We start from the raw sequence: 56,594 nt of genomic DNA, 5'->3' as shown, positions 1-56,594 counted from the left end.
AAGTGATTTGCGTCCTAGATTTCGAACTTTCATCATATCTTCTTCCGTCTTGTTCGCAAGCTCTTGAACCGTGTTAATACCCGCACGCTTTAAGCAGTTGTAAGAACGAACAGAAAGATCCAATTCTTCAATTGTCATTTCAAGAACTTTCTCTTTTTGATCTTCTTCTTTTTCAACCATGATTTCAGCATGTTGAGCTTCGTCAGTTAAACCAACGAATATATTAAGGTGTTCAGTTAAAATCTTTGAACCAAGCGCAATTGCTTCTTTCGGTCCAGTGCTTCCATCAGTCCAAACATCAAGTGTAAGTTTATCATAGTTTGCAACTTGGCCTACACGAGTGTTCTCTACCTGATAAGATACACGAGAAACTGGCGTATAGATAGAATCGATCGGAATCACGCCGATTGGCTGATCGTCTCTCTTGTTTGCGTCAGCAGGCGTATACCCACGTCCTCTTTGAGCAGTAAGGCGAACTCGGAAACTCGCATTCTCACCAAGAGTCGCGATATGAAGATCAGGATTTAAGATCTCTACATCACTATCGTGTGTAATATCAGCTGCCGTTACAGTTCCTTCACCCTGTACATCAATTTCTAGCGTCTTCTCTTCATCAGAGTAGATTTTCAATGCAAGCTTTTTAATGTGTAAGATAATCGTTGTAACATCTTCCACAACGCCTTCAATTGTCGAGAATTCGTGCAGTACACCATCTATCTGGATTGATGTTACAGCGGCACCAGGGAGTGAGGATAAGAGGATACGACGTAAGGAGTTACCCAGAGTTGTACCATATCCACGCTCAAGTGGCTCTACGACAAACTTACCAAATTTGGCATCGTCGCTGATTTCAACCGTTTCGATTTTTGGTTTTTCAATCTCGATCATTACTTAAAACCCTCCTTCAAAACGTCGAAACCTCGAATAGAATCATATGAGATTCCATCCGAAATTCCCCATTGTTTAGTCCCGTATGTGCTCAGGCAACGAGTCGGTGCATTCGTTTCATAAATAACTGTATCATAACCCATTATTGACAGGGACACAAAATCTATACAAACAAATTACACGCGGCGACGTTTTGGTGGACGGCATCCGTTATGAGGAACAGGAGTTACGTCTCTGATAGCAGTGACTTCTAGTCCAGCAGCTTGAAGTGCACGGATTGCAGCTTCACGGCCTGAACCAGGTCCTTTAACAGTAACCTCTAGAGTTTTAAGACCATGTTCGATTGAACCTTTAGCAGCTGTTTCTGCAGCCATTTGCGCAGCAAAAGGAGTAGATTTACGAGAACCTCTGAATCCTAAAGCTCCGGCACTAGACCAAGAAATAGCATTACCATGAGTGTCAGTGATCGTAACGATCGTGTTATTGAAAGTTGAACGAATATGAGCAATTCCAGACTCAATATTCTTTTTCACGCGACGTTTACGCGTGTTAGATTTACGAGCAGCAGCCATTGTTTAAGAACCTCCCTTACTTATTTTTTCTTGTTAGCTACAGTACGACGCGGACCTTTACGAGTACGCGCGTTGTTTTTAGAGTTTTGTCCGCGAACAGGTAATCCTCTGCGATGACGGATTCCGCGGTAGCTTCCGATTTCGATCAGACGTTTGATATTAAGAGAAACTTCACGGCGAAGGTCACCTTCTACTTTCAGTTTGTCAATAATATCACGGATTTTACCAAGTTCTTCTTCAGTAAGATCGCGCACACGAGTATCTTCTGAAACTCCAGCTTCTTTTAAAACTTGCTGAGCCGTTGTGCGGCCAATTCCGAAGATGTATGTTAAAGAAATAACAACACGTTTGTCACGTGGGATATCTACACCAGCAATACGAGCCATTCTCTGGGCACCTCCTTATAAATTATCCTTGTTTTTGTTTATGCTTTGGATTTTCACAGATCACCATTACTTTTCCTTTTCTGCGAATAACTTTACATTTTTCGCAGATTGGTTTAACTGATGGTCTCACTTTCATGTGTTTCCAACCTCCTTCAGTTTCCGGAGTGCTTTATTTGTAACGGTACGTAATCCTGCCACGAGTTAAGTCATATGGAGATAATTCTACCGTAACTTTGTCTCCAGGTAAAATGCGAATGAAGTGCATGCGGATTTTACCAGATACATGAGCCAAAACAGTGTGGCCATTTTCAAGTTCAACTTTGAACATCGCGTTTGGCAGTGTTTCGACTATAGTACCTTCCACTTCAATTACATCGTCTTTCGCCATTCAAGTGTTCTCCCTTCTTCAAATCAGTAACTTGCTTTCTGACAAATTTCAAAAGAAGTTTGTCACACGCCCTGTTTCGTTTATACTGTTCTGAACTTCCGGAGATACGCAATCATAAAGGGTTAAATGATTGATATTCTTTTTCTTAGGAGAATGAAATGTACGCTTTTCTCCGTCTGCTGTTAGTACATTGATGATGGTTAAAATTCCAACGACAAGCAGCAAGATGAATTCGGTCTTGCCAATGTTCACCCAAGCTTTCTGCCCTATCAAGCTTGAAAAACATCTGTCTTCGGAATTATTTTCATCATCTAGACTCTCGTCAGTATATCAAAACCCGTTTCCGTAATCGCAATCGTATGTTCAAAATGAGCACACTTTTTCCCATCTACCGTTACAACCGTCCAGTTATCAGCCAATGTTTTCACGTAGCGGCTGCCAGCGTTCACCATAGGTTCAATAGCGAGAACCATGCCAGGTTTAAGCCGTGGTCCTTTGTTGGGCGGACCGTAATGAGGAATTTGCGGGTCCTCATGCAAGTCTTGACCAACACCATGTCCGACATACTCCCTAACAACTGAAAACTGCTCATTTTCGACATACGTTTGTATTGCGTGGGAAATATTCGACAAACGTTCACCTGGTTTTGCTTCCTGCAAGCCTTTATATAAAGACTCCTCTGTCACTTCCAGAAGTTTTTTGTCATCATCGCTGATGTTTCCTACCGGATATGTCCATGCAGAGTCACCATGATAACCATTTAATTTAGCACCGATATCAATACTGATGATGTCACCGTCCTTCAGCACCCTGCTGCCAGGTATGCCGTGAACGAGTTCTTCATTAACTGATACGCAAATGCTCCCGCGAAACCCATTATACCCCTTAAAAGATGGGATTGCACCCTGCTTCTTAATAAAACGTTCGGCAATTTGATCCAATTCTTTTGTCGAGATTCCTGGTTTAATGTGCTTTTTTAACTCTTCATGAGTTAAAGCCACGATTCGCCCTGCTTCCCGCATGATACCAAGTTCACGTGGGGTTTTACAGATAATCATTTTTTTAATCCTCCAAGAAGATCCTTCACATCTGCATAAACGTCTTGAATGTCCTGCTGGCCATTCACGTTTGCAAGATAACCTTTCTCTGAATAGAAATCGAGTAAAGGCTGAGTTTGCTTCATGTTTACCTCAAGCCGTTTAGAGACTGTTTCCTCATTATCATCTGCCCGTTGATAGAGTTCGCCTCCGTCTTTATCACAAATACCCGGCGTTTTCGGCGGATTAAAGACTAAATGATAGGTTGTGCCGCAAACACTGCAAATTCTGCGTCCAGTCAGACGTTCCATAAGAGCGTCTTTGTCGACTTCAATGTTAATGACATAATCAATCGGCTTGCCGTATTCCTCAAGAATTTCTTCAAGAGCTTCGGCTTGAGCGACTGTTCGCGGAAATCCGTCCAGAAGAAAACCTCTTTCACAATCATCTTTGCCAAGTCTCTCTTTTACAATTCCGATTGTGACTTCGTCAGGTACGAGCTCTCCCTTATCAATATAAGATTTTGCTTCGAGTCCGAGTGGTGTTTCTTCTTTCATAGCAGCACGGAACATATCTCCTGTTGAGATATGAGGAATCCCATAATCCTCAACAATTCGTTCGCCCTGTGTGCCTTTACCGGCACCAGGAAGCCCCATTAAGACTAAGTTCATTCGGATTTCCCCCGTCCTCTCTTTATTAAGAGGGAATGGATAAATCCATTTCCTCTAGTTTTTCATAAATCCACGGTAGTTTCGTTTCACCAACTGGCTTTCTAGTTGTTTCATTGTCTCCAAGGCTACCCCGACAACAATTAACAAAGAAGTTCCGCCAATTTGTGCACTTTGAGGCAATCCAGCGAATTGAATGAAAAAGATAGGAAGAATGGAAATCACGGCTAAGAATATAGAACCCACAAACGTAAGTCGATACAAAATGCTCGTAATTCTATCTTGAGTCATTTTCCCTGGACGAACCCCCGGGATATAGCCACCCTGTTTTTTAAGGTTATCAGCCATTTGTTCAGGATTTACCTGTACAAAAGCATAAAAGTACGTAAAGGCAATAATCAACGCAACATATATCGCCATACCCACCGGATGCGTATTATCAAAGTTGTTTTGAATCCACTTTGTCACATCGTTTGTTCCAAAGAATGACGCGATCGTCCGCGGCGTTATCAAAAACGCAACCGCAAAGATTACCGGAATAACCCCTGCAGGATTCACTTTCAATGGAAGGTGTGTAGACTGACCTCCGCCAGCAGGTGAACGACCTGTGCCTTTAGCATATTGAATCGCAATTTTCCGTACGGCTTGCTGAATGAAAATAACTCCAACAATAACTGCTAAAATCGCAATCACAAGAAGTGCGACTTTCACAATATGAATAAACAACTGATCGTTGCTGCCGACAAATTGAGTCTCATATATTTGCCCAATTGTTTTTGGAATACTAGACACAATCCCCGCGAAGATAATGATCGATATTCCGTTGCCTACTCCATGAGAAGTAATTTGTTCCCCAAGCCACATTAAAAAGGCAGTTCCGCCAGTGAGCACTAAAGCAATGATAAGATATGTCGATACACCGGATTTTTCGATCAGCATACCGTTTGCCAGATTGTTGAATCCATATGACATACCTAATGCTTGGATGAAACCAAGCACAATCGTAAAGTACCTTGTGAACTGAGCTAATTTACGGCGGCCAACTTCACCTTGCTTAGACCACTCGGTAAACTTCGGTACAACATCCATCTGAAGCAGCTGAATGATGATCGAAGCCGTGATATAAGGAGTAATTCCCATTGCGAAAATGGAAAATTGGTAAAGCGCACCGCCGCCAAATGTATTAAGGAGATCAAAAACACCCATTTGAGACTGCGCCTGTAACGCTTCAGCGTTAACGTAAGGCACAGGAATAAACGCACCTATGCGAAAGACGATAAGCATGAGTAAAGTGAATATGATTTTATTCCTGATATCACTCACACGCATAAAGTTGGAGATTGTTTTAAACAAGTTAGATCACCTCAGCTGTACCGCCAGCAGCTTCAACAGCTTCTTTCGCAGAAGCAGAGAATTTATTGGCTTTTACAGTTAATTTTTTCTCTAATTTACCGTTGCCAAGAATCTTTACTCCTGCATTAAGTTTGCTAATAACACCAGTCTCTAGAAGAAGTTCAGGAGTGACTTCCGTTCCTTCTGCAAAACCGTTCAATTTGTCTAGGTTGACTACAGCGTATTCCTTGCGGTTGATGTTAGTGAAACCGCGTTTAGGAAGACGTTGGAATAAAGGCATTTGTCCCCCCTCGAATCCAGGGCGTACACCGCCGCCAGAACGAGCGTTTTGACCTTTGTGACCTTTACCAGCTGTTTTACCGTTGCCAGAACCAATACCACGACCTACGCGATTACGCGTTTTGCGTGAACCTTCTGAAGGTTTTAATTCATGAAGTTTCATTAGGACACCTCCTTATCCGATCAAATATTTTTATTGTTCTTTAACAGAAACTAAATGAGATACTTTATTAATCATACCACGGATCGCAGCGTTGTCTTCATGAACAACAGTTTGGTTTGTTTTCTTTAAACCAAGTGTTCTTACAGTAACGCGTTGGTCTTCCGGGCGACCGATTACACTTCGTTTGAGGGTAATTTCTAATTTAGCCATTAATGTTCCCTCCTTATCCTAACAGTTCTTCTACAGATTTTCCACGAAGCTTCGCAACGTCTTCAGCACGTTTAAGTTCACTTAAACCTTGAAGTGTTGCACGAATCATGTTGATCGGTGTGTTAGAACCTAAAGACTTAGAAAGGATATCAGCTACACCAGCTAGCTCAAGTACCGCACGTACAGGGCCTCCAGCGATAACTCCAGTACCTTCAGAAGCAGGTTTTAACAAGATGTTACCTGCACCGAAACGTCCGATGATTTCGTGTGGAATTGTAGTTCCAACCATTGGTACTTCAATCAAATTCTTTTTCGCATCTTCAACAGCTTTGCGGATCGCTTCTGGTACTTCTTGTGCTTTACCAGTACCGAATCCTACGTGTCCGTTTTTGTCACCGACAACGACTAGAGCTGCGAAGCGGAAACGACGACCACCTTTAACAACTTTCGCTACGCGGTTAACCGTAACTAAGCGTTCTTCTAACTCTAATTTGCTTGGGTCAATACGACGCATAATCATGTGTCCCTCCTTCTTTTATTAAAATTTAAGTCCAGCTTCACGAGCGGCATCAGCCAAAGCTTTTACACGTCCATGGTATAAGTATCCGCCACGGTCAAATACTACGTCAGAAATGCCTTTTTCAGCAGCGCGTTTTGCAACTAATTCTCCAACTTTAGTAGCAGCAGAAGTATCTCCAGTGCTTTCAACGTTCAAGTCTTTATCGAGAGTAGATGCACTAGCAAGTGTTACACCATTTACATCATCGATGATTTGAGCGTAAATGTGCTTGTTAGAACGGAAAACGTTCAGGCGCGGTCTTTCAGCAGTACCGGAAAGTTTAGCGCGAACACGAGCGTGTCTTTTAAGACGAGCAGCATTTTTGCTAGTTTTCGTAATCATCTAGGTCACTCCTTTCTTCACTTTAAGCGATCTTACTTAGCAGATTTACCTTCTTTACGGCGAACAACTTCACCTTCGTAGCGGATTCCTTTACCTTTGTAAGGCTCTGGAGAACGTACAGCGCGGATGTTAGCAGCAATAGCTCCTACGCGTTCTTTGTCTGTACCTTTTACAACTACTTTTGTTTGAGAAGGAACTTCGATTTCGATGCCTTCTTCAGGAACGATCTCAACAGGATGAGAGTATCCAACGTTTAAAACAAGTTTATTTCCGGATTTAGAAGCACGGTAACCGACACCGACTAATTCCAAACCTCTTTCAAATCCTTTAGATACACCTTCAACCATGTTGCCAAGCAGACTGCGAGTCGTACCATGCAGGGCACGGTGCTCTTTTTGATCAGAAGGACGAGCGACTGTAAGCACATTGTCCTCTACTTTAATCTCCATATCAGGGTGAAACGTACGAGTTAATTCTCCTTTTGGTCCTTTCACAGCTACAGTGTTGTTATCATTTAACGTTACTGTAACATCAGAAGGAATCTCAAGTAGCTTCTTACCTACACGAGACATACCAAACACCTCCATTCATGTTAAACTTCTTACCAAACGTATGCTAGAACTTCTCCACCAGCTTGTTTTGCACGGGCTTCTTTGTCCGTTAAAACACCTTGTGATGTAGAAATAATCGCGATTCCAAGACCGTTAAGTACGCGGGGTACTTCATTAGATTTAGCATAAACACGCAAACCAGGCTTGCTGATTCTTTTAAGACCAGTGATAACGCGCTCGTTGTTTTGTCCGTATTTCAAGAAAACGCGGATAATACCTTGTTTGCTGTCTTCTACGAACTCAACGTCACGAATGAAACCTTCACGCTTTAAAATTTCAGCAATTTCTCTTTTCAATTTAGAAGCAGGAATTTCAAGCTTCTCATGACGTACCATGTTTGCATTGCGAATACGAGTTAGCATATCTGCAATTGGATCTGTCATAACCATTATATAATTACCTCCTTCCCTTTCTTGGGGATTACCAGCTGGCTTTTTTCACGCCAGGAATTTGTCCTTTATATGCAAGCTCACGGAAACAAATACGGCAAAGTTTAAATTTACGAATGACTGAATGCGGACGTCCGCAGCGTTCACAGCGTGTGTACTCTTGTACTTTAAACTTTGGTGTACGTTGTTGTTTCGCAATCATAGACTTTTTAGCCACGATTTCGCCTCCCTTTCATTGATTATTTCTGGAACGGCATACCTACTTGAGTTAATAGCTCACGAGCTTCTTCGTCAGTATTAGCAGTTGTTACGATAACGATGTCCATTCCGCGAACCTTTGTTACTTTATCGTAGTCAATTTCAGGGAAGATTAACTGTTCTTTGATACCAAGTGTGTAGTTACCGCGACCGTCGAAAGATTTTTTAGAAACCCCGCGGAAGTCACGTACACGCGGTAAAGATACAGAAATAAGTTTATCAAGGAAATCATACATGCGCTCTCCGCGAAGAGTTACTTTCGCACCGATAGGCATTCCCTCACGAAGACGGAATCCAGCAATTGATTTCTTCGCACGAGTAACGACAGGTTTTTGACCTGCGATAAACGTTAATTCTTCAACAGCACTGTCGATTGCTTTGGCGTTTTGAACAGCGTCACCAACACCCATGTTGATTACGATTTTTTCGATTTTAGGCACTTGCATGACTGAATCATAGTTGAACTTAGTCATTAAAGCAGGTGCAATTTCTTTATTGTACTTTTCTTTAAGGCGGTTCATGAGATAGACCTCCCTTCCTTTTAATACTATTTATCTAGAACTTGCCCAGATTTTTTTGCTACACGAACTTTTTTGCCATCTTCCACTTTGTATCCTACGCGAGTCACTTCACCTGTTTTAGGATCGAGCGGCATAACGTTTGATACATGAATTGGCGCCTCTTGATTAGAAATACCGCCTTGAGGGTTAGCTTGAGTTGGTTTAGAGTGTTTCTTTACCATGTTAACACCTTCAACTAAAACGCGGTCCTTTTTAGGGAAAGCAGCAAGGATTGTTCCTTGTTTGCCTTTATCTTTACCAGAGATAACCATAACTTTATCGCCTTTTTTTACATGCATCCTGATCGCACCTCCTTGAGTAAGGCATTTATTTCATTAGATAACTTCTGGAGCTAGAGAAACAATTTTCATAAAGTTGTTTTCACGCAATTCACGAGCAACTGGTCCGAAGATACGAGTTCCGCGTGGGCTCTTGTCGTCACGGATGATAACACATGCATTCTCATCGAAGCTGATGTATGAACCGTCACTTCTGCGCGCTCCGCTTTTAGTGCGAACGATAACAGCTTTTACGACTTCACCTTTTTTGACAACGCCTCCTGGTGTTGCTTGTTTAACCGTGCAAACAATTACATCACCAATGTTAGCTGTTTTACGTCCAGAACCACCAAGAACTTTAATAGTAAGTACTTCACGTGCGCCAGAGTTGTCAGCTACTTTTAAACGAGTCTCTTGTTGAATCATTATTTGTTACCTCCCTTCGGAAAAAGAATTCCGAACTTTATTAGATAATAACAGCTTCTTCGACAACTTCAACTAGACGGAAACGCTTAGTTGCAGACAATGGACGAGTTTCCATGATCTTAACGATGTCACCGATTTTAGCTTGATTATTTTCATCATGTGCTTTGAATTTTTTTGAGTATTTTACGCGTTTACCGTAAAGTGTATGTTTTTTGTATGTCTCAACAACAACAGTAATGGTTTTATCCATTTTGTCAGAAACAACACGGCCTTGGTAAACTTTGCGTTGGTTACGTTCGCTCATGCTCACGACCTCCCCTCAGTGATTATTTATTAGCAGCAATTTCTCTTTCACGAATCACAGTTTTCATGCGCGCGATAGCTTTGCGCACTTCACGAATGCGAGCAGTATTTTCAAGTTGTCCTGTCGCTAATTGAAAGCGAAGATTGAAAAGTTCTTCTTTAAGAGACTTTACTTTTTGTTCAATTTCAGCAGTGGTAAGGTCACGAATTTCATTAGCTTTCATTTGATTCACCACCAATTTCTTCACGTTTTACGAACTTCGTTTTAATTGGCAATTTGTGAGATGCAAGGCGAAGCGCTTCACGAGCAACCTCTTCAGACACACCAGAAATTTCAAATAAAACTTTGCCCGGTTTTACAACAGCTACCCAACCTTCTGGAGCCCCTTTACCGGATCCCATACGTACCTCAAGTGGTTTAGCAGTGTAAGGTTTAGAAGGGAAAATTTTGATCCAAACTTTACCGCCACGTTTCATGTAACGAGTCATCGCAATACGTGCAGCTTCGATTTGACGGTTAGTAATCCAAGAAGCTTCAAGAGCTTGGATACCGAATTCTCCGAAATGTACTTCAGTACCGCCTTTCGCACGGCCACGCATTTTTCCGCGATGCTCTCTGCGATATTTAACGCGTTTTGGTAATAACATATTATTTTCCTCCTTCCTCAGTTTTCTTCTTAGTAGGAAGAACCTCTCCACGATAGATCCAGACTTTTACACCAAGCTTACCGTAAGTAGTATCAGCTTCAGATGTTGCATAGTCAATGTCCGCACGTAATGTGTGCAATGGAACAGTTCCTTCACTGTAGTATTCAGAACGAGCGATATCTGCACCGCCAAGACGACCAGAAACCATTGTTTTCACACCTTGTGCTCCAGCACGCATAGTACGTTGGATTTGTTGTTTCTGCGCACGGCGGAAAGAAACACGGTTTTCTAATTGACGAGCGATGTTGTCAGCAACTAGCTGTGCATCAAGATCTGCTCTTTTAATTTCAAGAATGTTAATGTGTACACGCTTGCCAGTAAGGCTGTTAAGGGCTTTGCGAAGTGCTTCGACTTCAGAACCGCCTTTACCGATAACCATACCAGGCTTAGCTGTGTGGATCGTAATGTTAACGCGGTTTGCTGCACGCTCGATTTCTACTTTAGAAACAGAAGCGTCAGAAAGGCGTTTGCTAATGTATTCACGAATTTTTAAATCTTCGTGCAGGAAGTCAGCGTAATCTTTACCAGCGTACCACTTAGATTCCCAATCACGAATGACTCCGATACGAAGACCGACTGGATTTACCTTTTGACCCACTACTTATCCCTCCTTCTTTTCTGATACAACGATTGTAATGTGGCTCGTACGTTTGTTGATTTGGCTCGCACGTCCCATAGCACGTGGGCGGAATCTTTTTAACGTAGGGCCTTCGTCAACGAATGCTTGAGAAATAACCAGGTTGTTAGCGTCCATTTCATAGTTATGCTCAGCATTTGCAATAGCGGATTTTAATACTTTCTCGATAATTGGAGAAGCAGCTCTTGGTGTAAGGTTCAAGATTGATACTGCCTCACCTACTTGCTTGCCTCGAATCAGGTCCATTACTAGACGTGCTTTACGAGGAGCAATACGGACTGTTCTTGCAACAGCTTTAGCTTGCATTTAAAAGCCTCCTCTCTTAGCGTCTTGTTTTTTTGTCATCACTAGCATGACCTTTGTACGTACGAGTTGGAGCGAATTCACCCAACTTGTGCCCTACCATATCTTCAGAGATGAATACAGGCACGTGTTTACGTCCGTCATAGACTGCGATTGTGTGACCAATAAACTGTGGGAAAATAGTAGAACGACGAGACCAAGTTTTTACGACTTGTTTCTTGTCTGTTTCATTTAATTTCTCGATTTTAGTCATCAAGTGTCCATCGACAAATGGTCCTTTTTTTAAGCTGCGAGCCATTTTGGAACCTCCCTTCGTGATTGCACTACGGTCCGAAAAGAACCGTAGACAACCCCGTTATTTATTTTTACGACGACGTACGATAAATTTATCGGATTTGTTCTTTTTCTTACGAGTCTTGAATCCAAGAGTTGGTTTGCCCCATGGAGACATTGGTGATTTACGTCCGATTGGCGCACGTCCTTCACCACCACCGTGTGGGTGATCGTTAGGGTTCATTACAGAACCACGAACTGTAGGACGGATGCCTTTCCAGCGAGAACGTCCAGCTTTACCAATGTTAATAAGTTCGTGCTGTTCGTTACCTACTTGACCGATAGAAGCACGGCAAGCAGAAAGGATCATGCGAACTTCACCAGAGTTAAGACGTACAAGAACGTATTTACCTTCTTTACCAAGAACCTGAGCAGATGTACCAGCTGAACGTACAAGCTGTCCGCCTTTACCAGGTTTTAATTCAATGTTATGCACAACTGTACCAACAGGGATGTTGATAAGTGGAAGTGCATTACCTACTTTAATGTCAGCTTCAGGACCTGACATGATTTCAGTACCTACTTGAATTCCTTTAGGAGCAAGAATGTAACGTTTTTCTCCGTCTGCATAGTTGATTAGAGCGATGTTAGCTGAACGGTTTGGATCGTATTCAACTGTAGCAACGCGTCCAGGTATACCATCTTTATCGCGTTTGAAGTCGATAACACGGTATTGGCGTTTATGTCCGCCACCTTGGTGACGTACAGTCAATTTACCTTGGTTGTTACGTCCGCCTTTTTTGTGAAGGGGAGCAAGCAAGGATTTTTCCGGCTTGTCAGTCGTGATTTCAGCAAAATCTGAAGTTGTCATACCACGACGTCCATTAGAGGTCGGTTTATACTTTTTAATCGCCATTTTGAATTTCCCTCCTTCTTTTTACAGATAATTAAGCTTCAAAAATTTCGATTTCTTTGCTGTCTGCAGTAAGTTTTACGATCGCTTTTCTGCGACGGCTAGTCATACCAGTGTAGCGTCCAACACGTTTTGATTTGCCTTTGTAGTTCATGATGTTGACTTTGTCAACTTTCACTCCAAAGATGCTTTCAACCGCGTCTTTCACTTCTGTTTTGTTAGCTCTTACATCAACTTCAAAAGTATATTTCTTTTCAGTCATTAAATCAGCAGAACGTTCAGTAATGACGGGGCGCTTTAGAACATCACGAGGATCTTTCATTATGCAAGCACCTCCTCTACTTTTTCAACCGCTGCTTTTGTAATCAGAAGCTTCTCGTGGTTGACAACGTCTAAAACGTTGATTCCGTTAGCTTCAACAACAGTAACTCCAGGAATGTTACGAGCAGATAATGCTACTGCTTCGTTTGCATCCGCAGTTACGATTAAAGCTTTTTTCTCAACAGATAATCCTTTAAGGATAGCTGCCATTTCTTTTGTTTTAGCCGTATCAAGAGTAAGATCTTCAAGAACGATGATGTTGTTGTCGATCACTTTAGAAGACAATACTGATTTGATTGCCAAGCGGCGAACTTTTTTAGGTAATTTATAAGAATAGCTGCGTGGTGTTGGGCCGAATACGACACCACCTCCGCGCCATTGCGGTGAACGGATTGAACCTTGACGGGCACGTCCAGTACCTTTTTGACGCCATGGTTTACGACCTCCGCCGCGTACTTCAGAACGATTTTTTACTTTGTGAGTTCCTTGACGTAAGGAAGCTCTTTGCATAAGAATAGCGTCGAATACAACACTCTCATTTGGTTCGATACCAAATACAGAAGCGTTTAATTCGATGTCACCAGCAGTAGAACCGTTTTGGTTGTATAATGCTACTTTTGGCATAATCAATTTCCTCCTTTCCTAAGAGAATTATTTAGATTTAACAGCACTTTTAACAGTGATTAAAGATTTCTTCGCACCAGGTACGTTACCTTTGATCAAAAGAAGATTGCGTTCTGCATCAACTTTTACGATTTCAAGGTTTTGAACAGTGATTTGCTCTCCGCCCATACGTCCAGGTAATAATTTACCTTTGAATACACGGTTAGGATCTACAGGTCCCATTGAACCAGGACGACGGTGGTAGCGTGAACCGTGAGACATAGGTCCGCGAGATTGTCCGTGGCGCTTGATCGCACCTTGGAAACCTTTACCTTTAGATACTCCTGTTACATCTACGATTTCTCCAGCAGAGAAAATTTCAACCTTGACTTCCTGACCAACTTCATACGCATCCATTTCCACTCCGCGTAATTCTTTAACGAAGCGCTTAGGAGCAGTTTCCGCTTTTGCAACGTGCCCTTTTTCAGGTTTGTTAGAAAGCTTTTCACGCTTGTCGTCAAAACCAAGCTGGATTGCTTCGTAACCGTCGTTTTCAGCTGTTTTCTTTTGAAGAACAACGTTTGGAGCAGCCTCGATAACAGTTACCGGAATAAGATCACCATTCTCAGCGAATACTTGCGTCATACCAATTTTTCTTCCTAAGATTCCTTTGGTCATTCGTCACACCTCCTATTAAGATCATTCTATATTTTAGAATTAAAGTTTAATTTCGATATCGACACCAGATGGTAAGTCTAATCGCATAAGAGCATCAACAGTTTGTGGTGTTGGGTTCACAATGTCGATTAAACGTTTATGTGTACGCATTTCAAATTGCTCACGAGAATCTTTGTATTTGTGCACCGCACGAAGGATTGTGTAAACTGATTTTTCAGTTGGCAACGGAATCGGACCAGATACGCTGGCACCAGAACGTTTTGCCGTTTCAACAATCTTCTCTGCAGATTGATCAAGGATTCTATGATCATATGCTTTCAAACGAATACGAATTTTTTGTTTTGCCATTATTTTCCCTCCTTTTCGCCTACATCACGTTAGACAGTTCTCCGTGAGAAAAACCTGAACACCTTGCCATGGCAAAGCGGCCGGGTGTGTCAGCAACCTCTCACTTCATCGCAGTCAAAGACCAACATACACCATTATACAGAAAATAGGCGCATGTTGCAAGACTTATTTAAAATATGCATGGTTTGCACACTTTTTTTATTATACAGGGGTTTTTCTTATTTATCAAGGATCTATCATAAATGGTGTCGTGCATGTCGACTTAATGTGTTCGCGAATAATGCCGGCTCCTCAATATGCGGGGTGTGAGCTGAGTTCTCAAATTGAAACCAGCGCTTTTCGGGTGCCTCAAGCTCTTGATAATACTGTTTCGATATTTCAGCAGGAACAATTAAGTCATGTTTCCCTGAAATGAAAACACACGGTACTTTAATAGAAGGAACTGATGTAAAAGCATTAAACCGGTACAACTCATCAGTTAAATGTTTTTTACTGAAGCGCAATCCATTAAGGAAGCTGTGCATGTTCCGCACTCCATACTCATTGCCAGTAAGCATTTGAAATAATACAGCTAGAGATTGACGATGACGGTGAGTGAATCCTCCCCTGGTTAGCTCAACACAAAACCGATAGATAAGGTGCTGGATATCCTGCTTCCAAGGCGGAGCACCAATGAAACGTGTAAGGAAAGATAATATGCTGGCTTTTTTTGATTCGGAAATTTCACGAATATGTTGATAAGCAGTTGATTCTTCATCTTGCGGGTTAACAACCTGGCTGATTCCATAATACGTGTAAAATAAATCAGGACGCTGCTGCAGCACATGAAGCGCCAGTATTGATCCCCAAGAATGACCGGCTAGGTAAAGTTTTGATTTTGAAAAATGAGCTAAAAGCCATTGAGTGACTTGGATTGTATCTTTAATGAAGTGATTTATTGTCATAGAGTGATGCGAAATTCGCTTAGAATAAGAAAGCCCCGATCCTCTCTGATCCCAATGAACTACTGTAAAATACTGTTCCAGCTTTTTTTGATAATGTCTAACATATCCGATTTGCGGCGTTCCCGGCCCGCCATGTAAAAAAAGCAGCAATGGATTTTTCACGTCAACTCCATTAATCATCAGCATTTGCTTTGTATTTCCAATGCTTAGTTCTTTCATGATTGCGATTGATTTCTTTTCAGGAATCATAAATATTAACCCCTCGAATATGATAGATCCTATTATACAAGAAAAAGATAAGCAAACAAAAAACGAGACCCACAGGGGTCTCGTTTAAAATCATACTATTACTCAGTGATTGTAGAAACAACGCCTGAACCAACAGTACGTCCGCCTTCACGAATAGAGAAACGAGTTCCTTCTTCGATAGCGATTGTAGAAATAAGTTCAACGTTCATTTCAGTGTTATCTCCAGGCATAACCATTTCTACGCCTTCTGGAAGATGGATGATACCAGTTACGTCAGTTGTACGGAAGTAGAACTGAGGACGGTAGTTAGAGAAGAATGGAGTATGACGTCCACCCTCTTCTTTAGAAAGAACGTAAACTTCAGCTTTGAATTTGCTGTGTGGAGTGATTGTACCTGGTTTAGCAAGTACTTGACCACGTTGGATTTCTTCACGAGATACACCGCGAAGAAGGGCACCAATGTTGTCACCAGCTTCAGCGTAATCAAGAAGCTTACGGAACATTTCAACACCTGTAACAGTTGTTTTCTTGTTCTCTTCTTGAAGACCGATGATTTCAACTTCGTCACCGACTTTAACTTGTCCGCGTTCTACACGGCCAGTAGCAACTGTACCACGACCAGTGATTGAGAATACGTCCTCAACTGGCATCATGAATGGTTTTTCAGTGTCGCGTTCTGGAGTTGGGATGTACTCATCAACCGCATCCATAAGTTCGAAGATTTTAGCTTCCCACTCAGCGTCTCCTTCAAGAGCTTTAAGAGCAGAACCTTTAACAACTGGTACATCATCACCAGGGAAGTCGTATTCGCTAAGAAGATCGCGAACTTCCATTTCAACTAGTTCAAGAAGCTCTTCGTCGTCTACCATGTCGCATTTGTTTAAGAATACAACGATGTATGGTACACCAACGTTTTTAGAAAGAAGGATGTGCTCACGAGTTTGTGGCATTGGGCCATCAGCAGCAGATACTACAAGGATAGCTCCGTCCATTTGCGCAGCACCAGTGATCATGTTTTTAACATAGTCAGCGTGTCCTGGGCAGTCAACGTGTGCATAGTGACGAGTTTCAGTTTCGTACTCAACGTGTGCAGTAGAGATTGTGATACCGCGCTCGCGTTCTTCTGGAGCACCATCAATTTGATCGTACGCCATAGCTGTACCTTTACCAGATTTCTTATGAAGTACTGTTGTGATAGCAGCAGTTAAAGTTGTTTTACCATGGTCAACGTGTCCAATTGTACCAATATTGGCATGTGATTTGGAACGGTCGAATTTTTCTTTAGCCATTCTAAAATCCTCCTTAAGAGCTTTTAATTAGTAATGTATAGAGTGATAGGAAGTGAAAGAAAGCTTTCACTTCCTCATCTTACAATAGTAGTTATACTTGAGTTAAGCGGCAAAATCAATTATTCGCCTTTATTTTTTTTGATAATTTCTTCTGCGACGCTCTTCGGCACTTCTTCGTAGTGATCCATGTGCATAGTGAACGTACCGCGACCTTGCGTATTAGAACGAAGTGCAGTAGCGTAACCGAACATTTCAGCAAGAGGAACCATAGCGCGAACAACTTGAGCGTTACCGCGTGCTTCCATACCTTCTACGCGTCCGCGACGTGAAGTAATATCACCCATGATATCTCCCATGTATTCTTCTGGAATAACCACTTCTACTTTCATGATTGGTTCAAGAAGAACTGGGTTACATTTGCTGACTGCATTTTTCAATGCCATAGAAGCAGCAACTTTAAATGCCATTTCGTTTGAGTCAACATCATGGTAAGAACCGTCGAAAAGTTTAGCTTTAATGTCGATAAGCGGGAAGCCTGCTAGTACACCATTTTCAAGTGCATCTTCCAGACCTGCTTGAACAGCTGGGATGTATTCACGAGGAACAACCCCACCGACAATCGCATTTTCAAATTCAAAGCCAGCGCCTTCTTCGTTTGGTTCGAATTCGATCCAAACGTGTCCGAACTGACCGCGTCCACCAGACTGACGTACGAATTTACCTTCAACTTTAGCACCGGTACGGAATGTTTCACGGTACGCAACTTGAGGAGCACCAACATTGGCTTCTACTTTAAATTCGCGTTTCATACGGTCAACAATGATATCAAGGTGAAGTTCACCCATACCAGAGATGATCGTTTGGCCAGTTTCTGGGTTTGTTTGAGTACGGAATGTAGGATCTTCTTCAGCAAGTTTCGCTAAAGCGATACCCATTTTATCTTGGTCAGCTTTTGATTTAGGCTCAATAGCAACGTCGATAACTGGTTCTGGGAATTCCATTGACTCAAGGATAACAAGATCCTTCTCATCACATAGAGTATCTCCAGTAGTTGTATCTTTTAGACCTACAGCAGCTGCGATATCCCCTGCGTATACAGTAGAGATTTCTTCACGGCTGTTAGCGTGCATTTGAAGAATACGTCCAACACGCTCACGTTTGCCTTTAGTAGAGTTTTTCACGTATGAACCAGAATCAAGTGTTCCAGAGTACACACGGAAGAACGTCAACTTACCAACGTAAGGGTCAGTCATAACTTTAAATGCTAATGCAGAGAATGGCTCTTCGTCAGAAGAATGACGCTCAATCTCTTCATTTGTATCAGGACGTGTACCTTTGATTGCAGCAACGTCAGTTGGTGCAGGAAGGTAGTCAAGAACAGCATCAAGTACTAGTTGAACACCTTTGTTTTTGAAGGCAGAACCAACAAGAACAGGGTAGAATTCAACATTTAATGTACCTTTACGAATTCCTGCTTTTAACTCGTCAATTGTGATTTCTTCACCCTCAAGGTACTTATCCATAAGCTCTTCATCAAGCTCACATACAGCTTCAATAAGGCTGTTGCGAAGCTCTTCGGCTTGCTCTTTGTACTCTTCAGGGATTTCTTTTGCATCAGAACGAGTTCCGAGGTCATCTTCGTAGAAATACGCAACGTTTTCTACAAGGTCAATGATACCTTCGAAGTTATCTTCAGCACCGATCGGCAATTGAATTGCATGAGCGTTTGCTTGAAGACGGTCTCTTAAAGTTCCTACAGAGTAAAGGAAGTCTGCACCGATTTTGTCCATTTTGTTAACAAAAACGATACGCGGTACTCCATAAGTTGTTGCCTGACGCCAAACAGTTTCTGTTTGAGGCTCAACGCCTGATTGCGCGTCAAGTACAGCAACAGCACCATCAAGTACACGAAGAGAACGTTCAACTTCAACTGTGAAGTCTACGTGTCCTGGAGTATCGATGATGTTTACGCGGTATCCTTTCCACTGTGCAGTAGTCGCAGCGGAAGTGATTGTGATACCACGTTCTTGTTCCTGCTCCATCCAGTCCATTTGTGAAGCTCCTTCATGAGTTTCACCAATTTTGTGGATACGACCAGTATAGAACAAGATACGTTCTGTAGTTGTCGTTTTACCGGCATCGATGTGAGCCATGATACCGATATTACGAGTTTTTTCTAAGGAGAACTCTCTTGCCATTGGGTAATTTCTCCTTCCTTATTAGGAAATTGTGTTTTGTTAATCTATAAATCCTACCAGCGATAGTGAGCAAATGCTTTGTTTGCTTCAGCCATCTTATGAGTGTCTTCACGTTTCTTAACAGCAGCACCAGTGTTGTTAGCTGCGTCAAGGATTTCGTTAGCTAAACGCTCTTCCATCGTTTTTTCTCCGCGAAGACGAGCGTAGTTAACTAACCAGCGAAGTCCAAGAGTCGTACGACGTTCAGGACGAACTTCTACAGGAACTTGGTAGTTCGCACCACCTACACGGCGTGCTTTTACTTCAAGTACAGGCATGATGTTTTTCAATGCTTGTTCGAAAACCTCCATTGCATCATTGCCAGTACGTTCTTTAATGATATCGAATGACTTGTATAGGATTGTTTGAGACTTACCTTTTTTACCATCGATCATCATTTTGTTGATTAAACGAGATACAAGCTTAGAGTTGTAAATCGGATCAGGTAAAACATCTCTTTTTGCTACAGGACCTTTACGTGGCATCTGAATATCCTCCCTTCATCAATTATGCGTATTTTCGTATATTATTTTGCTTTAGGTTTTTTCGTACCGTATTTAGAACGGCCTTGTGCACGGTTTTCAACTCCAGCAGTATCAAGCGCACCACGAACGATGTGGTAACGTACCCCTGGTAAGTCTTTTACACGTCCGCCGCGGATAAGTACAACACTGTGCTCTTGAAGGTTGTGACCGATACCAGGAATGTAAGCAGTAACCTCGATTCCGTTAGTCAAACGAACACGAGCATATTTACGAAGTGCTGAGTTCGGTTTTTTCGGTGTCATTGTACCAACACGAGTACATACCCCGCGTTTTTGTGGAGAAGATACGTTAGTGTGCTCTTTTTTAAAGCTGTTGTATCCTTTGTTAAGTGCAGGAGACTTTGAGTTTTCTACTTTACTCACGCGTCCTTTGCGAATTAGCTGATTAATTGTAGGCATGAATTTTTCCTCCCTTCATTACGTTTTATAACCCACATACCCAGGTGGTTCATCAAAAGGCAAAAAACAATGTCTTTACACAAGATGGAATCTTACGCAAAAACAAAAGTACGTTATAAAATAATGGCAACAGCGGCTGCTCCTACCTCAATTCCGCAGGCTTTGCCGAGCTTTTTCATGGATTCAACCATTGAGACAGAGATACCTTGATCTTCAGCAAGTGAAACAACACTTGACGTGAGTATCGGATCTGCGTCTTTTGCAACGACTACTTCCTTTACTGAACCTCGCTTTAGAGCTTTCACTGTTTGCTTCGTACCAATAATAATTGATTTGGCCTGTGATACTTTATCATAAGACATAAACATATCCTCCAAAGTAACAGGTTTATTTCGAGCACCTTGGTTATATTATCATTCTAGGAGACGAATGTCAACAAGGTATGACATTTTTTAGATTCGTTCTTCTCATAGAGTGACTTTTTCATAAATATATCTGCTGAAAGACTGTTTTTGCAGTCTTTCAGCAGCATTAAATCAGTTATTCAACCGGGACCATATCGTCAGTCGGCTGAACATTTGATACTGGTTTTACTTTACGGTATTTCATCATTCCTGTACCAGCTGGAACAAGCTTACCGATGATAACATTCTCTTTCAAGCCGAGAAGCTCGTCACGCTTACCTTTGATCGCTGCATCTGTAAGGACACGTGTTGTTTCCTGGAAGGAAGCAGCAGATAAGAATGAATCAGTTTCAAGAGATGCTTTTGTAATACCGAGTAAGACAGGACGGCCTGTAGCAGGTCGATTGCCTTCAAGCAATACCTTTTTGTTCGCTTCAGTAAATTGGTGAATATCAAGCAATGTACCTGGAAGCACATCAGTGTCACCGGCATCAATCACGCGTACTTTGCGAAGCATCTGGCGAACCATTACTTCTACGTGTTTATCACCGATTTCAACACCCTGCATACGGTAAACCTTTTGAACCTCATGGAGAAGATACTCTTGAACAGTCGTCAGGTCAGTCACTTTAAGAAGTTCTTTCGGATCGATTGAACCTTCTGTCAGTACTTGGCCTCGAGTAATTTTATCTCCTTCCGCTACTTTCAGGCGGGAGTTGTAAGGTGCCGTATAAGAACGTGTTTCCACTGCGCCTTGAACCACAATTTCCTGTTGCTTATCACGAACTTCATTGATCTCAACGACTGTACCGTCGATTTCTGTAATTGTTGCCTGACCTTTCGGATTACGCGCTTCGAAAAGCTCTTGGATACGCGGAAGACCCTGTGTGATATCGTCTCCGGCAACCCCGCCTGTATGGAATGTACGCATTGTTAACTGTGTACCAGGCTCACCGATTGATTGGGCAGCAATGATTCCGACAGCTTCACCGACTTCAACATCGGAGCCAGTTGCAAGATTTCGGCCATAGCATCGTTTACATACACCATGAGGCGTATTACATGTGAAGGCAGAACGGATCCACACTTCTTCAATGCCGGCTTCGACAATCTTCAGTGCTTTATCTTCATCGATCAGTTCGTTTTCATTCACAAGCACTTCACCTGTTTCAGGGTGCTTCACTTGTTTTCTTGCAAAACGTCCGATTAAGCGTTCTTCTAAGCGCTCAATTGTTTCAGTTCCTTCTTTAAGTGGCTTAGCAAGAATGCCTCGGTCAGTTCCGCAATCAGTTTCACGAATGATAACATCCTGCGCAACGTCAACGAGACGGCGTGTAAGGTAACCTGAGTCAGCAGTTTTAAGAGCGGTATCGGCAAGACCTTTACGCGCACCGTGTGTGGAGATAAAGTACTCCAATACTGTCAGACCTTCACGGAAACTTGATTTGATCGGCAACTCAATGATACGTCCAGCCGGGTTGGCCATCAGGCCGCGCATTCCGGCAAGCTGCGTAAAGTTAGATGCGTTACCACGGGCACCAGAGTCACTCATCATGTAGATCGGGTTGAGTTCATCAAGTGATTTCATCAGTTTGCCTTGGATAACGTCTTTTGCAGCACTCCAGATAGAGATGACTCTCTCATAGCGTTCTTCTTCAGTGATAAGACCGCGGCGGAACTGCTTCATAACGTTGTCAACTTTGCTTTGCGCTTCTTCAAGAATTTCTTGTTTATCATCGAGTACGACGATGTCAGAAACCCCAACTGTAATACCAGCTTTTGTTGAATATTTGAAACCTAGGTTTTTCATGCGGTCAAGCATTTTAGACGTTTCCGTAATATGGAATCGTTTAAAGATTTCCGCGATGATTTTACCCAGAATGCCTTTTTTAAACGGCGCATTGATTGGCTGTTGTGCGATAACAGCTTTAACGTCAGCACCTTTTTCTAAGAAGAAACGGTCAGGTGTTTTCTCTTCAATGTTGCTCTTCGTTGGTTCATTCATGTAAGGGAATGATTCCGGAAGAATTTCATTGAAGACAAGCTTACCGACAGTTGTAATTAACAATTTTGAGCGCTGTTCTTCGGTAAATGTCACATTCTTAAGTGAGTTAGCTGCAACAGCTACTCTCGTATGAAGGTGAACATATCCGTTTTGATAAGCAAGAAGCGCTTCGTCTGTATTCTTGAAGACCATACCTTCACCGACAGCACCGGCACGCTCAAGTGTCAGGTAATAGTTACCTAGTACCATATCCTGAGACGGTGTTACAACCGGTTTACCATCTTTAGGGTTCAAGATGTTTTGAGCAGCAAGCATCAAGATGCGTGCTTCAGCTTGTGCTTCAGCAGATAATGGTACGTGAACCGCCATTTGGTCACCGTCAAAGTCAGCGTTGTAAGCTGTACATACGAGCGGGTGAAGACGGATTGCGCGTCCTTCAACAAGCGTTGGTTCAAACGCCTGGATACCTAATCTGTGAAGTGTAGGGGCACGGTTCAGCAGTACCGGATGCTCCTTAATAACTGATTCTAGTACATCCCAAACTTCAGGCTGTACGCGCTCAATTTTGCGTTTCGCACTCTTAATGTTGTGAGCAAGACCTTTTTCAACAAGTTCTTTCATAACGAAAGGTTTGAAAAGTTCAAGCGCCATTTCCTTCGGTAATCCGCATTGGTACATTTTCAAATGAGGACCAACAACGATTACAGAACGTCCGGAGTAATCAACACGTTTACCAAGAAGGTTTTGACGGAAACGGCCTTGCTTCCCTTTCAGCATGTGAGAAAGAGATTTTAACGGTCTGTTACCAGGACCTGTTACAGGGCGTCCGCGGCGGCCGTTGTCAATTAGGGCATCGACAGCCTCTTGAAGCATACGCTTTTCGTTTTGAACGATGATGCTAGGCGCACCAAGGTCCAAAAGGCGTTTCAAACGATTGTTACGGTTGATGACACGACGATAAAGGTCATTCAAATCAGAAGTCGCAAAACGACCGCCATCTAGCTGAACCATCGGTCTAAGCTCCGGAGGAATAACAGGAAGCACATCAAGGATCATCCAAGAAGGCTTGTTTCCTGAGTTACGGAAGGCTTCTAAAACTTCAAGACGTTTGATCGCACGAGTACGGCGTTGTCCTTGTGAAGTTTTCAGCTCTTCTTTTAACATATCAACTTCTTTTACAAGATCAATATCTTGAAGAAGTTTATGAATTGCTTCAGCACCCATAGATGCTTGGAATTTATTACCGTATTTATCAAGATAAGCACGATATTCTTTCTCAGACAGAAGCTGTTTCTTTTCAAGCGGTGTATTCGCCGGATCAGTTACAACGTAAGAAGCAAAGTAAATGACTTCTTCTAAAGCACGAGGTGACATATCCAGCACAAGACCCATACGGCTTGGAATACCTTTGAAATACCAAATGTGGGAAACTGGGGCAGCCAGTTCAATGTGCCCCATTCTCTCACGACGGACTTTAGCCCGTGTTACTTCGACTCCGCAGCGGTCACAAACTACGCCTTTATAACGAACTCGCTTGTACTTCCCGCAATGACATTCCCAGTCCTTAGTCGGTCCGAAAATGCGTTCGCAGAATAGACCGTCCTTTTCAGGTTTTAACGTACGATAGTTTATCGTTTCAGGCTTTTTCACTTCACCAAAAGACCATGAACGGATTTTATCTGGTGAAGCAAGACCGATGTTCATATACTCAAAATTGTTCACATCTAGCAAGGGGCCTACCTCCCTTTTTATCTTCGGATTAACCGATGTCACTTGCCTTTATAACTAGAGATTATTCTTTTGTTACTACATCGCGTTCAACGTCTGCAGATGCTGTTTCTTCCGGCTCTTCATCACCTGATAATGCCAGGCCGTCAGCTTGTTTCGCATCTTCTTCGTCTTCTAAATCTCTCATTTCTATTTCTTCTTCATCACCAGAAAGGATTTTGACATCCATACCTAAGCTTTGAAGTTCTTTGATTAATACTTTGAATGATTCCGGAACACCTGGTTCAGGAACATTGTCGCCTTTAACGATGGCTTCGTATGTTTTCACACGTCCAACCACGTCATCAGACTTAACAGTCAGAATTTCTTGAAGAGTATAAGCCGCACCGTAAGCTTCAAGTGCCCAAACCTCCATCTCACCAAAACGCTGTCCGCCAAATTGCGCTTTACCGCCAAGAGGCTGCTGCGTAACAAGTGAGTAAGGGCCTGTAGAGCGTGCATGAAGTTTATCGTCAACCATGTGAGCCAGTTTGATCATGTACATGATACCGACAGATACACGGTTATCAAACGGCTCTCCAGTACGTCCGTCGTAAAGCACTGTTTTGGCGTCACGAGACATGCCGGCTTCTTCAAGTGTTTCCCAGACATCCTCTTCTCGCGCTCCGTCAAATACAGGAGATGCAATGTGAATGCCAAGGTAACGAGCGGCCATACCCATGTGAAGTTCCAATACCTGCCCGATGTTCATACGTGATGGTACGCCCAGCGGGTTAAGCATGATATCAATTGGTGTGCCGTCAGGAAGGTAAGGCATATCCTCTTCAGGAAGAATCTTAGAGATAACACCTTTGTTACCGTGACGACCGGCCATTTTATCCCCTTCAGAAATCTTACGTTTCTGAACGATATATACGCGTACTAACTGGTTAACACCTGGAGGAAGTTCGTCTCCGTCTTCACGGTTGAAGACTTTAACGTCATGGATAATTCCGCCGCCGCCGTGAGGCACACGAAGAGAAGTATCACGAACCTCGCGGGCTTTCTCGCCAAAAATGGCGTGAAGAAGGCGTTCTTCTGCAGTCAGTTCAGTTACGCCTTTAGGCGTTACTTTACCAACAAGAAGATCTCCGTCTTTTACTTCTGCCCCAATACGGATGATTCCACGGTCATCAAGATTGCGAAGCGCATCTTCACCGACGTTTGGAATATCGCGAGTGATTTCTTCAGGTCCAAGTTTCGTATCACGTGCTTCTGATTCGTATTCTTCAATGTGGATAGATGTATAAACATCATCCTTCACTAGGCGTTCACTCATGATGATGGCATCCTCATAGTTGTAGCCATCCCATGTCATGAAGCCGACCATTACGTTACGGCCAAGTGCAAGTTCACCAAGCTCCATAGAAGGACCGTCAGCAAGGATTTCTCCTTTTACCACTTCATCGCCGACACTTACGATCGGACGCTGGTTGTAGCACGTACCTTGGTTAGAGCGGACAAATTTCAGCAGGCTGTATTTATCCAGGTTTCCTTTTACTTTTTGACCGTCTACTTCTTCATAACGGCGAACCCAAACGTTTTTCGCTTCTACGCGTTCAACGATACCAGGGTGTTTACAAATAACAGCGGCACCAGAGTCTTTTCCTGATACGTATTCCATACCAGTTCCAACAAATGGCGCTTCCGGCTGCATCAAAGGCACAGCCTGACGCTGCATGTTCGCTCCCATGAGGGCACGGTTGGAGTCATCGTTTTCTAAGAACGGGATACATGCTGTCGCAGCAGATACAACCTGCTTAGGCGATACATCCATGTAGTCTACACGGTTTCTGGAAACAACGGTGTTCTCCCCGCGGAAACGAGCTACGATGCTGTCATCAATAAAGGCGCCTTCGTCATCAAGACGAGCATTCGCTTGAGCGACAACATAGTTATCCTCTTCATCAGCAGTTAAGTAATCGATTCTGCCCGTTACCTTCCCTGTTTCAGGGTCAACGCGGCGATATGGCGTTTCAATAAAGCCAAAACGGTTTACTTTTGCATAAGATGATAGTGAGTTGATCAAACCGATGTTCGGGCCCTCAGGCGTTTCAATCGGACACATACGGCCATAGTGGGAGTAGTGAACGTCACGCACTTCCATTCCGGCACGCTCACGTGTCAATCCGCCCGGTCCTAATGCTGACAGACGACGCTTGTGCGTTAATTCAGCAAGCGGGTTCGTCTGATCCATGAATTGAGAAAGCTGTGAGCTTCCAAAGAACTCTTTAATGGACGCAATAACAGGACGAATATTGATCAGCTGCTGAGGCGTAATTGTATTCGTATCTTGAATTGACATTCTCTCACGAACCACACGCTCCATACGGCTTAAACCGATACGGAATTGGTTCTGAAGAAGCTCGCCTACAGAACGTAAACGGCGGTTTCCAAGATGATCGATATCATCTGTGTCGCCTACTCCGTGCAGCAAGTTGAAGAAGTAGCTGATTGAAGAAATAATATCAGCAGGCGTGATGTTTTTAATCTCTTCTTCAATGTAAGCATTGCCGATTACATTAATAACCTGTTCTCCTTCTTGATCAGTCGGAGCAAAGATTTTAATTGATTGAAGAGTCACTTCATCTTCAACAACGCCACCATTCGGATACAGCTTTCTAAAACCGATTCCGTTTTCTAAGTATGGCAGTACTTTATCAAGCGTTCTTCTATCAAGAATCTGGCCTTTTTCAGCAAGGATTTCTCCTGTTTCAGGATCAACAAGCGTTTCAGCAAGTCTCTGATTGAAGAGGCGATTCTTAATATGAAGTTTTTTATTAATTTTATAGCGTCCTACATTGGCAAGATCGTATCGTTTCGGATCAAAGAAACGAGAATCAAGCAAGCTTTTCGCATTTTCTACTGTAGGCGGCTCTCCAGGACGGAGACGCTCGTAAATTTCCAGCAACGCTTTGTCGCTGTTTTCTGTGTTATCTTTATCAAGCGTATTTCGCAGGTATTCGTTTTCTCCTATGAGATCAAGAATCTCTTGATCAGAGCCGAAGCCGAGAGCACGCAAAAGAACCGTAACCGGCAACTTACGTGTGCGATCAATGCGGACATAAACAACATCTTTCGCATCAGTTTCGTATTCTAACCATGCGCCACGGTTTGGAATGACAGTTGCGGTAAAACCTTTTTTACCGTTTTTGTCTACTTTACCACTGAAATATACACTTGGAGACCGAACAAGCTGGGAAACGATAACACGTTCCGCACCGTTAATGATAAAAGTACCTGTATCTGTCATAATAGGGAAATCACCCATGAAGACATCTTGGTCTTTTACCTCTCCAGTTTCTTTGTTAATTAAACGAACCTTCACTCTTAGCGGAGCTGAGTAAGTCACATCACGTTCTTTTGATTCCTCTACAGGATATTTAGGCTCACCTAAACTATAATCAATGAACTCAAGAGAGAGGTTACCAGTGAAATCCTCAATTGGTGATATGTCTTGAAACATCTCTCTAAGACCCTCATCAAGAAACCACTGATAAGAAGAGGTTTGAATTTCAATGAGATTTGGTAATTCTAACACTTCGCTAATGCGAGCATAGCTTCTGCGCTGGCGGTGTCGTCCATACTGAACTAGTTGACCTGTCAACTGATTCACCCCTCAAATCATGCGTATTATATGTGTAATAAGCATTTCTTCCAAAGAAAGAAAATACTTTTACAAGACAAAAGAAAAAAGGGTTTCTAATTAAGAAAACCACATCCAAAAACAAATACCGATTTTATTAGCATTTCCATACTTGTATAATTTATACATAGATATTGACAATTCATCATATCAAGCAAAATATATACATTGGCATTTTACAATATTAACATAGTTAAAATACCGAGTCAAACTTTTTTTGCTTTTATGATATAATAGCCTTTCTTTTTTTGAACGACGGAAACTTCATCGAACAGTTCCTCGAGCTTTTCAATGGCAGAAGGCGCGCCTTGCTTTTTCTGTATGACGATCCACAATTCACCTGAAGCTTTTAAGTGTTCAGCGCTTTTCTCAAAGATAGCATGGACAACTTTTTTTCCGGCTCGGATTGGGGGATTTGTAAGAATAGAAGCAAATGTTTGAGCAGAATCAACGTTTGAAAACAAATCGCTTTGATAAATCTTAACGTTTGTTATTCCGTTTTGTTCCGCATTTTCATTTGATAGTTCTACGGCTCTCTCATTAACGTCAATCATGTGGATAGTCCGGTCTTTAAAGTCGCTGGCGAGCGATAAACCAATCGGGCCGTACCCGCAGCCTACATCCAAAATGCCGCCCTCAACCTCAGGCTCTTCAAAAGAATCAATCAGCAGGCGGGAGCCGAAATCAACTTCTTTTTTAGAAAAAACCCCGCTGTCGCTGGTAAACGTGAAATCTTTATTCCGAAGCCTAAAAGACCAGGTTTGCTTGTTGCTTTTCACTGAAGGTTTTTCTGAATAATAGTGCTCACTCATTATTAGAACCTCCTTTTTTCATGGCTTAAAGAATGGCAAAGAAAAAGCTCGCCTCATAAAAGCGAGCTTCCCCTACAGGTAAGTGAAGATTACTTAACTTCTACAGAAGCGCCAACTTCTTCAAGTTTAGCTTTAAGCTCTTCAGCTTCTTCTTTAGCAATACCTTCTTTAAGTGGTTTTGGAGTGTTGTCAACAAGTTCTTTAGCTTCTTTCAAGCCAAGACCAGTGATTTCACGTACAACTTTGATAACTTTGATTTTTTGAGATCCTGCACCAGCAAGGATAAGATCGAATTCGCTTTGCTCTTCAGCAGCTCCGCCAGCAGCAGCTCCACCAGCTACAGCTACAGGAGCAGCAGCAGTTACGCCAAATTCTTCTTCGATTGCTTTTACTAGGTCGTTCAATTCAAGTACAGTTGCTTCTTTAACGGAAGCAATGATTTCTTCGATATTTAAAGCCATTTGTAATTCCTCCATTTTGTTTTAATTTATGAAAAACTGATTAGATTAAGCGCCTTGTTCTTCCTTTTGTTCTGCCACAGCTTTTGCAGCAAGAGCAAGGTTGCGAACTGGAGCTTGAAGTACGCTAAGCAACATAGAAAGCAAGCCTTCGCGTGATGGAAGTTCAGCAAGAGCTTTCACTTCTTCAACAGTAGAAACTTTACCTTCGATAACGCCAGCTTTGATTTCAAGAGCTTCGTGATTTTTAGTGAAGTCATTAAGAACTTTAGCCGGAGCGACAACATCTTCAGTGCTGAATGCGATCGCGTTCGGTCCAGTTAAGAAATCATTCAAACCATTAAGCTCAGCTTGTTCAACCGCACGGCGAGTCATCGTATTTTTGTAAACTTTGAACTCAACGTTAGCTTCGCGAAGCTGTTTACGAAGTTCAGTTACTTCAGAAACGTTAAGTCCGCGATAGTCAACGATGATCGTTGATTTACTTTCTTTCAGTTTAGAAGCAATTTCTTCAACAACAACTTTTTTTGTTTCAATTGCGCTGCTCATGGTTACACCTCCTGTAGATTCTTGTGTAACACTTATACCGTTAGGTGATCACGACTGAGACGACGGATTCCATATAAAAAGCCTCCATGAGACATGGAGGCTGTATATACAAGCATACGTAACGTAATAGCTGTGATAATATACACCTCGGTAGGATAATTAAGCGGTTAGGCCCCTACTGTCTACGGTATAAATGATATTCTATTTTACAACATTTTGAATAATATCAGAATGTTGATGTCATGTCAATATTATTTTACGTTAAAAGTTGAAGAGTCTACTTTGACACCAGGTCCCATAGTAGAAGTTACAGCAACGTTTTTCACGTAAACGCCTTTAGCTGCAGCAGGTTTAGCTTTAAGGATTGTATCGTACATTGTTGTGAAGTTCTCAACAAGTTTTTCATCCTCGAAAGAAACTTTACCGATAGGAACATGAATGTTTCCAGCTTTATCAACGCGGTATTCAACTTTACCAGCTTTGATTTCGCCGATAGCTTTTTCAACTTCGAAAGTAACTGTACCAGTTTTAGGGTTCGGCATTAAACCTTTTGGTCCAAGTACACGACCGATTTTACCAACTTCACCCATCATGTCAGGTGTAGCTACGATAACATCGAAATCGAACCAGCCTTGTTGAATTTTGTTGATGTAGTCAGTATCGCCTACGAAATCTGCACCAGCAGCTTCAGCTTCTTTCGCTTTTTCGCCTTTTGCGAAAACGAGAACGCGCTGAGTTTTACCAGTTCCGTTTGGAAGCACAACTGCTCCACGGATTTGCTGGTCGTTTTTACGAGGGTCAACCCCTAAACGGAAAGCCACTTCAACTGTAGCGTCGAATTTAGCTGTGTTTGTTTTTTTAACGAGAGCTACTGCTTCAGAGACGTCGTAAGCTTTAGAACGGTCTACAAGCTTAGCAGCTTCAACGTACTTTTTACCTTTTTTAGCCATTTTAAAATTTCCTCCTTATGTGGTTATAGCGGAATAACCTCCCACGAATAAGGGTTGCGAACTTGTTAAAACTCGCAACCCGACAAGAAACAAATTAATCCTCGATTACAATACCCATACTGCGGGCAGTACCTTCAACCATGCGCATTGCCGCTTCAACGTCTGCTGCGTTTAAGTCAGGCATTTTCGTTTCAGCGATTTCGCGTACTTTATCGCGCTTAACGGTTGCCACTTTATTACGGTTTGGTTCACCAGAACCAGACTCAATTCCAGCTGCTTTTTTAAGCAATACTGCAGCAGGTGGAGTTTTTGTAATAAATGTAAATGAACGGTCTTCGTAAACCGAAATTTCAACAGGAATGATTAAACCAGCTTGGTCAGCTGTACGAGCGTTAAACTCCTTACAGAATCCCATGATGTTAACACCGGCTTGACCAAGTGCAGGTCCAACTGGTGGTGCTGGGTTAGCTTTTCCAGCAGGAATTTGCAATTTTACAACTTTAACTACTTTTTTAGCCACGAGACACACCTCCTTAAGTCCGTGATGTGGTAATAGGGTAAACCCTCCCACTCAAGGTTTCATTCTTTATATGAATGACGAAATATCATGCTAGTTGCCTTGGATAAGTCCAAGACGTACCTTTGCTATATTATCATTTATATATAGCAATTTCAAGTTTTTTCACATTACAATTTATCGATTTGGGTAAATTCCAGCTCAACCGGCGTTTCACGGCCAAACATATTAACGAAAACTTTGACCTTGCTTTTATCATAATCAATCTCTTCAATTGATCCTGTAAAGTTAGCAAAAGGTCCGTCTATTACTTTCACTGTCTCTTTCAGTTCAAAGTCAATATCAGTTTTTCGTTCATCCATGCCCATTCTCTTCAGAATGGTTTCTGCTTCCCCCGGAAGAAGCGGCGTCGGTTTTGAACCTGACCCGGCAGATCCTACGAATCCAGTAACGCCCGGCGTGTTGCGTACGACATACCAAGAGTCGTCTGTCATTACAATTTCAACAAGCACATAACCAGGGAATACTTTCTTTTTCACGACTTTTTTCTTGCCGTTTTTGATATCCGTTTCTTCTTCTTCGGGTACGACTACACGGAAAATTTTATCCTGCATCCCCATTGATTCAACACGCTTTTCCAAGTTGGCTTTTACTTTATTCTCATAACCAGAGTACGTGTGAACAACATACCAATTCTTTTCCATTCTATTCAGGACTGTCCAGTCCTTCCCTCCCCGCATTTGGTTTTAGTGAATTACCATAACGCTTCAAAAAATAGGCGGCAAGCCTATGATAACTTTCATTTTAAGCCACAATAAAAAACCCGCTGAACGGGTTTTGGCAAGTAATATTATGATCTATTATAGCACGTATTGCTGATCATTATTCAACTATTAAACGAATTAATTGAGAAATTCCTGTGTCAAGGAGGGCAAAAAAGATAACAAAAAAGATAACTGTTGAAATTACCGTAATGGTATAACGCGTTAACTCTTTTCCTTTAGGCCAGCTTACCTTTTTCATTTCTTTCCCAACATCTTTAAAGAATTTCATAATACGCATGTAAAAGACCTCCACAATTTAAAAGCGCAAAAACTATTTTGTTTCAAGATGAGCTGTATGTGAATTGCAAGTACTGCAGTATTTCTTTACTTCTAATCGCTCAGCCGCTGATGCAGAGCTCTTCATTGTCGTATAATTACGGTTTCCGCATGTCTTGCATGCTAACGTAATCTTTTTTCTCATGTCATTACACCTTTTTCTAAATAGACATTAGTTCTTATCTTTAGTAACATATCATAGTCAGAAAAATACTGTCAATATAGCATAAATTCCTATTACAAACTGATTTCACGAATTTCCAAGTACTTCTCCAGCTTGCGTTTCACACGCTGAAGGGCATTGTCGATCGATTTCACATGTCGGTTCAGTTCATCAGAAATCTCTTGGTAACTTCTCCCGTCGAGATATAAGACGAGTACTTTTCTCTCTAAATCACTTAATAGTTCTCCCATTTTCATTTCAATATCATCAAATTCTTCCTGATTAATGATCATTTCCTCAGGATTTAAGGTTTTCGCTCCTGAAATGACATCCAGCAGCGTTCGGTCTGATTCTTCATCAAAAATCGGTTTATCTAATGAGACGTAGGAATTCAAAGGAATGTGTTTCTGGCGAGTAGCTGTCTTTATTGCGGTAATAATTTGGCGGGTAATACATAATTCTGCGAAAGCTTTGAATGAGGTAAGCTTGTCCTCTTTGAAGTCACGAATAGACTTATAGAGGCCTATCATGCCTTCCTGAACAATATCCTCTCTGTCCGCCCCTATTAAGAAATAGGATCTTGCTTTTGCCCGAACAAAGTTTCGGTACTTCGTAATCAAGTAATCTAACGCATCACTGTCCCCAACATGAACCTTTTCAATGACCTGCTCGTCCTCCAACTGGCAAAACTGCTCTTTGTTGAATTTTCCCTTGTTGTTCTGTAGATTCACTCCGATCCCCCCGGCGCACGTAGATAGAAATATTATACAGTATTGGGCAAAAAAGCGTCAACTTAATCTAAGTCTCCCCGCCTCCACTTTTCAAACGTTTTCAAAACCTCTTCCGATAAAGCAATTTTACCCGCCGGCTTTTCGGAAGTGATTTTTCTTACCCGTCTCTCTATTCGCCTTTCAATCGTTTCTACCTCTCTCAAAAGCTCCCGGGCCGATTTCCGTAATGCCCCCTGTCCGAAAATCGCCCACTGCTCAGTATAGTCAGAGGTCGCAACGTGAATTTGAGTCGCAATATTATTCAAAGCCTGAGCGAGCTTTTCTATCCGCTCATCAGCCGTCTCATTTTCTTTTGTAAAAATCACTTCAACTCTATGGTTGGTCTGTTTTTTCTCAAGCCCTTTTACGAGATGCGCGTCAAAAACAACAATAACCCTGTTTCCTGTATACGATTGATATTCCGCCATTTTCTGAATCAGTACGTCTCTCGCCTCTTCAAAACTGTTCGCTTTTAAATCCTTCAGCTGCGGCCAGGCTCCAATCATGTTGTACCCGTCTACTAACAGGATATCCATGGGTCTTTATTCTCCCAGAGGGTTTCGTTTCCGGTAGACTTCATACATCAAAAGACCAGCCGCGACAGATGCATTTAGTGAAGTTACCTTTCCGGCCATCGGGAGTTTAATGAGAAAATCGCACTTTTCTTTCACAAGGCGGCCCATCCCTTTTCCTTCACTTCCGATGACTAGAGCCAAAGGCATATTCCCGTCCATATTGCGGTAATCCTCACGCGCTGACGCATCCGTTCCGACAACCCAGATTCCCCGCTCTTTCATCTCTTCTAACGTTCGTGCCAAATTGGTGACTCTTGCTACAGGAATGTGCTCAATTGCTCCTGTTGAAGCTTTTGCCACTGTTGTTGTCAGCCCGACAGCTCTCCGTTTTGGAATGACGATGCCATGAGCGCCGACCGCATCTGCTGTCCTCATAATGGAACCAAGATTATGAGGGTCTTCAAGCTCGTCCAGAATGAGGAAGAAAGGCTGTTCATTTTTTTCTTCGGCTGCTTTATATAAATCGTCCAGTTCTGCATATTCATACGCTGCAACCTGTGCCACTACGCCCTGATGCTGTCCTGTCACCATTTGATCGAGTTTTTTTCTCGGGACGTATTGAATCGTGATTCCCTGCTTTTTGGCAAGCTCAATCACTTGCTGTGCTTGTCCCTTTACGGTGTTTTCCGCCATCCACAGCTTATACAGCTTCCGATCAGATTTTAACGTCTCGATCACTGCATTTTTCCCTATGACGTAATCATGTTGCTGACTCATTTGTTTTCCTCCCTGACATCCCGAATTGTATAGCTTCGGCTACGAGCTGACTAAGTCGTTCCTCTTTTTTCTCTAGAAAAAGGTAGCCCAGAAGCGCTTCAAATGCTGTACTGTAGCGGTACGTCTGAACATCTGTATTTTTAGGTATTGTCCCTGACTTGGCATTTCTGCCTCTTTTTAGCACCGCTTCCTCTTCTTCCGTAAAAAATGATTGATTCTGCAGAAAAAATAGGATCTCAGCCTGTGACTTTGCTGAAACAATCCGGCTTGATTTCTTATGAAGATCATTTGGTTTGGTAAAGCCCTGCTTAAGCAGGTGATGCCTGACATACACTTCAAAAATGGCATCACCTATATAAGCAAGCGCAAGACCGTTAAGCTGCTTAGAATCTTTTATCGTATCAAATTCAAGCATCTGTTATTCTCCCCGTTTCCAGCGAGTGCCTTGAGCCGTATCTTCAAGAATGATATTCATGCTTTTCAGCTGGTCGCGGATCTGGTCTGACAATGCAAAATCGCGATTCCGGCGTGCTTCATTTCGCTTTTCGATTAAGTCTTCAATCTCTTGATCGAGAAGTTCCTGCTCACCCAACGAAAAACCGAGGACAGAAACAATGCGGTCAAACATCTCAATAAACGCCGTAATCACATGATCAGCCGTATGATCTTTCTGAAGATAATAATTGGCGTGTTTCGCTAAGTCAAACAAGACTGAAATGGCATTCGCCGTATTAAAATCATCGTCCATCGCTTCTTCGAATGCTTTGCGGTGTTCTTCAACTTTTTCAAGCCATTGATCGTCATCTTCGGTTAAATTCGTACTGCTGTTCAGACGGTGCTGAAGATTGCTGTACGCTGTTTTTAAACGGTTGAACGCGCTTTTCGTATTCTCCAGAAGCTCTTCTGAATAGTTAATCGGATGGCGATAATGAACAGATAGCATAAAGAATCTCAAAAGCTGCGGATCATGCTGTTTAATGATGTCATGCACAAGCACAAAGTTGCCTAGTGATTTTGACATTTTTTCATTATCAATATTGATATAACCATTATGAAGCCAATACTTCGCAAACGTTTTGCCTGTTAGCGCCTCAGATTGCGCAATTTCGTTTTCATGGTGAGGGAATGTTAAATCCTGTCCGCCCGCATGGATATCAATCTGGTCACCGAGATACTTTTTCACCATTGCTGAGCATTCAATGTGCCAGCCCGGACGTCCTTTCCCCCAAGGGCTATCCCAAGAGATTTCTCCTTCTTTTGCCGCTTTCCACAGTGCGAAATCAAGAGCATCTTCTTTTTTCTCGCCGACTCGGATGCGTGCACCTGATCTAAGTTCATCGATTGATTGCTGAGAAAGCTTTCCGTACCCTTCAAACGCTCTGGTTTTGAAATATACGTCACCTTCTGATTCATATGCGTAGCCCTTTTTCACGAGCTGATCTACGAATTCGATAATGGCATCCATGTTCTCCATTACTCGCGGATGAAGGTCGGCTTTTCGGCAGCCGAGCGCACCTACGTCTTCAAAGTATGCTTTAATAAAACGCTCTGAAATGGTGGGTACATCCTCACCGAGTTCATTTGCCGCTTTAATTAATTTATCGTCTACGTCTGTGAAGTTAGAGACATACTGCACATCATAGCCTTTATACTCTAAATAGTTTCGAACCGTATCGTAAACGATTGCCGGACGCGCGTTCCCGATATGAATGTAATTGTAAACCGTGGGTCCGCATACATACATTTTCACTTTTCCCTCTTCAAGAGGAACGAATGTTTCCTTCTGTCTAGTCAATGTATTATAAAGTGTGATTGTCATTTTTGATTGATCCTTTCTTTTCTGTCTTCAAGTTCTGCCTTCAGCTCTAAAATCTGCTGTTCCAAAGACTTAAAGCGGTCAGCAACTGGATCGGGCAAATCCTGATGGTTTAAATCGCGTCTTACTTTCTTGCCATTTTGTACAACGACCCGTCCAGGGATACCGACAACTGTTGAAAAATCAGGAACATCATGCAGCACTACTGAACCAGCCCCAATCTTTGAGCCTTCACCGACCGTAATAGAACCGAGCACTTTAGCACCTGTGGCTATCAATGCGTCATCTTTAATCGTTGGGTGCCTTTTTCCCTTTTCTTTCCCCGTTCCCCCGAGGGTAACCCCCTGAAAAACGGTTACGTTATTGCCGATTTCACATGTCTCCCCAATGACAACCCCCATGCCGTGGTCTATGAAAAATCTTCTCCCGATTGTAGCGCCGGGGTGGATTTCTATCCCGGTAAAAAATCGGCTTACTTGAGATATAAGGCGTGCAAGGAAATAAAATTTTCGTTTATATAAAGCATGTGCAATCCGATGCGCCCATATAGCATGTAAACCGGAATAAGTTAAAATCACTTCAAAATAGCTTCTTGCTGCGGGATCTTGATCGAACACAGTATCAATGTCTTCTTTGAGCATTCTAAAAAACACATGCTTCCCCCCGTTTCTCTATCTGATTTCCTCTACCCAATAAAAAAAGCGTCTCTGCATGTAAACATGACAGAGACGCTTTAACCGCGCGGTTCCACTCTGTTTGAAAAGCAGACTTCTGCTCTCCCAACTTCAGCCTGTAACGGCGGCGGCCGCCTTTGAATACTGATTTCAAAAAACGTTCTTCAAAGGTCTTAAGGGCGCACTTCTAAAACCCGGCTCATGGATCTCTCTCAGCCAATGAAGATCCTTTCTGTAATGGCCTAAAGCTTTATACTCTTCCCTGTCAACAATCATTTATTTAGATATTCTTTAAACGCTGAATTGCAGTCTCTTTACCGATCAATTCAATTGATTGCGGCAGTTCCGGACCGTGAGTTTGCCCTGTTACAGCAACACGAATCGGCATAAACAGTTTTTTCCCTTTATGGCCAGTTTCTTTCTGCACTGCTTTGATCGATGCTTTGATATTATCCGGAGTGAACTCCTCAAGCTCTTCAAGCTTCGCTGCGAATGTGCTGAGCACTTCAGGAACCTGTTCTTCTTCCAGAACAGCTTTCGCTTCTTGATTATACTCGATCTCATCCGTAAAGAACAAATCAGTCAGCTCAACAATTTCCGCACCGTAGCTTAATTGCTCATGATACAGGGAAATCAGTTTACGAACCCATTCTTGTTCTTCAGCAGAAAGCTCAGTGCCAACTTTGCCGGCTTTTTGCAAATGCGGAAGCGTCAATTCAACAACCTGATCAAGATCCAGCTTCTTCACATATTGGTTGTTAACCCATTTTAGCTTATGCATATCAAACAAAGCTGGTGATTTAGATAAACGATTTACATCAAAAATTTCAATAAACTGCTCTTTTGTGAAAAGCTCTTCTTCTCCAACCGGTGACCAGCCTAACAGGCCGATAAAGTTGAACAGTGCTTCTGGCAGGTAGCCAAGCTCTTTGTACTGCTCGATGAATTGAATAATGGATTCATCACGTTTACTGAGCTTTTTACGGCTTTCGTTTACGATCAGCGTCATGTGTCCGAACTGAGGAATATCCCATCCGAATGCTTGATAAATCATAATCTGTTTCGGTGTGTTAGAAATATGATCCTCACCGCGCAGCACGTGTGTCATTTTCATTAAGTAGTCATCAATCGCTACCGCGAAGTTGTAAGTCGGCGTACCGTCCTTTTTCACAATAACAAAGTCGCCGATGCCATCTGATTCAAAAGAAATTTCGCCTTTTACGATGTCGTTGAAGGCGATGACTTTTCCTTCCGGCACACGGAAACGAATACTTGGTTTTCTGCCTTCGGCGATAAATTTCTCCTGTTCTTCCTGAGTCAGGTCTCTGTGTTTTCCGGAATAACGAGGCATTTCTCCGCGGGCAATCTGTTCTTCACGCTCTTTTTCAAGCTCTTCTTCCGTACAGTAACATTTATAAGCAAGCCCTTTTTCAAGAAGCTCTTCATAGTACACTTTATAGATATCGTTACGCTCTGACTGACGGTATGGACCGTACTCTCCTCCGACATCCACACTCTCATCCCAGTCAATACCTAGCCACTTCAGATAATTCAGCTGGCTTTGTTCTCCGCCCTCAATATTGCGCTTTTTATCAGTATCCTCAACTCGAATGATAAACTTACCGCCTTGATTGCGGGCAAATAAATAATTAAAAAGCGCCGTTCTGGCATTTCCAATATGCAAATGTCCGGTTGGACTCGGTGCATAACGGACGCGTACTTCGTTTCCCATTTTCAAATACTTCCTTTCATGTCATGTATGGCCTCAGGCAAAAATGTATGAATCTATTCTACCACCAAATAGACCCGGCATCAAAACAAGTTAGCCTTTTTGTATCAGTACTGTCGCCTGAGCCGCTATTCCTTCCGCCCGGCCTGTAAATCCAAGCTTTTCTGTCGTTGTTGCTTTTACATTTACTTGAGAAACATCTGCCTCAAGGCCTTCAGCAATTCTTTTTCTCATATCTTCTATGTACGGCAGCATCTTCGGCTTTTGCGCTATGATGGTGCAATCAATGTTCCCAAGGACATACCCCTTCTGTTTCACGATTCCCCAGACATGCTGAAGTAATTTGAAAGAATCTGCGTCCTTGAACTCGGGATCTGTGTCAGGAAAATGCTTGCCTATGTCTCCTTCACCCACAGCTCCCAGGCAGGCGTCAGCGACAGTATGCAACAATACGTCTGCATCAGAATGGCCAAGCAGCCCTTTTTCGTACGGGATTTCAATTCCGCCAATAATGAGAGGACGGCCCTCCACTAATTGATGCACATCAAATCCTTGTCCAATTCTAAACATGTTTATTCCCACTTTCTGATTCCATGATAGCTTCAGCTGACGTCAAATCGTCTGGCGTCGTCAGCTTAATATTTGTATAGCTGCCTTCTACAACACGGACCGAACCGCCCTCCATCTGTTCAACGAGGCTGGCGTCATCCGTCCCTAAAAATCCCTTGCGCTCAGCCTCAGCGTGAGCCTTCATCAATAAAGAAAGACGAAAAGCTTGTGGCGTTTGGACAGCCCACAAGCTTGAACGTTCAATCGTCTCACTGACTTGTAAATCTTGAACGCGTTTAATCGTATCTTTTACCGGAACAGCAAGGATGGCCGCTCCTGTCTGTTCCGCCTCTGCGATCAGTTCGTCAATTTGTTCATGTTTTATAAATGGGCGGGCACCGTCATGTACAAGGACAATCTTTTCCTGCTTTACGGCTTTCAGCCCCTTATACACACTGTGCTGACGCTCTTCTCCGCCTGCAACAAGCTCAATTGAAGTTTGGAACGGGTAATCGGACAGCAATTGCTGAAAGTGCTCCCGCTCCTGCTCGTTAATCACCAAAATGATTTTATCGCACTGCCGGTGGCTGTCAAACACTCTTAACGTGTGTATGATCACCGGGTCTCCCTTCAGCTCAATGAACAGTTTATTTCTCCCTGCCTTCATCCGCTTTCCCTGTCCGGCTGCAGGAATCACCACATCATAACTCATTGTTTTTTCTCCCTTTACAGCGCCTTCTCCAACAGCTTAGGCTTCGCAAAAATCATTCGTCCCGCTGCTGTCTGCAGCACACTTGTGACGAGTACATCAATATGCTTGCCGATATAATTCCGTCCTTCTTCAACGACAATCATCGTACCGTCATCCAAGTAGGCAACTCCCTGATTATGCTCTTTCCCGTCCTTAATGACCTGAACATTCATTTCCTCGCCAGGAAGCACAACAGGCTTGACCGCATTGGCAAGGTCATTAATGTTTAATACTGCTACCTTCTGAAGCTCGCACACTTTATTTAAATTAAAATCATTCGTCACAACGACCCCGGATGTCAGCTTAGCAAGTTTGACGAGCTTGCTGTCAACCTCCTGAATATCTTCAAAGTCGCCTTCGTAAATTTCAACTTCAATGTCTAATTCTTTCTGAATGCGGTTCAGGATATCAAGACCGCGGCGTCCTCTGTTTCGTTTTAAAACATCTGAAGAGTCTGCAATATGCTGCAATTCCTCAAGGACAAACTGCGGAATCACGATAACTCCCTCTAAAAAACCAGTCTGACAAATATCTGCTATTCTACCATCAATAATAACACTAGTGTCCAAAATTTTCAGCTTCTTGTCTTGAACCTCATGTTCTTCATCAGCTGTTCCTTTTTTCTTTTGCATTCTGGCGCTAATGGAAAACAGGCTGATCAATTCATCCTTTTTCTTAAAGCCCACCTGGAAGCCGAGATAACCGAGGAAGAAAGCCAAAAATACAGGAATTATTGTGCTGAATATGCGGTAAGGTATATTGTCTAAAGGAATAACATTTACGATAAGATAAGCAATTATAAGTCCAAAAACTAAGCCAAGACTTCCAAATAACAAATCTGGAACCGGCGCTTTTAACAATGAATCCTCTATCCACTTCACCCAGTTCACAACGTATTCTGTACCCCATATACTGATGAGAAAAAAGATAATTGCTCCTATTGCCGCAGACGTATATGCGTTTGTTATTAAAGGTATGTCCTGTATATTTAACAGTACAAACAATTCAGGTATCAAAAATATACCAACAACGCCGCCAAAAATAATGAAGAACGCCTGAACTATTCGTTTTAACATACCCCCACCTCCTTTTTTAACATTTTTAATTTCACAAAGTCTTATGCATCCTACGAATATCAGAATAAACAAAAACCAACATTAATATACCCGTATTCATAAGGTTTTAACCGAAATCACAGTTGTCTGTCTAAATAATGCTTCTCTTGCAGGCGTTTTAATCCTTTTTTGATTTTTTGGGCTCGTACTTCACCGATTCCCTCTACTTCATCTAATTCTTCTGCACTCGCCTCAATAATCCTTGGTAGGACTCCAAATGCTTCTACAACATTTTCAACAATCGGCATCGGAAGACGCGGTATCTTATTTAACAGCCTGTATCCTCTCGGCAATACATAATCATCAAGATTAGTAGAAGCAGGGTAACCGAGAAGCTTATACACAATGGAATCATCCAGCAGATCATAACTGGACATATCCTGCAGCTCCTTCAAGAGAACAAACGGATCTTTAATCTTTTCTTTTACATAGTCCTTAATAAATAAAGCGGCCTCTTCTTCCATATCCGTAATCAATTCAATGACTTGCAGTTTGATCAGATGCCCTTCTGTCCCCAGCTCTTTGATATACATATTAATTTCGTTTTTGATTCTCAGTACCATTTCATAACGATGCATGACAGACAAGACATCACTGAAGGTAACAAGTTCCTCAAACTCTAACGCGTTCAGTGCATTAATCGTTTTATCGAGGATTGTCTTATACTTTTCAAGTGTTTGAATGGCTTGGTTCGCCTTGGTTAAAATAAATCCTATGTCTTTTAGTGTATACTTCATGTTTTCCTGATATAACGTTATGACATTTCTTCTTTCAGAAATAGCGATTACAAGACAGCCAGTTTGCTTAGCTACTCTTTCGGCAGTTCTGTGCCGCATTCCTGTTTCTGATGAAGAAATTGTGGCATCCGGCATCAGCTGAGTATTCGCGTAGAGGATCTTTTGACCCGAATCACTTAAAATGATCGCTCCATCCATTTTAGCCAACTCATATAAATGCGCCGGAGAAAAAGCCGTGTTTATGTGAAAGCCGCCGTCCACCACTTCTTTTACTTTATCATTATATCCAACAACAATCAGACCGCCTGTATTTGCTCTCAAGACGTTTTCCATCCCCGCTCTGAGCGGTGTACCCGGAGCAACAAACTGCAATATAGATGACAGGTCTAACTCGTGTTTCGCCCCTTTTTTCTCTTTTTCCATCTATTATCCTCCTAATGAAGTACGAAGCGCTTCTGCAACATTTGCTACTCCGATAACCTCAATCCCTTTTGGTTTTGTCCATCCGTCCAGATTTGCCGCGGGTATGATCATGCGTTTAAAGCCAAGCTTTGCCGCTTCTTTCACACGCTGTTCAATTCTTGAAACCCGCCGGACTTCTCCGGTTAATCCCACTTCTCCAATAAAACAATCTGCAGGATTTGGAGGTGTGTCTCTAAAGCTTGATGCGATACTAATCACAATCGCAAGATCAATTGCCGGTTCATCAAGCTTAACGCCGCCAGCCACTTTCAAATAAGCATCCTGATTTTGCAGCAGCAGCCCTACTCTTTTTTCTAACACAGCCATTAACAGAGAAACCCTGTTATGGTCTATTCCCGTTGCCATACGCCTTGGGTTGCCAAAGCTTGTTGGCGAGATGAGCGCCTGAATTTCAACGAGAATCGGTCTAGTGCCCTCCATAGAGGCAGTGATACTCGAGCCTGCGGAACCAGCAGAGCGTTCTTCTAAGAAAATTTCCGAAGGATTCAAAACCTCAGTGAGCCCCTCTTCCCGCATTTCGAAAATGCCCATTTCGTTTGTAGATCCGAAACGGTTTTTTACAGCCCGCAAAATACGGAAAGTATGGTGGCGTTCTCCTTCAAAATATAAAACAGTGTCAACCATATGCTCCAACAGTCTCGGACCTGCAATAGACCCTTCTTTCGTCACGTGCCCAACGATAAAAATCGGAATACCTTTTGTTTTTGCGATTTTCATCAGCTCAGCGGTACATTCTCTGACCTGTGACACACTGCCTGGAGCCGATGTAATATCGCTTTGGTAAACCGTTTGAATAGAGTCAACAACGACAAACGCTGGATTCATCTCTTGTATAGCAGACGAAATATACTCCATATCGGTTTCAGATAAAACATGCAGTGACGGATTATTAATGCCGAGACGGTCTGCTCGCAGCTTCGTTTGCTTTACAGATTCTTCTCCCGAAATATACAGGACACTGTTTGATGAGCCTGATAATTGAGCGGAAACCTGCAGTAATAGCGTTGACTTTCCGATACCAGGATCACCGCCAATTAAAACGAGGGAGCCTTTAACGACACCTCCGCCGAGTACTCTGTTAAACTCGCCAAGCTGGGTTTTGACGCGGGGTTCTTCTGACGTTTCGATTGATGTAATAGGTGAAGGTTTCTGTACAGTTTGAACAGAATGAGAAAAAGCCGCTCTCCGATTGGCCGGTGCTTTTTTAATCATTTCTTCCACCATTGTATTCCAAGCACCGCAGCCCGGACATTTCCCCATCCATTTTGGAGACTCGTAGCCGCAGGATTGGCAGATGAATTTCGATTTTGTTTTAGCCATATATAGTGTAAGACCTCTCCCTTGTTCTATTTCTTGATATGAAAGTGAGGCATACACTTACATGCTGTATGCCTCATTTCCGTCTTCTATATTAATTCGTTTTAGCAGTCGTTTTTACGACAAATTCGCCATCTTCTACATCAAGAACAATATGCTGTCCTTTATGAATATTTCCTCTGAGGAGTTCTTCAGATAAACGATCCTCGACATGTTTTTGGATCGCTCTTCTTAACGGACGGGCACCGTATTCCAGGTCAACGCCCTCTTCCGCGACTTTCGCTTTTGCTGCATCTGTCAATTCGATAGAAAGATCTTGTTCTTTCAGGCGTTTCGTTAATTGATCAGACATTAATGACACAATTTCAGTAAGATGTTTTTTCTCAAGTGAATGGAAGACAATGATTTCATCAATACGGTTGATGAACTCAGGTCTGAACGCTCGTTTTAATTCACCCATCACTTTATCTTTCATGTCTTTATGATTTTGAGTTTCATCCTGAACGTTAAAGCCGACATATTTATTGCGTTTCAGCTCACTTGCTCCGACGTTTGATGTCATGATCAGAATGGTATTGCGGAAATCGACTGTGCGTCCTTTAGAATCAGTCAATCGTCCGTCTTCAAGAACTTGCAGAAGGATATTGAAGACATCAGGGTGCGCTTTCTCGATCTCATCAAGAAGCACGACAGAGTAAGGTTTTCTTCTGACTTTCTCTGTCAATTGACCGCCTTCATCATATCCCACATATCCCGGAGGTGAACCAACAAGTCTTGAGGTTGAGTGTTTTTCCATGTATTCAGACATATCAATTCTGATCATGGATTCTTCATCGCCAAAAATGGATTCAGCGAGTGCTCGTGCAAGCTCTGTTTTACCTACACCTGTAGGGCCTAAGAAAATGAATGAGCCGATTGGGCGTTTAGGATCTTTTAATCCTGCTCTCGCACGTCTGACGGCTTTTGCAACAGCTACAACTGCTTCATCCTGGCCGATGACGCGGGAATGAAGAATGTTTTCCATATTGAGAAGCTTATCAGTTTCAGTTTGGGCGATTTTAGATACAGGCACACCGGTCCAGCTGGATACAACCATCGCAATATCATCCACAGTAACCTCTGAGTTTTCCTGCCCTTGCTTCTCTTTCCATGATTTCTTCGTATCCTCTACTTGCTCGCGCAGGCGTTGTTCAGTATCACGCAAGGAAGCAGCTTTTTCAAACTCTTGGCTTTGCACTGCCGCATCCTTCTCTTTACGAACCTCATCAAGCTTCTGCTCAAGCTCTTTTAAGTTAGGAGGCGTTGTAAATGAGCGCAGTCTCACCTTTGAACCTGCTTCATCGATCAAGTCAATTGCTTTATCCGGAAGGAAGCGGTCAGAAATATATCTGTCAGAAAGCTTAACCGCAGCTTCAATGGCATCATCAGTGATAGAAACGCGGTGGTGGGCTTCGTATCTGTCACGCAGACCTTGTAAAATTTGAATACTTTCATCTACAGATGGCTGATCAACCTGAATCGGCTGAAAACGGCGTTCCAGTGCTGCATCTTTTTCAATATATTTACGGTACTCATCAAGAGTCGTTGCACCAATACATTGGAGTTCGCCGCGAGCAAGTGAAGGTTTTAAAATATTAGATGCATCAATAGCACCTTCTGCTCCGCCTGCCCCGATTAATGTATGGAGCTCATCGATGAATAGGATGATATTTCCTGCCTGGCGAATTTCATCCATGACCTTCTTCAGGCGATCCTCAAATTCTCCGCGGTATTTTGTGCCGGCAACAACTGTTCCCATGTCTAATGTCATCACACGTTTATCACGCAAAATTTCGGGTACTTCATTATTGATAATTTGCTGTGCCAAACCTTCTGCGATAGCCGTTTTACCTACACCTGGTTCCCCAATGAGAACAGGGTTGTTTTTCGTTCTGCGGCTTAACACTTCAATGACACGCTGGATCTCCTTGCTTCTGCCGATTACAGGGTCAAGGCTGTCTTCCTTCGCAATAGCAGTTAAGTCTCTTGCCAAGCTGTCAAGCGTAGGCGTATTCGCATTGCTGTTTGTTCCTGCCGCTGATGATCCTGTTTCATTACTTCCTAGAAGCTGGAGCACCTGCTGTCTTGCTTTATTTAAGCTGACACCGAGATTATTCAGAACTCTCGCAGCAACACCTTCTCCTTCACGAATCAGACCAAGAAGAATATGTTCTGTTCCAACATAAGAATGACCGAGTTTTCTTGCCTCATCCATTGAAAGCTCAATGACTTTTTTAGCTCTAGGAGTATAATGAATCGTTTGAGACATTTCCTGCCCGCGCCCGATCAAACTTTCTACTTCTTTCTGAATTTTATCTGAACCGAGTCCAAGCGCTTGAAGAGCTTTAGCAGCAATGCCCTCTCCTTCTCTTACCAGTCCTAATAAAATATGCTCAGTGCCAATGTTATTATGACCTAACCGAAGTGCTTCTTCCTGTGCTAGCGCCAGTACTTTTTGAGCTCGTTCTGTAAATCTTCCAAACATCATATCGATTCATCCTCCTGTCTTTTCCCATTCATTTCTAAGTGAAGCCGTTCTCTGATGAGAGCCGCTCTTCGAATGTCCCTTTCGTTCGGACGCAAAGCGCCTCCCGAGTATTGCTGTAAAAACCCTGGCTGCGTCAAAATCATAAGTTCGTTAAGTATGTTGCTTGAAAGTCCTTTTATAATACCTAGGTCTATGCCTAACCGAACATCTGAAAGGCACTTTGCAGTTTCTTTCGATTCTATCATCCGGCAATTAGACAAGACCCCATAAGACCGATATACCCGATCCTCAAGTTCGATTTTAGAAGTTTGATAAATCGCTTCTCGGGCAGATCGTTCTTGTTCAATCAACTGAGCAGCAACACTGTTAAGATCCTCTACAATATCCTGCTCTGACTTACCAAGCGTGATCTGATTTGAAATTTGAAAGATATTCCCTACTGCTTCGCTGCCTTCCCCATAAATTCCTCTAACAACTAAGCCTAATTGATTAATTGCCGGTATAATTCGATTTATTTGCCTAGTTAAAACCAGTGCCGGCAGATGCATCATGACCGAAGCCCTTAAACCTGTACCTACGTTTGTAGGACAGCTGGTTAAGTATCCTCTTTGCTCATTGAATGCATAATCAACTTTTTCTTCAATCCAGTCGTCGACCTGGTTTGCGGCTTTCATTGCTTCTAAAAGCTGAAATCCAGGGAAAAGACACTGAATTCTAATATGGTCCTCTTCATTTAGCATGACGCTTACTTCCTCATTTTCAGAAAGCAAACAGCCGCCAAAAGGAGACTCTGTCAGATTAGGACTGATTAGATGTTTTTCAACAAGTACACGCTTTTCTAAAGGCTGTGCATCATTCATTCTAATCAAAACAAATTTGCCGATTCCGGGAATTTCTTGCTCTGAAAACTGATCTTCAAATTGCTGTATGATGGATGAGGCTTCTTCATTGGAATACCGCGTAGGGAACCGAATATGCTCAAAGTTCCTTGCTAAACGTATGCGGCTGCTGAGTACAATGTCACTTTCAGGTCCTTTCTGCTTCATCCAACTGCTTAGTGCGTCCTGAATAAAATGCTTTAGCGACATTACTCCTGTTCCTCCTCACTATCTGTACTTTTGAGTGATTGTTCTAATGAACGAATTTGATCTCTTACATGAGCTGCATTTTCAAATTCTTCTTGATGGATTAAGGATTCTAATTCCTTTTTTAGCATATCAATCTGCCGTCTGACATGAAGATTGCCGCCTATTCGTTTCGGTATCTTACCTGCATGCACAGTGTTTCCGCTGTGCACTTTACGTAGGATTGGTGTAATGTTGCTATGAAATGTTTTGTAACATTCAGAACATCCAAAACGGCCAATTTTTCTGAATTGCTGAAAAGTCATTCCGCATTTCGGACAAGCAGATATTTGCTCCGAGTGACTGAACATTTGAGTTCCTGCATTTTGAAATGAAGAATCCATGTTCAGTAAACCCGAAAGTAAATTATGAATAGAGAAACCCTGGTTTGCACTTATACCATATGAATCACTATTTTCTTTGGCACATTGTTCACAAATATGAACTTCTATTTTTTCTCCGTTAACAACCTTTGTAAAGTGAAAAGTGGCTGGTCTCTCGTGGCACTCTTGACAAATCAATCTTTTCACCCGCTTATTTTAATTTTAAAGAAGTCAGCATTGCCTTCATCATTCTCGCTCTTAATTCATCACGTTCAGGTAAGTCAATGTGTAAAACTGAGCGGTCCATTACGCTGACCATCATTTTTGCTTCTCTTTCTGAAATTACCTTGTCTTCTAATAGCCTTAAAATAATGTCATCAGAGGCTGCTTGAGACAAATGGGTATTAATTTGAGAAATTATATTATTGATCAGGACAACTTCATTGTTCATTTTAATTTTAATGATTCTGATGTAACCGCCGCCCCCGCGTTTGCTCTCAACAATATATCCTCTTTCGCTTGTAAATCTGGTGTTGATGACATAATTTATTTGGGAAGGAACGCATTGAAATTTATCTGCAATTTCACTTCGTTTAATCTCTAAAATTTCCTTGCCATTTTGATCTAACACTCGTTTTAAATATTGTTCAATGATGTCAGAAATATTATGTCCCACTCAACCCCCTCCTTTACTGACTTTGACTATATTTGACTTTAATCTTACTATAAGCCGTTTCTCGAGAATTTTCAACTTTCTCGCTCTATCCTTTATTATTTCCATTTTCCCGGTCCACAAAACCTGATTGCTGATTTAAAATTCGGTATAAAGTTATTATATTATACAGTTAAGTGGAATTTTATGATACCAATAAACCAAAATACAAAAAACCCAGCTCAATGAGCTGGGTTTAAACTTGCTTGGCGGCGTCCTACTCTCACAGGGGGAAACCCCCGACTACCATCGGCGCTGAAGAGCTTAACTTCCGTGTTCGGTATGGGAACGGGTGTGACCTCTTCGCTATCGCCACCAAACAAATTGAGAGTGTTCTCTCAAAACTAGATAACAGGTGTGACATCATTCAAAATGTGGTTAAGTCCTCGATCGATTAGTATCTGTCAGCTCCATGTGTCGCCACACTTCCACCTCAGACCTATCAACCTGATCATCTTTCAGGGATCTTACTTCCTTGCGGAATGGGAAATCTCATCTTGAGGGGGGCTTCATGCTTAGATGCTTTCAGCACTTATCCCGTCCGCACATAGCTACCCAGCGATGCCCTTGGCAGAACAACTGGTACACCAGCGGTGCGTCCATCCCGGTCCTCTCGTACTAAGGACAGCTCCTCTCAAATTTCCTGCGCCCGCGACGGATAGGGACCGAACTGTCTCACGACGTTCTGAACCCAGCTCGCGTACCGCTTTAATGGGCGAACAGCCCAACCCTTGGGACCGACTACAGCCCCAGGATGCGATGAGCCGACATCGAGGTGCCAAACCTCCCCGTCGATGTGGACTCTTGGGGGAGATAAGCCTGTTATCCCCGGGGTAGCTTTTATCCGTTGAGCGATGGCCCTTCCATGCGGAACCACCGGATCACTAAGCCCGACTTTCGTCCCTGCTCGACTTGTAGGTCTCGCAGTCAAGCTCCCTTGTGCCTTTACACTCTGCGAATGATTTCCAACCATTCTGAGGGAACCTTTGGGCGCCTCCGTTACCTTTTAGGAGGCGACCGCCCCAGTCAAACTGCCCACCTGACACTGTCTCCCCGCCCGATAAGGGCGGCGGGTTAGAAGGTCAATACAGCCAGGGTAGTATCCCACCGATGCCTCCACCGAAGCTGGCGCTCCGGTTTCCAAGGCTCCTACCTATCCTGTACAAGCTGTACCAACATTCAATATCAGGCTGCAGTAAAGCTCCACGGGGTCTTTCCGTCCTGTCGCGGGTAACCTGCATCTTCACAGGTACTATAATTTCACCGAGTCTCTCGTTGAGACAGTGCCCAGATCGTTGCGCCTTTCGTGCGGGTCGGAACTTACCCGACAAGGAATTTCGCTACCTTAGGACCGTTATAGTTACGGCCGCCGTTTACTGGGGCTTCAATTCGCACCTTCGCTTACGCTAAGCGCTCCTCTTAACCTTCCAGCACCGGGCAGGCGTCAGCCCCTATACTTCGCCTTACGGCTTCGCAGAGACCTGTGTTTTTGCTAAACAGTCGCCTGGGCCTATTCACTGCGGCTCTCTCGGGCTTGCACCCTAACAGAGCACCCCTTCTCCCGAAGTTACGGGGTCATTTTGCCGAGTTCCTTAACGAGAGTTCTCTCGATCACCTTAGGATTCTCTCCTCGCCTACCTGTGTCGGTTTGCGGTACGGGCACCTCTCACCTCGCTAGAGGCTTTTCTTGGCAGTGTGGAATCAGGAACTTCGCTACTATATTTCGCTCGCCATCACAGCTCAGCCTTATGGGAAACGGATTTGCCTATTTCCCAGCCTAACTGCTTGGACGCGGATATCCAATACCGCGCTTACCCTATCCTCCTGCGTCCCCCCATTGCTCAAATGGTGAGGAGGTGGTACAGGAATATCAACCTGTTGTCCATCGCCTACGCCTTTCGGCCTCGGCTTAGGTCCCGACTAACCCTGAGCGGACGAGCCTTCCTCAGGAAACCTTAGGCATTCGGTGGAGGGGATTCTCACCCCTCTTTCGCTACTCATACCGGCATTCTCACTTCTAAGCGCTCCACCAGTCCTTCCGGTCTGGCTTCACAGCCCTTAGAACGCTCTCCTACCACTGTTCGAAGAACAGTCCGCAGCTTCGGTGATACGTTTAGCCCCGGTACATTTTCGGCGCAGAGTCACTCGACCAGTGAGCTATTACGCACTCTTTAAATGGTGGCTGCTTCTAAGCCAACATCCTGGTTGTCTAAGCAACTCCACATCCTTTTCCACTTAACGTATACTTTGGGACCTTAGCTGGCGGTCTGGGCTGTTTCCCTTTCGACTACGGATCTTATCACTCGCAGTCTGACTCCCAAGGATAAGTCATTGGCATTCGGAGTTTGACTGAATTCGGTAACCCGGTAGGGGCCCCTAGTCCAATCAGTGCTCTACCTCCAAGACTCTTACCTTGAGGCTAGCCCTAAAGCTATTTCGGAGAGAACCAGCTATCTCCAGGTTCGATTGGCATTTCACCCCTACCCACACCTCATCCCCGCACTTTTCAACGTGCGTGGGTTCGGGCCTCCATTCAGTGTTACCTGAACTTCACCCTGGACATGGGTAGATCACCTGGTTTCGGGTCTACGACCACGTACTCATGCGCCCTATTCAGACTCGCTTTCGCTGCGGCTCCGCATCTTCTGCTTAACCTTGCACGGGATCGTAACTCGCCGGTTCATTCTACAAAAGGCACGCCATCACCCGTTAACGGGCTCTGACTACTTGTAGGCACACGGTTTCAGGATCTCTTTCACTCCCCTTCCGGGGTGCTTTTCACCTTTCCCTCACGGTACTGGTTCACTATCGGTCACTAGGGAGTATTTAGCCTTGGGAGATGGTCCTCCCGGATTCCGACGGAATTTCACGTGTTCCGCCGTACTCAGGATCCACTCAGGAGAGAACGAAGTTTTGACTACAGGGCTGTTACCTCCTATGGCGGGCCTTTCCAGACCTCTTCATCTACCTCGTTCTTTTGTAACTCCGTACAGAGTGTCCTACAACCCCAAGAGGCAAGCCTCTTGGTTTGGGCTGATCCCGTTTCGCTCGCCGCTACTCAGGGAATCGCATTTGCTTTCTCTTCCTCCGGGTACTTAGATGTTTCAGTTCCCCGGGTCTGCCTTCTCATATCCTATGAATTCAGATATGGATACCACTCCATTACGAGTGGTGGGTTTCCCCATTCGGAAATCTCCGGATCAAAGCTTGCTTACAGCTCCCCGAAGCATATCGGTGTTCGTCCCGTCCTTCATCGGCTCCTAGTGCCAAGGCATCCACCGTGCGCCCTTTCTAACTTAACCGTTAAAAAGAATCACTATGTGATATCTTGTGTTACTAATTGAATGTGATGTCTACTGTTATCTAGTTTTCAAAGAACACGTTTCGAAGGAATGATCCTTCAAAACTAAACAAGACAGGGAACGTTCTGTTTATAAGACCCAAGGTCTTATATTCCGTATAATATCCTTAGAAAGGAGGTGATCCAGCCGCACCTTCCGATACGGCTACCTTGTTACGACTTCACCCCAATCATCTGTCCCACCTTCGGCGGCTGGCTCCTAAAAGGTTACCTCACCGACTTCGGGTGTTACAAACTCTCGTGGTGTGACGGGCGGTGTGTACAAGGCCCGGGAACGTATTCACCGCGGCATGCTGATCCGCGATTACTAGCGATTCCAGCTTCACGCAGTCGAGTTGCAGACTGCGATCCGAACTGAGAACAGATTTGTGGGATTGGCTTAACCTCGCGGTTTCGCTGCCCTTTGTTCTGTCCATTGTAGCACGTGTGTAGCCCAGGTCATAAGGGGCATGATGATTTGACGTCATCCCCACCTTCCTCCGGTTTGTCACCGGCAGTCACCTTAGAGTGCCCAACTGAATGCTGGCAACTAAGATCAAGGGTTGCGCTCGTTGCGGGACTTAACCCAACATCTCACGACACGAGCTGACGACAACCATGCACCACCTGTCACTCTGCCCCCGAAGGGGACGTCCTATCTCTAGGATTGTCAGAGGATGTCAAGACCTGGTAAGGTTCTTCGCGTTGCTTCGAATTAAACCACATGCTCCACCGCTTGTGCGGGCCCCCGTCAATTCCTTTGAGTTTCAGTCTTGCGACCGTACTCCCCAGGCGGAGTGCTTAATGCGTTAGCTGCAGCACTAAGGGGCGGAAACCCCCTAACACTTAGCACTCATCGTTTACGGCGTGGACTACCAGGGTATCTAATCCTGTTCGCTCCCCACGCTTTCGCTCCTCAGCGTCAGTTACAGACCAGAGAGTCGCCTTCGCCACTGGTGTTCCTCCACATCTCTACGCATTTCACCGCTACACGTGGAATTCCACTCTCCTCTTCTGCACTCAAGTTCCCCAGTTTCCAATGACCCTCCCCGGTTGAGCCGGGGGCTTTCACATCAGACTTAAGAAACCGCCTGCGAGCCCTTTACGCCCAATAATTCCGGACAACGCTTGCCACCTACGTATTACCGCGGCTGCTGGCACGTAGTTAGCCGTGGCTTTCTGGTTAGGTACCGTCAAGGTACCGCCCTATTCGAACGGTACTTGTTCTTCCCTAACAACAGAGCTTTACGATCCGAAAACCTTCATCACTCACGCGGCGTTGCTCCGTCAGACTTTCGTCCATTGCGGAAGATTCCCTACTGCTGCCTCCCGTAGGAGTCTGGGCCGTGTCTCAGTCCCAGTGTGGCCGATCACCCTCTCAGGTCGGCTACGCATCGTTGCCTTGGTGAGCCGTTACCTCACCAACTAGCTAATGCGCCGCGGGTCCATCTGTAAGTGGTAGCCGAAGCCACCTTTTATGTTTGAACCATGCGGTTCAAACAACCATCCGGTATTAGCCCCGGTTTCCCGGAGTTATCCCAGTCTTACAGGCAGGTTACCCACGTGTTACTCACCCGTCCGCCGCTAACATCAGGGAGCAAGCTCCCATCTGTCCGCTCGACTTGCATGTATTAGGCACGCCGCCAGCGTTCGTCCTGAGCCAGGATCAAACTCTCCGATAAAGTAGTTTGACTGACTACGCACATCGCTGTGCGATTTATAAAAACTGAATTAACAGGTACGTTTTGTCTTGTTTAGTTTTCAAAGATCATTTTGTTTGCTTGCTTTGTTAAAGCAACTTTATTAGTATACAACGTCACTTCTTCAAAGTCAACAACTTTTTAAAAACTTTTGGTGGAGCCTAGCGGGATCGAACCGCTGACCTCCTGCGTGCAAAGCAGGCGCTCTCCCAGCTGAGCTAAGGCCCCATAAAAAATGGTCGGGAAGACAGGATTCGAACCTGCGACCCCATGGTCCCAAACCATGTGCTCTACCAAGCTGAGCTACTTCCCGATTTCCCATCTATTCTATTAAAAGATATGGCGCGCCCGAGAGGAGTCGAACCCCTAACCTTTTGATCCGTAGTCAAACGCTCTATCCAATTGAGCTACGGGCGCAAAACATAATGCCGAGGGCCGGACTTGAACCGGCACGGTAGTCACCTACCGCAGGATTTTAAGTCCTGTGTGTCTGCCAATTCCACCACCCCGGCGTGGATGGTATAGTTGGAGCGGAAGACGGGATTCGAACCCGCGACCCCCACCTTGGCAAGGTGGTGTTCTACCACTGAACTACTTCCGCAGACAGGATGTCCAGTTTTTCTAACTGTTATCCTATATAATGCGGGTGAAGGGACTTGAACCCCCACGTCATAAAGACACTAGATCCTAAGTCTAGCGCGTCTGCCAATTCCGCCACACCCGCGTAAAATGGTGAGCCATGAAGGACTCGAACCTTCGACCCTCTGATTAAAAGTCAGATGCTCTACCAACTGAGCTAATGGCTCTTCTACAAGAGACTTGAGTATTATATCATATAAAAGTGGTGCCGGCAAGAGGACTTGAACCCCCAACCTACTGATTACAAGTCAGTTGCTCTACCAATTGAGCTACACCGGCATAATGGTGGAGGATGACGGGCTCGAACCGCCGACCCTCTGCTTGTAAGGCAGATGCTCTCCCAGCTGAGCTAATCCTCCATAATTGCACTAACGTGCAATTGCTTGGCGGCGTCCTACTCTCACAGGGGGAAACCCCCGACTACCATCGGCGCTGAAGAGCTTAACTTCCGTGTTCGGTATGGGAACGGGTGTGACCTCTTCGCTATCGCCACCAAACAAATTGAGAGTGTTCTCTCAAAACTAGATAACAGGTGTGACATCATTCAAAATGTGGTTAAGTCCTCGATCGATTAGTATCTGTCAGCTCCATGTGTCGCCACACTTCCACCTCAGACCTATCAACCTGATCATCTTTCAGGGATCTTACTTCCTTGCGGAATGGGAAATCTCATCTTGAGGGGGGCTTCATGCTTAGATGCTTTCAGCACTTATCCCGTCCGCACATAGCTACCCAGCGATGCCCTTGGCAGAACAACTGGTACACCAGCGGTGCGTCCATCCCGGTCCTCTCGTACTAAGGACAGCTCCTCTCAAATTTCCTGCGCCCGCGACGGATAGGGACCGAACTGTCTCACGACGTTCTGAACCCAGCTCGCGTACCGCTTTAATGGGCGAACAGCCCAACCCTTGGGACCGACTACAGCCCCAGGATGCGATGAGCCGACATCGAGGTGCCAAACCTCCCCGTCGATGTGGACTCTTGGGGGAGATAAGCCTGTTATCCCCGGGGTAGCTTTTATCCGTTGAGCGATGGCCCTTCCATGCGGAACCACCGGATCACTAAGCCCGACTTTCGTCCCTGCTCGACTTGTAGGTCTCGCAGTCAAGCTCCCTTGTGCCTTTACACTCTGCGAATGATTTCCAACCATTCTGAGGGAACCTTTGGGCGCCTCCGTTACCTTTTAGGAGGCGACCGCCCCAGTCAAACTGCCCACCTGACACTGTCTCCCCGCCCGATAAGGGCGGCGGGTTAGAAGGTCAATACAGCCAGGGTAGTATCCCACCGATGCCTCCACCGAAGCTGGCGCTCCGGTTTCCAAGGCTCCTACCTATCCTGTACAAGCTGTACCAACATTCAATATCAGGCTGCAGTAAAGCTCCACGGGGTCTTTCCGTCCTGTCGCGGGTAACCTGCATCTTCACAGGTACTATAATTTCACCGAGTCTCTCGTTGAGACAGTGCCCAGATCGTTGCGCCTTTCGTGCGGGTCGGAACTTACCCGACAAGGAATTTCGCTACCTTAGGACCGTTATAGTTACGGCCGCCGTTTACTGGGGCTTCAATTCGCACCTTCGCTTACGCTAAGCGCTCCTCTTAACCTTCCAGCACCGGGCAGGCGTCAGCCCCTATACTTCGCCTTACGGCTTCGCAGAGACCTGTGTTTTTGCTAAACAGTCGCCTGGGCCTATTCACTGCGGCTCTCTCGGGCTTGCACCCTAACAGAGCACCCCTTCTCCCGAAGTTACGGGGTCATTTTGCCGAGTTCCTTAACGAGAGTTCTCTCGATCACCTTAGGATTCTCTCCTCGCCTACCTGTGTCGGTTTGCGGTACGGGCACCTCTCACCTCGCTAGAGGCTTTTCTTGGCAGTGTGGAATCAGGAACTTCGCTACTATATTTCGCTCGCCATCACAGCTCAGCCTTATGGGAAACGGATTTGCCTATTTCCCAGCCTAACTGCTTGGACGCGGATATCCAATACCGCGCTTACCCTATCCTCCTGCGTCCCCCCATTGCTCAAATGGTGAGGAGGTGGTACAGGAATATCAACCTGTTGTCCATCGCCTACGCCTTTCGGCCTCGGCTTAGGTCCCGACTAACCCTGAGCGGACGAGCCTTCCTCAGGAAACCTTAGGCATTCGGTGGAGGGGATTCTCACCCCTCTTTCGCTACTCATACCGGCATTCTCACTTCTAAGCGCTCCACCAGTCCTTCCGGTCTGGCTTCACAGCCCTTAGAACGCTCTCCTACCACTGTTCGAAGAACAGTCCGCAGCTTCGGTGATACGTTTAGCCCCGGTACATTTTCGGCGCAGAGTCACTCGACCAGTGAGCTATTACGCACTCTTTAAATGGTGGCTGCTTCTAAGCCAACATCCTGGTTGTCTAAGCAACTCCACATCCTTTTCCACTTAACGTATACTTTGGGACCTTAGCTGGCGGTCTGGGCTGTTTCCCTTTCGACTACGGATCTTATCACTCGCAGTCTGACTCCCAAGGATAAGTCAT

The 56,594-nt window shown here is 43.9% G+C and carries 61 protein-coding genes, 9 tRNA genes, 5 rRNA genes, 1 pseudogene and 2 other annotated features (2 of these 78 running past the window's edge); all 76 genes and pseudogenes read right to left on the bottom strand.

Annotation, left to right across the window (positions count from 1 at the left end):
* On the bottom strand, nt 1–888 hold the 5' portion of the coding sequence (locus tag NSQ83_RS00865) for a DNA-directed RNA polymerase subunit alpha (protein WP_003225835.1). It extends 57 nt beyond the left edge of the window; 888 of the gene's 945 nt are visible here — the first part of the coding sequence; its start codon is at nt 886–888; its stop codon lies beyond the left edge, outside the window.
* Between the two features lie 176 nt (nt 889–1,064).
* Nucleotides 1,065–1,460, bottom strand: a complete 396-nt coding sequence (gene rpsK / locus NSQ83_RS00860) for a 30S ribosomal protein S11 (RefSeq protein ID WP_009966385.1) — start codon at nt 1,458–1,460, stop codon at nt 1,065–1,067.
* A gap of 20 nt (nt 1,461–1,480) precedes the next feature.
* Nucleotides 1,481–1,846: a 30S ribosomal protein S13 gene (gene rpsM, locus NSQ83_RS00855; RefSeq protein ID WP_003235095.1), complete on the bottom strand. Its 366-nt coding sequence runs from the start codon at nt 1,844–1,846 to the stop codon at nt 1,481–1,483.
* A 22-nt stretch (nt 1,847–1,868) separates the two neighbouring features.
* Nucleotides 1,869–1,982, bottom strand: coding sequence for a 50S ribosomal protein L36 (rpmJ, locus tag NSQ83_RS00850; protein ID WP_003156543.1), 114 nt, complete (start codon nt 1,980–1,982; stop codon nt 1,869–1,871).
* A 33-nt stretch (nt 1,983–2,015) separates the two neighbouring features.
* Entirely contained in the window at nt 2,016–2,234 is a 219-nt protein-coding gene (gene infA, locus NSQ83_RS00845; protein WP_003156508.1) for a translation initiation factor IF-1, read from the bottom strand.
* A pseudogene (locus tag NSQ83_RS00840) lies at nt 2,212–2,480 on the bottom strand (ribosome-binding protein ybzG). The gene infA and the pseudogene NSQ83_RS00840 overlap by 23 nt, the downstream one beginning before the upstream one ends.
* Before the next feature lie 65 nt (nt 2,481–2,545).
* The gene (map, locus tag NSQ83_RS00835; protein WP_003225828.1) at nt 2,546–3,292 is read right to left on the bottom strand and encodes a type I methionyl aminopeptidase; all 747 of its coding nucleotides are present in this window, start codon (nt 3,290–3,292) and stop codon (nt 2,546–2,548) included.
* Nucleotides 3,289–3,942 carry an adenylate kinase gene (locus NSQ83_RS00830; RefSeq protein WP_003241987.1) on the bottom strand — a complete coding sequence of 218 codons (654 nt, stop codon included), beginning with the start codon at nt 3,940–3,942 and terminating at the stop codon, nt 3,289–3,291. The genes map and NSQ83_RS00830 overlap by 4 nt, the downstream gene beginning before the upstream one ends.
* A gap of 54 nt (nt 3,943–3,996) precedes the next feature.
* Nucleotides 3,997–5,292 (bottom strand): preprotein translocase subunit SecY, encoded by a 1,296-nt coding sequence (gene secY / locus NSQ83_RS00825; protein ID WP_004399662.1) that lies wholly within the window; start codon nt 5,290–5,292, stop codon nt 3,997–3,999.
* 1 nt (nt 5,293) lies between these two features.
* The gene (rplO, locus tag NSQ83_RS00820; protein WP_003225819.1) at nt 5,294–5,734 is read right to left on the bottom strand and encodes a 50S ribosomal protein L15; all 441 of its coding nucleotides are present in this window, start codon (nt 5,732–5,734) and stop codon (nt 5,294–5,296) included.
* A gap of 30 nt (nt 5,735–5,764) precedes the next feature.
* The gene (rpmD, locus tag NSQ83_RS00815; RefSeq protein ID WP_003156497.1) at nt 5,765–5,944 is read right to left on the bottom strand and encodes a 50S ribosomal protein L30; all 180 of its coding nucleotides are present in this window, start codon (nt 5,942–5,944) and stop codon (nt 5,765–5,767) included.
* A 13-nt stretch (nt 5,945–5,957) separates the two neighbouring features.
* Nucleotides 5,958–6,458 (bottom strand): 30S ribosomal protein S5, encoded by a 501-nt coding sequence (gene rpsE / locus NSQ83_RS00810; RefSeq protein ID WP_003328273.1) that lies wholly within the window; start codon nt 6,456–6,458, stop codon nt 5,958–5,960.
* A 24-nt stretch (nt 6,459–6,482) separates the two neighbouring features.
* Nucleotides 6,483–6,845 (bottom strand): 50S ribosomal protein L18, encoded by a 363-nt coding sequence (gene rplR / locus NSQ83_RS00805; RefSeq protein ID WP_003225816.1) that lies wholly within the window; start codon nt 6,843–6,845, stop codon nt 6,483–6,485.
* A gap of 32 nt (nt 6,846–6,877) precedes the next feature.
* Nucleotides 6,878–7,417: a 50S ribosomal protein L6 gene (gene rplF / locus NSQ83_RS00800; RefSeq protein ID WP_004399690.1), complete on the bottom strand. Its 540-nt coding sequence runs from the start codon at nt 7,415–7,417 to the stop codon at nt 6,878–6,880.
* A 29-nt stretch (nt 7,418–7,446) separates the two neighbouring features.
* A complete protein-coding gene (rpsH, locus tag NSQ83_RS00795; RefSeq protein ID WP_003241998.1) occupies nt 7,447–7,845 on the bottom strand; it encodes a 30S ribosomal protein S8 in 399 nt (132 codons plus the stop codon).
* A gap of 31 nt (nt 7,846–7,876) precedes the next feature.
* Entirely contained in the window at nt 7,877–8,062 is a 186-nt protein-coding gene (rpsN, locus tag NSQ83_RS00790; protein ID WP_003156488.1) for a 30S ribosomal protein S14, read from the bottom strand.
* 22 nt (nt 8,063–8,084) lie between these two features.
* Entirely contained in the window at nt 8,085–8,624 is a 540-nt protein-coding gene (rplE, locus tag NSQ83_RS00785; RefSeq protein ID WP_003225809.1) for a 50S ribosomal protein L5, read from the bottom strand.
* Between the two features lie 26 nt (nt 8,625–8,650).
* Nucleotides 8,651–8,962 carry a 50S ribosomal protein L24 gene (rplX, locus tag NSQ83_RS00780; RefSeq protein WP_003156486.1) on the bottom strand — a complete coding sequence of 104 codons (312 nt, stop codon included), beginning with the start codon at nt 8,960–8,962 and terminating at the stop codon, nt 8,651–8,653.
* 36 nt (nt 8,963–8,998) lie between these two features.
* A complete protein-coding gene (gene rplN, locus NSQ83_RS00775) occupies nt 8,999–9,367 on the bottom strand; it encodes a 50S ribosomal protein L14 (protein WP_003225805.1) in 369 nt (122 codons plus the stop codon).
* Nucleotides 9,368–9,407: 40 nt separating this feature from the next.
* On the bottom strand, nt 9,408–9,671 hold the full coding sequence (gene rpsQ / locus NSQ83_RS00770; RefSeq protein ID WP_003225804.1) for a 30S ribosomal protein S17: 264 nt from the start codon (nt 9,669–9,671) through the stop codon (nt 9,408–9,410).
* Between the two features lie 22 nt (nt 9,672–9,693).
* Entirely contained in the window at nt 9,694–9,894 is a 201-nt protein-coding gene (rpmC, locus tag NSQ83_RS00765; protein WP_003156482.1) for a 50S ribosomal protein L29, read from the bottom strand.
* On the bottom strand, nt 9,884–10,318 hold the full coding sequence (rplP, locus tag NSQ83_RS00760) for a 50S ribosomal protein L16 (protein WP_003225801.1): 435 nt from the start codon (nt 10,316–10,318) through the stop codon (nt 9,884–9,886). Before rplP ends, rpmC begins: the two co-directional genes overlap by 11 nt.
* Before the next feature lies 1 nt (nt 10,319).
* On the bottom strand, nt 10,320–10,976 hold the full coding sequence (rpsC, locus tag NSQ83_RS00755; protein WP_003242001.1) for a 30S ribosomal protein S3: 657 nt from the start codon (nt 10,974–10,976) through the stop codon (nt 10,320–10,322).
* Nucleotides 10,977–10,979: 3 nt separating this feature from the next.
* Nucleotides 10,980–11,321 (bottom strand): 50S ribosomal protein L22, encoded by a 342-nt coding sequence (gene rplV, locus NSQ83_RS00750; protein WP_003156475.1) that lies wholly within the window; start codon nt 11,319–11,321, stop codon nt 10,980–10,982.
* Between the two features lie 16 nt (nt 11,322–11,337).
* Nucleotides 11,338–11,616, bottom strand: coding sequence for a 30S ribosomal protein S19 (gene rpsS, locus NSQ83_RS00745; RefSeq protein ID WP_003156472.1), 279 nt, complete (start codon nt 11,614–11,616; stop codon nt 11,338–11,340).
* A 57-nt stretch (nt 11,617–11,673) separates the two neighbouring features.
* The gene (gene rplB / locus NSQ83_RS00740; protein WP_003225795.1) at nt 11,674–12,507 is read right to left on the bottom strand and encodes a 50S ribosomal protein L2; all 834 of its coding nucleotides are present in this window, start codon (nt 12,505–12,507) and stop codon (nt 11,674–11,676) included.
* Between the two features lie 31 nt (nt 12,508–12,538).
* Nucleotides 12,539–12,826, bottom strand: a complete 288-nt coding sequence (gene rplW / locus NSQ83_RS00735) for a 50S ribosomal protein L23 (RefSeq protein ID WP_003156467.1) — start codon at nt 12,824–12,826, stop codon at nt 12,539–12,541.
* On the bottom strand, nt 12,826–13,449 hold the full coding sequence (rplD, locus tag NSQ83_RS00730; RefSeq protein ID WP_004399658.1) for a 50S ribosomal protein L4: 624 nt from the start codon (nt 13,447–13,449) through the stop codon (nt 12,826–12,828). The genes rplW and rplD overlap by 1 nt, the downstream gene beginning before the upstream one ends.
* 27 nt (nt 13,450–13,476) lie before the next feature.
* Nucleotides 13,477–14,106 carry a 50S ribosomal protein L3 gene (gene rplC / locus NSQ83_RS00725; RefSeq protein ID WP_004399671.1) on the bottom strand — a complete coding sequence of 210 codons (630 nt, stop codon included), beginning with the start codon at nt 14,104–14,106 and terminating at the stop codon, nt 13,477–13,479.
* Between the two features lie 39 nt (nt 14,107–14,145).
* Nucleotides 14,146–14,454 (bottom strand): 30S ribosomal protein S10, encoded by a 309-nt coding sequence (gene rpsJ, locus NSQ83_RS00720; protein WP_003156464.1) that lies wholly within the window; start codon nt 14,452–14,454, stop codon nt 14,146–14,148.
* Nucleotides 14,455–14,690: 236 nt separating this feature from the next.
* A complete protein-coding gene (locus NSQ83_RS00715; protein WP_339238855.1) occupies nt 14,691–15,647 on the bottom strand; it encodes an alpha/beta hydrolase in 957 nt (318 codons plus the stop codon).
* Between the two features lie 98 nt (nt 15,648–15,745).
* Nucleotides 15,746–16,936, bottom strand: a complete 1,191-nt coding sequence (gene tuf / locus NSQ83_RS00710) for an elongation factor Tu (RefSeq protein ID WP_003235058.1) — start codon at nt 16,934–16,936, stop codon at nt 15,746–15,748.
* Between the two features lie 119 nt (nt 16,937–17,055).
* Nucleotides 17,056–19,134: an elongation factor G gene (gene fusA / locus NSQ83_RS00705; protein ID WP_003235056.1), complete on the bottom strand. Its 2,079-nt coding sequence runs from the start codon at nt 19,132–19,134 to the stop codon at nt 17,056–17,058.
* Between the two features lie 53 nt (nt 19,135–19,187).
* The gene (rpsG, locus tag NSQ83_RS00700) at nt 19,188–19,658 is read right to left on the bottom strand and encodes a 30S ribosomal protein S7 (RefSeq protein ID WP_003225784.1); all 471 of its coding nucleotides are present in this window, start codon (nt 19,656–19,658) and stop codon (nt 19,188–19,190) included.
* 41 nt (nt 19,659–19,699) lie between these two features.
* Nucleotides 19,700–20,116 carry a 30S ribosomal protein S12 gene (rpsL, locus tag NSQ83_RS00695; RefSeq protein WP_003225781.1) on the bottom strand — a complete coding sequence of 139 codons (417 nt, stop codon included), beginning with the start codon at nt 20,114–20,116 and terminating at the stop codon, nt 19,700–19,702.
* A 113-nt stretch (nt 20,117–20,229) separates the two neighbouring features.
* A complete protein-coding gene (locus NSQ83_RS00690; protein WP_003225778.1) occupies nt 20,230–20,478 on the bottom strand; it encodes a 50S ribosomal protein L7ae-like protein in 249 nt (82 codons plus the stop codon).
* Between the two features lie 178 nt (nt 20,479–20,656).
* A complete protein-coding gene (rpoC, locus tag NSQ83_RS00685) occupies nt 20,657–24,256 on the bottom strand; it encodes a DNA-directed RNA polymerase subunit beta' (RefSeq protein WP_339238853.1) in 3,600 nt (1,199 codons plus the stop codon).
* Between the two features lie 61 nt (nt 24,257–24,317).
* Nucleotides 24,318–27,899 (bottom strand): DNA-directed RNA polymerase subunit beta, encoded by a 3,582-nt coding sequence (gene rpoB / locus NSQ83_RS00680; RefSeq protein ID WP_009966326.1) that lies wholly within the window; start codon nt 27,897–27,899, stop codon nt 24,318–24,320.
* Nucleotides 27,900–28,144: 245 nt separating this feature from the next.
* Entirely contained in the window at nt 28,145–28,750 is a 606-nt protein-coding gene (locus tag NSQ83_RS00675) for a class I SAM-dependent methyltransferase (protein ID WP_003235045.1), read from the bottom strand.
* Between the two features lie 89 nt (nt 28,751–28,839).
* Nucleotides 28,840–29,211: a 50S ribosomal protein L7/L12 gene (rplL, locus tag NSQ83_RS00670; RefSeq protein WP_003156436.1), complete on the bottom strand. Its 372-nt coding sequence runs from the start codon at nt 29,209–29,211 to the stop codon at nt 28,840–28,842.
* A gap of 45 nt (nt 29,212–29,256) precedes the next feature.
* A complete protein-coding gene (gene rplJ, locus NSQ83_RS00665) occupies nt 29,257–29,757 on the bottom strand; it encodes a 50S ribosomal protein L10 (RefSeq protein ID WP_198879157.1) in 501 nt (166 codons plus the stop codon).
* A 65-nt stretch (nt 29,758–29,822) separates the two neighbouring features.
* Nucleotides 29,823–29,963: a sequence feature (ribosomal protein L10 leader region), on the bottom strand.
* 45 nt (nt 29,964–30,008) lie between these two features.
* On the bottom strand, nt 30,009–30,707 hold the full coding sequence (gene rplA / locus NSQ83_RS00660; protein ID WP_003235040.1) for a 50S ribosomal protein L1: 699 nt from the start codon (nt 30,705–30,707) through the stop codon (nt 30,009–30,011).
* 94 nt (nt 30,708–30,801) lie between these two features.
* Entirely contained in the window at nt 30,802–31,227 is a 426-nt protein-coding gene (gene rplK / locus NSQ83_RS00655) for a 50S ribosomal protein L11 (RefSeq protein ID WP_003156430.1), read from the bottom strand.
* Between the two features lie 167 nt (nt 31,228–31,394).
* Nucleotides 31,395–31,928: a transcription termination/antitermination protein NusG gene (nusG, locus tag NSQ83_RS00650; protein ID WP_003225764.1), complete on the bottom strand. Its 534-nt coding sequence runs from the start codon at nt 31,926–31,928 to the stop codon at nt 31,395–31,397.
* Nucleotides 31,929–32,106: 178 nt separating this feature from the next.
* Nucleotides 32,107–32,286, bottom strand: a complete 180-nt coding sequence (gene secE / locus NSQ83_RS00645; protein WP_004399676.1) for a preprotein translocase subunit SecE — start codon at nt 32,284–32,286, stop codon at nt 32,107–32,109.
* A 33-nt stretch (nt 32,287–32,319) separates the two neighbouring features.
* Nucleotides 32,320–32,469, bottom strand: a complete 150-nt coding sequence (gene rpmG, locus NSQ83_RS00640) for a 50S ribosomal protein L33 (RefSeq protein WP_003156421.1) — start codon at nt 32,467–32,469, stop codon at nt 32,320–32,322.
* A 92-nt stretch (nt 32,470–32,561) separates the two neighbouring features.
* Nucleotides 32,562–33,218: an RNA polymerase sporulation sigma factor SigH gene (sigH, locus tag NSQ83_RS00635; protein WP_003225758.1), complete on the bottom strand. Its 657-nt coding sequence runs from the start codon at nt 33,216–33,218 to the stop codon at nt 32,562–32,564.
* Nucleotides 33,219–33,280: 62 nt separating this feature from the next.
* Complete coding sequence (rae1, locus tag NSQ83_RS00630; protein ID WP_003235032.1) at nt 33,281–33,793, bottom strand: ribosome-dependent mRNA decay endonuclease Rae1/YacP; 513 nt, start codon at nt 33,791–33,793, stop codon at nt 33,281–33,283.
* 6 nt (nt 33,794–33,799) lie between these two features.
* Nucleotides 33,800–34,549, bottom strand: coding sequence for a 23S rRNA (guanosine(2251)-2'-O)-methyltransferase RlmB (gene rlmB / locus NSQ83_RS00625; RefSeq protein WP_014475598.1), 750 nt, complete (start codon nt 34,547–34,549; stop codon nt 33,800–33,802).
* Nucleotides 34,533–34,964, bottom strand: a complete 432-nt coding sequence (locus tag NSQ83_RS00620) for a mini-ribonuclease 3 (protein WP_003235028.1) — start codon at nt 34,962–34,964, stop codon at nt 34,533–34,535. Before NSQ83_RS00620 ends, rlmB begins: the two co-directional genes overlap by 17 nt.
* A 3-nt stretch (nt 34,965–34,967) precedes the next feature.
* Entirely contained in the window at nt 34,968–36,368 is a 1,401-nt protein-coding gene (cysS, locus tag NSQ83_RS00615; protein WP_014478619.1) for a cysteine--tRNA ligase, read from the bottom strand.
* On the bottom strand, nt 36,365–37,018 hold the full coding sequence (gene cysE, locus NSQ83_RS00610) for a serine O-acetyltransferase (RefSeq protein ID WP_003225749.1): 654 nt from the start codon (nt 37,016–37,018) through the stop codon (nt 36,365–36,367). The genes cysS and cysE overlap by 4 nt, the downstream gene beginning before the upstream one ends.
* A gap of 68 nt (nt 37,019–37,086) precedes the next feature.
* Nucleotides 37,087–37,317, bottom strand: a binding site (T-box leader).
* A gap of 2 nt (nt 37,318–37,319) precedes the next feature.
* A complete protein-coding gene (gltX, locus tag NSQ83_RS00605; RefSeq protein WP_004399675.1) occupies nt 37,320–38,771 on the bottom strand; it encodes a glutamate--tRNA ligase in 1,452 nt (483 codons plus the stop codon).
* 90 nt (nt 38,772–38,861) lie between these two features.
* The gene (gene ispF / locus NSQ83_RS00600) at nt 38,862–39,338 is read right to left on the bottom strand and encodes a 2-C-methyl-D-erythritol 2,4-cyclodiphosphate synthase (RefSeq protein WP_003225745.1); all 477 of its coding nucleotides are present in this window, start codon (nt 39,336–39,338) and stop codon (nt 38,862–38,864) included.
* Nucleotides 39,331–40,029, bottom strand: a complete 699-nt coding sequence (gene ispD, locus NSQ83_RS00595) for a 2-C-methyl-D-erythritol 4-phosphate cytidylyltransferase (RefSeq protein WP_015252991.1) — start codon at nt 40,027–40,029, stop codon at nt 39,331–39,333. Before ispD ends, ispF begins: the two co-directional genes overlap by 8 nt.
* Before the next feature lie 14 nt (nt 40,030–40,043).
* Nucleotides 40,044–41,144: a PIN/TRAM domain-containing protein gene (locus tag NSQ83_RS00590; protein WP_003235014.1), complete on the bottom strand. Its 1,101-nt coding sequence runs from the start codon at nt 41,142–41,144 to the stop codon at nt 40,044–40,046.
* A 116-nt stretch (nt 41,145–41,260) separates the two neighbouring features.
* Nucleotides 41,261–42,343 carry a DNA integrity scanning diadenylate cyclase DisA gene (disA, locus tag NSQ83_RS00585; protein WP_003225736.1) on the bottom strand — a complete coding sequence of 361 codons (1,083 nt, stop codon included), beginning with the start codon at nt 42,341–42,343 and terminating at the stop codon, nt 41,261–41,263.
* A gap of 3 nt (nt 42,344–42,346) precedes the next feature.
* The gene (gene radA / locus NSQ83_RS00580; protein ID WP_014475593.1) at nt 42,347–43,723 is read right to left on the bottom strand and encodes a DNA repair protein RadA; all 1,377 of its coding nucleotides are present in this window, start codon (nt 43,721–43,723) and stop codon (nt 42,347–42,349) included.
* Nucleotides 43,724–43,814: 91 nt separating this feature from the next.
* On the bottom strand, nt 43,815–46,247 hold the full coding sequence (gene clpC, locus NSQ83_RS00575; RefSeq protein WP_014475592.1) for an ATP-dependent protease ATP-binding subunit ClpC: 2,433 nt from the start codon (nt 46,245–46,247) through the stop codon (nt 43,815–43,817).
* A complete protein-coding gene (locus NSQ83_RS00570; protein WP_003235007.1) occupies nt 46,244–47,335 on the bottom strand; it encodes a protein arginine kinase in 1,092 nt (363 codons plus the stop codon). The genes clpC and NSQ83_RS00570 overlap by 4 nt, the downstream gene beginning before the upstream one ends.
* The gene (gene mcsA, locus NSQ83_RS00565; RefSeq protein ID WP_015252993.1) at nt 47,335–47,892 is read right to left on the bottom strand and encodes a protein-arginine kinase activator protein McsA; all 558 of its coding nucleotides are present in this window, start codon (nt 47,890–47,892) and stop codon (nt 47,335–47,337) included. Before mcsA ends, NSQ83_RS00570 begins: the two co-directional genes overlap by 1 nt.
* Before the next feature lie 13 nt (nt 47,893–47,905).
* On the bottom strand, nt 47,906–48,370 hold the full coding sequence (gene ctsR / locus NSQ83_RS00560) for a transcriptional regulator CtsR (protein ID WP_003225724.1): 465 nt from the start codon (nt 48,368–48,370) through the stop codon (nt 47,906–47,908).
* A 240-nt stretch (nt 48,371–48,610) separates the two neighbouring features.
* Nucleotides 48,611–48,726, bottom strand: a 5S ribosomal RNA gene (gene rrf / locus NSQ83_RS00555).
* Nucleotides 48,727–48,780: 54 nt separating this feature from the next.
* Nucleotides 48,781–51,708: ribosomal RNA gene (locus NSQ83_RS00550) — 23S ribosomal RNA — on the bottom strand.
* A 170-nt stretch (nt 51,709–51,878) separates the two neighbouring features.
* Nucleotides 51,879–53,428: ribosomal RNA gene (locus tag NSQ83_RS00545) — 16S ribosomal RNA — on the bottom strand.
* A gap of 170 nt (nt 53,429–53,598) precedes the next feature.
* Nucleotides 53,599–53,674: transfer RNA gene (locus tag NSQ83_RS00540), tRNA-Ala, on the bottom strand.
* Nucleotides 53,675–53,682: 8 nt separating this feature from the next.
* Nucleotides 53,683–53,759, bottom strand: a tRNA-Pro gene (locus tag NSQ83_RS00535).
* A 27-nt stretch (nt 53,760–53,786) separates the two neighbouring features.
* Nucleotides 53,787–53,863, bottom strand: a tRNA-Arg gene (locus NSQ83_RS00530).
* A 9-nt stretch (nt 53,864–53,872) separates the two neighbouring features.
* Nucleotides 53,873–53,958: transfer RNA gene (locus NSQ83_RS00525), tRNA-Leu, on the bottom strand.
* A 14-nt stretch (nt 53,959–53,972) separates the two neighbouring features.
* Nucleotides 53,973–54,047: transfer RNA gene (locus tag NSQ83_RS00520), tRNA-Gly, on the bottom strand.
* Nucleotides 54,048–54,087: 40 nt separating this feature from the next.
* A tRNA-Leu gene (locus tag NSQ83_RS00515) sits at nt 54,088–54,170 on the bottom strand.
* Between the two features lie 6 nt (nt 54,171–54,176).
* Nucleotides 54,177–54,252: transfer RNA gene (locus NSQ83_RS00510), tRNA-Lys, on the bottom strand.
* A 36-nt stretch (nt 54,253–54,288) separates the two neighbouring features.
* Nucleotides 54,289–54,364 (bottom strand) — tRNA-Thr (locus NSQ83_RS00505).
* A 4-nt stretch (nt 54,365–54,368) separates the two neighbouring features.
* Nucleotides 54,369–54,444, bottom strand: a tRNA-Val gene (locus NSQ83_RS00500).
* A 22-nt stretch (nt 54,445–54,466) separates the two neighbouring features.
* Nucleotides 54,467–54,582, bottom strand: a 5S ribosomal RNA gene (rrf, locus tag NSQ83_RS00495).
* A 54-nt stretch (nt 54,583–54,636) separates the two neighbouring features.
* A 23S ribosomal RNA gene (locus NSQ83_RS00490) occupies nt 54,637–56,594 on the bottom strand; it runs 970 nt beyond the window's last position.
* The 16S, 23S and 5S rRNA genes sit together here with 9 tRNA genes alongside, the layout of an rRNA operon.

It is taken from the genome of Bacillus sp. PS217 (assembly GCF_037963535.1).
Classification (GTDB): Bacteria; Bacillota; Bacilli; order Bacillales; family Bacillaceae; genus Bacillus; species Bacillus subtilis.
This window is presented reverse-complemented; position numbering and strand designations above follow the sequence as displayed.

Bases quoted from the DNA above. Each gene is read 5' to 3' on its own strand.
- rpsK (WP_009966385.1), bottom strand. From the start codon at position 1,460: ATGGCTGCTGCTCGTAAATCTAACACGCGTAAACGTCGCGTGAAAAAG.
- rpsM (WP_003235095.1), bottom strand. From the start codon at position 1,846: ATGGCTCGTATTGCTGGTGTAGATATCCCACGTGACAAACGTGTTGTT.
- rpmJ (WP_003156543.1), bottom strand. From the start codon at position 1,982: ATGAAAGTGAGACCATCAGTTAAACCAATCTGCGAAAAATGTAAAGTT.
- infA (WP_003156508.1), bottom strand. From the start codon at position 2,234: ATGGCGAAAGACGATGTAATTGAAGTGGAAGGTACTATAGTCGAAACA.
- map (WP_003225828.1), bottom strand. From the start codon at position 3,292: ATGATTATCTGTAAAACCCCACGTGAACTTGGTATCATGCGGGAAGCA.
- NSQ83_RS00830 (WP_003241987.1), bottom strand. From the start codon at position 3,942: ATGAACTTAGTCTTAATGGGGCTTCCTGGTGCCGGTAAAGGCACACAG.
- rplO (WP_003225819.1), bottom strand. From the start codon at position 5,734: ATGAAACTTCATGAATTAAAACCTTCAGAAGGTTCACGCAAAACGCGT.
- rpmD (WP_003156497.1), bottom strand. From the start codon at position 5,944: ATGGCTAAATTAGAAATTACCCTCAAACGAAGTGTAATCGGTCGCCCG.
- rpsE (WP_003328273.1), bottom strand. From the start codon at position 6,458: ATGCGTCGTATTGACCCAAGCAAATTAGAGTTAGAAGAACGCTTAGTT.
- rplR (WP_003225816.1), bottom strand. From the start codon at position 6,845: ATGATTACGAAAACTAGCAAAAATGCTGCTCGTCTTAAAAGACACGCT.
- rplF (WP_004399690.1), bottom strand. From the start codon at position 7,417: ATGTCTCGTGTAGGTAAGAAGCTACTTGAGATTCCTTCTGATGTTACA.
- rpsH (WP_003241998.1), bottom strand. From the start codon at position 7,845: ATGGTTATGACAGATCCAATTGCAGATATGCTAACTCGTATTCGCAAT.
- rplE (WP_003225809.1), bottom strand. From the start codon at position 8,624: ATGAACCGCCTTAAAGAAAAGTACAATAAAGAAATTGCACCTGCTTTA.
- rplX (WP_003156486.1), bottom strand. From the start codon at position 8,962: ATGCATGTAAAAAAAGGCGATAAAGTTATGGTTATCTCTGGTAAAGAT.
- rplN (WP_003225805.1), bottom strand. From the start codon at position 9,367: ATGATTCAACAAGAGACTCGTTTAAAAGTAGCTGACAACTCTGGCGCA.
- rpsQ (WP_003225804.1), bottom strand. From the start codon at position 9,671: ATGAGCGAACGTAACCAACGCAAAGTTTACCAAGGCCGTGTTGTTTCT.
- rpmC (WP_003156482.1), bottom strand. From the start codon at position 9,894: ATGAAAGCTAATGAAATTCGTGACCTTACCACTGCTGAAATTGAACAA.
- rplP (WP_003225801.1), bottom strand. From the start codon at position 10,318: ATGTTATTACCAAAACGCGTTAAATATCGCAGAGAGCATCGCGGAAAA.
- rplV (WP_003156475.1), bottom strand. From the start codon at position 11,321: ATGCAAGCTAAAGCTGTTGCAAGAACAGTCCGTATTGCTCCTCGTAAA.
- rpsS (WP_003156472.1), bottom strand. From the start codon at position 11,616: ATGGCTCGCAGCTTAAAAAAAGGACCATTTGTCGATGGACACTTGATG.
- rplB (WP_003225795.1), bottom strand. From the start codon at position 12,507: ATGGCGATTAAAAAGTATAAACCGACCTCTAATGGACGTCGTGGTATG.
- rplW (WP_003156467.1), bottom strand. From the start codon at position 12,826: ATGAAAGATCCTCGTGATGTTCTAAAGCGCCCCGTCATTACTGAACGT.
- rplD (WP_004399658.1), bottom strand. From the start codon at position 13,449: ATGCCAAAAGTAGCATTATACAACCAAAACGGTTCTACTGCTGGTGAC.
- rplC (WP_004399671.1), bottom strand. From the start codon at position 14,106: ATGACCAAAGGAATCTTAGGAAGAAAAATTGGTATGACGCAAGTATTC.
- rpsJ (WP_003156464.1), bottom strand. From the start codon at position 14,454: ATGGCAAAACAAAAAATTCGTATTCGTTTGAAAGCATATGATCATAGA.
- NSQ83_RS00715 (WP_339238855.1), bottom strand. From the start codon at position 15,647: ATGATTCCTGAAAAGAAATCAATCGCAATCATGAAAGAACTAAGCATT.
- tuf (WP_003235058.1), bottom strand. From the start codon at position 16,936: ATGGCTAAAGAAAAATTCGACCGTTCCAAATCACATGCCAATATTGGT.
- fusA (WP_003235056.1), bottom strand. From the start codon at position 19,134: ATGGCAAGAGAGTTCTCCTTAGAAAAAACTCGTAATATCGGTATCATG.
- rpsG (WP_003225784.1), bottom strand. From the start codon at position 19,658: ATGCCACGTAAAGGTCCTGTAGCAAAAAGAGATGTTTTACCTGATCCG.
- rpsL (WP_003225781.1), bottom strand. From the start codon at position 20,116: ATGCCTACAATTAATCAGCTAATTCGCAAAGGACGCGTGAGTAAAGTA.
- NSQ83_RS00690 (WP_003225778.1), bottom strand. From the start codon at position 20,478: ATGTCTTATGATAAAGTATCACAGGCCAAATCAATTATTATTGGTACG.
- NSQ83_RS00675 (WP_003235045.1), bottom strand. From the start codon at position 28,750: ATGAGTGAGCACTATTATTCAGAAAAACCTTCAGTGAAAAGCAACAAG.
- rplL (WP_003156436.1), bottom strand. From the start codon at position 29,211: ATGGCTTTAAATATCGAAGAAATCATTGCTTCCGTTAAAGAAGCAACT.
- rplJ (WP_198879157.1), bottom strand. From the start codon at position 29,757: ATGAGCAGCGCAATTGAAACAAAAAAAGTTGTTGTTGAAGAAATTGCT.
- rplA (WP_003235040.1), bottom strand. From the start codon at position 30,707: ATGGCTAAAAAAGGTAAAAAGTACGTTGAAGCTGCTAAGCTTGTAGAC.
- nusG (WP_003225764.1), bottom strand. From the start codon at position 31,928: ATGGAAAAGAATTGGTATGTTGTTCACACGTACTCTGGTTATGAGAAT.
- secE (WP_004399676.1), bottom strand. From the start codon at position 32,286: ATGCGTATTATGAAATTCTTTAAAGATGTTGGGAAAGAAATGAAAAAG.
- rpmG (WP_003156421.1), bottom strand. From the start codon at position 32,469: ATGAGAAAAAAGATTACGTTAGCATGCAAGACATGCGGAAACCGTAAT.
- rae1 (WP_003235032.1), bottom strand. From the start codon at position 33,793: ATGGATATCCTGTTAGTAGACGGGTACAACATGATTGGAGCCTGGCCG.
- rlmB (WP_014475598.1), bottom strand. From the start codon at position 34,549: ATGAGTCAGCAACATGATTACGTCATAGGGAAAAATGCAGTGATCGAG.
- NSQ83_RS00620 (WP_003235028.1), bottom strand. From the start codon at position 34,964: ATGCTTGAATTTGATACGATAAAAGATTCTAAGCAGCTTAACGGTCTT.
- cysS (WP_014478619.1), bottom strand. From the start codon at position 36,368: ATGACAATCACACTTTATAATACATTGACTAGACAGAAGGAAACATTC.
- gltX (WP_004399675.1), bottom strand. From the start codon at position 38,771: ATGGGAAACGAAGTACGCGTCCGTTATGCACCGAGTCCAACCGGACAT.
- ispF (WP_003225745.1), bottom strand. From the start codon at position 39,338: ATGTTTAGAATTGGACAAGGATTTGATGTGCATCAATTAGTGGAGGGC.
- ispD (WP_015252991.1), bottom strand. From the start codon at position 40,029: ATGAGTTATGATGTGGTGATTCCTGCAGCCGGACAGGGAAAGCGGATG.
- NSQ83_RS00590 (WP_003235014.1), bottom strand. From the start codon at position 41,144: ATGTTAAAACGAATAGTTCAGGCGTTCTTCATTATTTTTGGCGGCGTT.
- disA (WP_003225736.1), bottom strand. From the start codon at position 42,343: ATGGAAAAAGAGAAAAAAGGGGCGAAACACGAGTTAGACCTGTCATCT.
- radA (WP_014475593.1), bottom strand. From the start codon at position 43,723: ATGGCTAAAACAAAATCGAAATTCATCTGCCAATCCTGCGGCTACGAG.
- clpC (WP_014475592.1), bottom strand. From the start codon at position 46,247: ATGATGTTTGGAAGATTTACAGAACGAGCTCAAAAAGTACTGGCGCTA.
- NSQ83_RS00570 (WP_003235007.1), bottom strand. From the start codon at position 47,335: ATGTCGCTAAAGCATTTTATTCAGGACGCACTAAGCAGTTGGATGAAG.